General features: G+C 74.2%; 52 protein-coding genes, 5 tRNA genes, 1 other RNA gene and 2 pseudogenes (1 of these 60 only partly in view). 37 read left to right on the top strand and 23 right to left on the bottom strand.

Features of this window, described 5'->3' with window-relative positions; translation table 11 throughout:
• Positions 1-114: 114 nt before the first annotated feature.
• Positions 115-1,209, bottom strand: a complete 1,095-nt coding sequence (locus AB0P35_RS15955; protein ID WP_363511063.1) for an EamA family transporter — start codon at positions 1,207-1,209, stop codon at positions 115-117.
• Positions 1,210-1,350: 141 nt separating this feature from the next.
• On the opposite strand from AB0P35_RS15955, the gene AB0P35_RS15960 reads away from it, so the two are divergent.
• Complete coding sequence (locus tag AB0P35_RS15960; protein ID WP_363511065.1) at positions 1,351-2,232, top strand: DUF1906 domain-containing protein; 882 nt, start codon at positions 1,351-1,353, stop codon at positions 2,230-2,232.
• A 16-nt stretch (positions 2,233-2,248) separates the two neighbouring features.
• On the opposite strand, the gene AB0P35_RS15965 is transcribed toward AB0P35_RS15960, so the two are convergent.
• Positions 2,249-3,007: a group II truncated hemoglobin gene (locus AB0P35_RS15965; RefSeq protein ID WP_363511067.1), complete on the bottom strand. Its 759-nt coding sequence runs from the start codon at positions 3,005-3,007 to the stop codon at positions 2,249-2,251.
• A gap of 189 nt (positions 3,008-3,196) precedes the next feature.
• On the opposite strand from AB0P35_RS15965, the gene AB0P35_RS15970 reads away from it, so the two are divergent.
• Together AB0P35_RS15970 and AB0P35_RS15975 are read left to right on the top strand one after the other, a co-directional pair.
• Positions 3,197-4,855: a long-chain fatty acid--CoA ligase gene (locus tag AB0P35_RS15970; protein WP_363511069.1), complete on the top strand. Its 1,659-nt coding sequence runs from the start codon at positions 3,197-3,199 to the stop codon at positions 4,853-4,855.
• 88 nt (positions 4,856-4,943) lie between these two features.
• A complete protein-coding gene (locus tag AB0P35_RS15975) occupies positions 4,944-5,432 on the top strand; it encodes a DUF4396 domain-containing protein (protein ID WP_363511071.1) in 489 nt (162 codons plus the stop codon).
• Between the two features lie 7 nt (positions 5,433-5,439).
• On the opposite strand, the gene AB0P35_RS15980 is transcribed toward AB0P35_RS15975, so the two are convergent.
• A complete protein-coding gene (locus AB0P35_RS15980; RefSeq protein ID WP_363511073.1) occupies positions 5,440-8,652 on the bottom strand; it encodes a PAS domain-containing protein in 3,213 nt (1,070 codons plus the stop codon).
• 230 nt (positions 8,653-8,882) lie between these two features.
• On the opposite strand from AB0P35_RS15980, the gene AB0P35_RS15985 reads away from it, so the two are divergent.
• The 3 genes from AB0P35_RS15985 to AB0P35_RS15995 all read left to right on the top strand — a co-directional run bounded on the left by AB0P35_RS15985 (position 8,883) and on the right by AB0P35_RS15995 (position 9,311).
• Positions 8,883-8,973: transfer RNA gene (locus AB0P35_RS15985), tRNA-Ser, on the top strand.
• Positions 8,974-9,125: 152 nt separating this feature from the next.
• Positions 9,126-9,201: transfer RNA gene (locus tag AB0P35_RS15990), tRNA-Arg, on the top strand.
• Between the two features lie 34 nt (positions 9,202-9,235).
• Positions 9,236-9,311: transfer RNA gene (locus tag AB0P35_RS15995), tRNA-Arg, on the top strand.
• Between the two features lie 50 nt (positions 9,312-9,361).
• Here AB0P35_RS15995 and AB0P35_RS16000 read toward each other — a convergent pair.
• Entirely contained in the window at positions 9,362-10,561 is a 1,200-nt protein-coding gene (locus AB0P35_RS16000) for a globin domain-containing protein (protein WP_363511075.1), read from the bottom strand.
• Between the two features lie 10 nt (positions 10,562-10,571).
• Positions 10,572-11,000, bottom strand: a complete 429-nt coding sequence (locus tag AB0P35_RS16005) for a globin family protein (protein ID WP_179419433.1) — start codon at positions 10,998-11,000, stop codon at positions 10,572-10,574.
• Positions 11,001-11,281: 281 nt separating this feature from the next.
• On the opposite strand from AB0P35_RS16005, the gene AB0P35_RS16010 reads away from it, so the two are divergent.
• The 4 genes and pseudogenes from AB0P35_RS16010 to AB0P35_RS16025 all read left to right on the top strand — a co-directional run.
• A complete protein-coding gene (locus AB0P35_RS16010) occupies positions 11,282-13,762 on the top strand; it encodes an Ig-like domain-containing protein (protein WP_363511077.1) in 2,481 nt (826 codons plus the stop codon).
• 158 nt (positions 13,763-13,920) lie between these two features.
• Positions 13,921-15,180 (top strand): SPFH domain-containing protein, encoded by a 1,260-nt coding sequence (locus tag AB0P35_RS16015; protein ID WP_363511079.1) that lies wholly within the window; start codon positions 13,921-13,923, stop codon positions 15,178-15,180.
• Positions 15,177-15,455, top strand: coding sequence for a hypothetical protein (locus tag AB0P35_RS16020; protein ID WP_363511081.1), 279 nt, complete (start codon positions 15,177-15,179; stop codon positions 15,453-15,455). Before AB0P35_RS16015 ends, AB0P35_RS16020 begins: the two co-directional genes overlap by 4 nt.
• Positions 15,456-15,650: 195 nt before the next feature.
• Positions 15,651-15,967, top strand: a pseudogene (locus tag AB0P35_RS16025) (C40 family peptidase); the annotation flags it as partial.
• Positions 15,968-16,066: 99 nt separating this feature from the next.
• On the opposite strand, the gene AB0P35_RS16030 reads toward AB0P35_RS16025, so the two are convergent.
• The gene (locus tag AB0P35_RS16030) at positions 16,067-17,032 is read right to left on the bottom strand and encodes an aldo/keto reductase (RefSeq protein ID WP_363511083.1); all 966 of its coding nucleotides are present in this window, start codon (positions 17,030-17,032) and stop codon (positions 16,067-16,069) included.
• A gap of 166 nt (positions 17,033-17,198) precedes the next feature.
• Here AB0P35_RS16030 and AB0P35_RS16035 point away from each other — a divergent pair, with 166 nt between their 5' ends.
• Together AB0P35_RS16035 and AB0P35_RS16040 are read left to right on the top strand one after the other, a co-directional pair.
• A complete protein-coding gene (locus tag AB0P35_RS16035) occupies positions 17,199-17,396 on the top strand; it encodes a hypothetical protein (RefSeq protein ID WP_095874021.1) in 198 nt (65 codons plus the stop codon).
• A gap of 92 nt (positions 17,397-17,488) precedes the next feature.
• Entirely contained in the window at positions 17,489-18,376 is an 888-nt protein-coding gene (locus AB0P35_RS16040) for a tyrosine-protein phosphatase (protein WP_363511086.1), read from the top strand.
• Between the two features lie 54 nt (positions 18,377-18,430).
• Here the strand turns inward: AB0P35_RS16040 and AB0P35_RS16045 are convergent, their stop codons facing one another.
• From AB0P35_RS16045 to AB0P35_RS16060, 4 genes are all read right to left on the bottom strand, one after another.
• On the bottom strand, positions 18,431-19,363 hold the full coding sequence (locus AB0P35_RS16045; protein ID WP_363511088.1) for an RNA polymerase sigma factor SigF: 933 nt from the start codon (positions 19,361-19,363) through the stop codon (positions 18,431-18,433).
• 153 nt (positions 19,364-19,516) lie between these two features.
• Entirely contained in the window at positions 19,517-20,320 is an 804-nt protein-coding gene (locus AB0P35_RS16050; RefSeq protein WP_095875560.1) for an RNA polymerase sigma factor SigF, read from the bottom strand.
• Between the two features lie 333 nt (positions 20,321-20,653).
• Positions 20,654-20,947, bottom strand: a complete 294-nt coding sequence (locus AB0P35_RS16055; protein ID WP_095874024.1) for a Dabb family protein — start codon at positions 20,945-20,947, stop codon at positions 20,654-20,656.
• A gap of 62 nt (positions 20,948-21,009) precedes the next feature.
• Complete coding sequence (locus tag AB0P35_RS16060; RefSeq protein ID WP_179419212.1) at positions 21,010-21,150, bottom strand: hypothetical protein; 141 nt, start codon at positions 21,148-21,150, stop codon at positions 21,010-21,012.
• 518 nt (positions 21,151-21,668) lie between these two features.
• Here AB0P35_RS16060 and AB0P35_RS16065 point away from each other — a divergent pair.
• A pseudogene (locus AB0P35_RS16065) lies at positions 21,669-21,923 on the top strand (tyrosine-type recombinase/integrase); the annotation flags it as partial.
• A gap of 73 nt (positions 21,924-21,996) precedes the next feature.
• Here AB0P35_RS16065 and AB0P35_RS16070 read toward each other — a convergent pair.
• The 4 genes from AB0P35_RS16070 to AB0P35_RS16085 all read right to left on the bottom strand — a co-directional run bounded on the left by AB0P35_RS16070 (position 21,997) and on the right by AB0P35_RS16085 (position 23,642).
• Positions 21,997-22,086, bottom strand: a tRNA-Ser gene (locus AB0P35_RS16070).
• A gap of 44 nt (positions 22,087-22,130) precedes the next feature.
• Complete coding sequence (gene tadA / locus AB0P35_RS16075; protein WP_363511090.1) at positions 22,131-22,646, bottom strand: tRNA adenosine(34) deaminase TadA; 516 nt, start codon at positions 22,644-22,646, stop codon at positions 22,131-22,133.
• A gap of 29 nt (positions 22,647-22,675) precedes the next feature.
• On the bottom strand, positions 22,676-23,227 hold the full coding sequence (locus AB0P35_RS16080) for a hypothetical protein (protein WP_363511092.1): 552 nt from the start codon (positions 23,225-23,227) through the stop codon (positions 22,676-22,678).
• Positions 23,228-23,435: 208 nt separating this feature from the next.
• Positions 23,436-23,642 carry a hypothetical protein gene (locus tag AB0P35_RS16085; protein ID WP_095874027.1) on the bottom strand — a complete coding sequence of 69 codons (207 nt, stop codon included), beginning with the start codon at positions 23,640-23,642 and terminating at the stop codon, positions 23,436-23,438.
• A 145-nt stretch (positions 23,643-23,787) separates the two neighbouring features.
• Here AB0P35_RS16085 and upp point away from each other — a divergent pair, with 145 nt between their 5' ends.
• Positions 23,788-24,423, top strand: a complete 636-nt coding sequence (gene upp, locus AB0P35_RS16090; protein ID WP_095874028.1) for a uracil phosphoribosyltransferase — start codon at positions 23,788-23,790, stop codon at positions 24,421-24,423.
• Positions 24,424-24,503: 80 nt separating this feature from the next.
• Here upp and AB0P35_RS16095 read toward each other — a convergent pair whose 3' ends face one another.
• A complete protein-coding gene (locus AB0P35_RS16095; RefSeq protein WP_363511095.1) occupies positions 24,504-25,175 on the bottom strand; it encodes a LytR C-terminal domain-containing protein in 672 nt (223 codons plus the stop codon).
• Positions 25,176-25,404: 229 nt separating this feature from the next.
• Positions 25,405-25,701 carry a type II toxin-antitoxin system VapB family antitoxin gene (locus AB0P35_RS16100; protein ID WP_030273186.1) on the bottom strand — a complete coding sequence of 99 codons (297 nt, stop codon included), beginning with the start codon at positions 25,699-25,701 and terminating at the stop codon, positions 25,405-25,407.
• 123 nt (positions 25,702-25,824) lie between these two features.
• On the opposite strand from AB0P35_RS16100, the gene AB0P35_RS16105 reads away from it, so the two are divergent.
• Positions 25,825-27,411, top strand: a complete 1,587-nt coding sequence (locus AB0P35_RS16105) for a helicase HerA-like domain-containing protein (RefSeq protein ID WP_363511097.1) — start codon at positions 25,825-25,827, stop codon at positions 27,409-27,411.
• A gap of 31 nt (positions 27,412-27,442) precedes the next feature.
• Here the strand turns inward: AB0P35_RS16105 and AB0P35_RS16110 are convergent, their stop codons facing one another.
• A complete protein-coding gene (locus tag AB0P35_RS16110) occupies positions 27,443-28,609 on the bottom strand; it encodes a hypothetical protein (protein ID WP_363511099.1) in 1,167 nt (388 codons plus the stop codon).
• 126 nt (positions 28,610-28,735) lie between these two features.
• On the opposite strand from AB0P35_RS16110, the gene AB0P35_RS16115 reads away from it, so the two are divergent.
• The 3 genes from AB0P35_RS16115 to AB0P35_RS16125 all read left to right on the top strand — a co-directional run bounded on the left by AB0P35_RS16115 (position 28,736) and on the right by AB0P35_RS16125 (position 30,525).
• Positions 28,736-29,602 (top strand): alpha/beta hydrolase, encoded by an 867-nt coding sequence (locus tag AB0P35_RS16115; protein WP_363511101.1) that lies wholly within the window; start codon positions 28,736-28,738, stop codon positions 29,600-29,602.
• A gap of 52 nt (positions 29,603-29,654) precedes the next feature.
• Positions 29,655-30,173, top strand: a complete 519-nt coding sequence (locus AB0P35_RS16120; RefSeq protein WP_363511103.1) for a YbhB/YbcL family Raf kinase inhibitor-like protein — start codon at positions 29,655-29,657, stop codon at positions 30,171-30,173.
• Between the two features lie 85 nt (positions 30,174-30,258).
• A complete protein-coding gene (locus tag AB0P35_RS16125) occupies positions 30,259-30,525 on the top strand; it encodes a KTSC domain-containing protein (protein ID WP_095874034.1) in 267 nt (88 codons plus the stop codon).
• On the opposite strand, the gene AB0P35_RS16130 is transcribed toward AB0P35_RS16125, so the two are convergent.
• Positions 30,464-31,066: an HhH-GPD-type base excision DNA repair protein gene (locus AB0P35_RS16130; RefSeq protein ID WP_095874035.1), complete on the bottom strand. Its 603-nt coding sequence runs from the start codon at positions 31,064-31,066 to the stop codon at positions 30,464-30,466. The genes AB0P35_RS16125 and AB0P35_RS16130 overlap by 62 nt on opposite strands.
• Before the next feature lie 330 nt (positions 31,067-31,396).
• Here AB0P35_RS16130 and AB0P35_RS16135 point away from each other — a divergent pair, with 330 nt between their 5' ends.
• From AB0P35_RS16135 to AB0P35_RS16150, 4 genes are all read left to right on the top strand, one after another.
• Positions 31,397-32,836 carry an amino acid permease gene (locus tag AB0P35_RS16135; protein ID WP_095874036.1) on the top strand — a complete coding sequence of 480 codons (1,440 nt, stop codon included), beginning with the start codon at positions 31,397-31,399 and terminating at the stop codon, positions 32,834-32,836.
• A 231-nt stretch (positions 32,837-33,067) separates the two neighbouring features.
• Positions 33,068-35,833 carry a lectin gene (locus tag AB0P35_RS16140; RefSeq protein ID WP_363511105.1) on the top strand — a complete coding sequence of 922 codons (2,766 nt, stop codon included), beginning with the start codon at positions 33,068-33,070 and terminating at the stop codon, positions 35,831-35,833.
• Positions 35,834-35,847: 14 nt separating this feature from the next.
• Positions 35,848-36,375, top strand: coding sequence for a DinB family protein (locus AB0P35_RS16145; RefSeq protein ID WP_363511107.1), 528 nt, complete (start codon positions 35,848-35,850; stop codon positions 36,373-36,375).
• A gap of 41 nt (positions 36,376-36,416) precedes the next feature.
• Positions 36,417-37,217 (top strand): VOC family protein, encoded by an 801-nt coding sequence (locus tag AB0P35_RS16150; protein WP_095874039.1) that lies wholly within the window; start codon positions 36,417-36,419, stop codon positions 37,215-37,217.
• Positions 37,218-37,295: 78 nt separating this feature from the next.
• On the opposite strand, the gene AB0P35_RS16155 is transcribed toward AB0P35_RS16150, so the two are convergent.
• The gene (locus tag AB0P35_RS16155; protein ID WP_095874040.1) at positions 37,296-37,661 is read right to left on the bottom strand and encodes a CAP domain-containing protein; all 366 of its coding nucleotides are present in this window, start codon (positions 37,659-37,661) and stop codon (positions 37,296-37,298) included.
• Between AB0P35_RS16155 and AB0P35_RS16160 the strand changes: the two genes are divergently transcribed.
• The 5 genes from AB0P35_RS16160 (at position 37,561) to AB0P35_RS16180 (ending at position 44,107) form a co-directional block, all read left to right on the top strand.
• Complete coding sequence (locus tag AB0P35_RS16160; protein ID WP_363511261.1) at positions 37,561-38,229, top strand: hypothetical protein; 669 nt, start codon at positions 37,561-37,563, stop codon at positions 38,227-38,229. The two genes, AB0P35_RS16155 and AB0P35_RS16160, sit on opposite strands and share 101 nt — an antisense overlap.
• 110 nt (positions 38,230-38,339) lie before the next feature.
• Positions 38,340-39,920, top strand: a complete 1,581-nt coding sequence (locus AB0P35_RS16165) for a sigma-70 family RNA polymerase sigma factor (protein ID WP_363511110.1) — start codon at positions 38,340-38,342, stop codon at positions 39,918-39,920.
• Between the two features lie 534 nt (positions 39,921-40,454).
• Positions 40,455-40,814, top strand: coding sequence for a peptidase inhibitor family I36 protein (locus AB0P35_RS16170; protein ID WP_257019129.1), 360 nt, complete (start codon positions 40,455-40,457; stop codon positions 40,812-40,814).
• Between the two features lie 36 nt (positions 40,815-40,850).
• Positions 40,851-41,561 (top strand): ABC transporter ATP-binding protein, encoded by a 711-nt coding sequence (locus AB0P35_RS16175; protein ID WP_363511112.1) that lies wholly within the window; start codon positions 40,851-40,853, stop codon positions 41,559-41,561.
• Positions 41,558-44,107, top strand: a complete 2,550-nt coding sequence (locus tag AB0P35_RS16180; RefSeq protein ID WP_363511114.1) for an FtsX-like permease family protein — start codon at positions 41,558-41,560, stop codon at positions 44,105-44,107. The genes AB0P35_RS16175 and AB0P35_RS16180 overlap by 4 nt, the downstream gene beginning before the upstream one ends.
• A gap of 7 nt (positions 44,108-44,114) precedes the next feature.
• Here the strand turns inward: AB0P35_RS16180 and AB0P35_RS16185 are convergent, their stop codons facing one another.
• The gene (locus tag AB0P35_RS16185) at positions 44,115-44,858 is read right to left on the bottom strand and encodes a class I SAM-dependent methyltransferase (RefSeq protein ID WP_363511116.1); all 744 of its coding nucleotides are present in this window, start codon (positions 44,856-44,858) and stop codon (positions 44,115-44,117) included.
• Between the two features lie 252 nt (positions 44,859-45,110).
• Here AB0P35_RS16185 and AB0P35_RS16190 point away from each other — a divergent pair, with 252 nt between their 5' ends.
• The 3 genes from AB0P35_RS16190 (at position 45,111) to AB0P35_RS16200 (ending at position 46,329) form a co-directional block, all read left to right on the top strand.
• Positions 45,111-45,602: a DUF5994 family protein gene (locus AB0P35_RS16190; RefSeq protein WP_363511118.1), complete on the top strand. Its 492-nt coding sequence runs from the start codon at positions 45,111-45,113 to the stop codon at positions 45,600-45,602.
• 53 nt (positions 45,603-45,655) lie between these two features.
• The gene (locus tag AB0P35_RS16195; protein WP_363511120.1) at positions 45,656-45,904 is read left to right on the top strand and encodes a hypothetical protein; all 249 of its coding nucleotides are present in this window, start codon (positions 45,656-45,658) and stop codon (positions 45,902-45,904) included.
• 173 nt (positions 45,905-46,077) lie between these two features.
• Positions 46,078-46,329, top strand: a complete 252-nt coding sequence (locus AB0P35_RS16200; RefSeq protein WP_363511122.1) for a hypothetical protein — start codon at positions 46,078-46,080, stop codon at positions 46,327-46,329.
• Here the strand turns inward: AB0P35_RS16200 and AB0P35_RS16205 are convergent.
• The 3 genes from AB0P35_RS16205 to AB0P35_RS16215 form a co-directional block, all read right to left on the bottom strand.
• Positions 46,318-46,743 (bottom strand): DUF5994 family protein, encoded by a 426-nt coding sequence (locus AB0P35_RS16205; RefSeq protein ID WP_363511124.1) that lies wholly within the window; start codon positions 46,741-46,743, stop codon positions 46,318-46,320. The two genes, AB0P35_RS16200 and AB0P35_RS16205, sit on opposite strands and share 12 nt — an antisense overlap.
• Before the next feature lie 355 nt (positions 46,744-47,098).
• On the bottom strand, positions 47,099-49,438 hold the full coding sequence (locus tag AB0P35_RS16210; protein ID WP_363511126.1) for a helicase C-terminal domain-containing protein: 2,340 nt from the start codon (positions 49,436-49,438) through the stop codon (positions 47,099-47,101).
• 240 nt (positions 49,439-49,678) lie between these two features.
• A tRNA-Ser gene (locus tag AB0P35_RS16215) sits at positions 49,679-49,763 on the bottom strand.
• Between the two features lie 132 nt (positions 49,764-49,895).
• On the opposite strand from AB0P35_RS16215, the gene ffs reads away from it, so the two are divergent.
• The 7 genes from ffs to AB0P35_RS16250 all read left to right on the top strand — a co-directional run.
• Positions 49,896-49,986: signal recognition particle sRNA small type (gene ffs, locus AB0P35_RS16220), an RNA gene on the top strand.
• A gap of 71 nt (positions 49,987-50,057) precedes the next feature.
• Complete coding sequence (locus tag AB0P35_RS16225; RefSeq protein WP_363511128.1) at positions 50,058-52,220, top strand: DNA polymerase III subunit gamma and tau; 2,163 nt, start codon at positions 50,058-50,060, stop codon at positions 52,218-52,220.
• A 143-nt stretch (positions 52,221-52,363) separates the two neighbouring features.
• The gene (locus AB0P35_RS16230) at positions 52,364-52,675 is read left to right on the top strand and encodes a YbaB/EbfC family nucleoid-associated protein (RefSeq protein ID WP_218835773.1); all 312 of its coding nucleotides are present in this window, start codon (positions 52,364-52,366) and stop codon (positions 52,673-52,675) included.
• A 209-nt stretch (positions 52,676-52,884) separates the two neighbouring features.
• Positions 52,885-53,484 (top strand): recombination mediator RecR, encoded by a 600-nt coding sequence (gene recR / locus AB0P35_RS16235; RefSeq protein ID WP_095874052.1) that lies wholly within the window; start codon positions 52,885-52,887, stop codon positions 53,482-53,484.
• Positions 53,477-54,118: a DUF5063 domain-containing protein gene (locus AB0P35_RS16240; RefSeq protein WP_363511130.1), complete on the top strand. Its 642-nt coding sequence runs from the start codon at positions 53,477-53,479 to the stop codon at positions 54,116-54,118. Before recR ends, AB0P35_RS16240 begins: the two co-directional genes overlap by 8 nt.
• 238 nt (positions 54,119-54,356) lie before the next feature.
• A complete protein-coding gene (locus tag AB0P35_RS16245; RefSeq protein WP_363511132.1) occupies positions 54,357-55,637 on the top strand; it encodes an aspartate kinase in 1,281 nt (426 codons plus the stop codon).
• Positions 55,638-55,927: 290 nt separating this feature from the next.
• Positions 55,928-55,959: the start of a SigE family RNA polymerase sigma factor gene (locus tag AB0P35_RS16250; RefSeq protein WP_095874055.1), read on the top strand. 493 nt of this gene lie beyond the right edge of the window; 32 of the gene's 525 nt are visible here — the first part of the coding sequence; the start codon lies at positions 55,928-55,930; its stop codon lies off the right edge, out of view.

Raw genomic sequence — 55,959 nt, forward strand, 5'->3', positions numbered from 1 at the left:
ACCTTGCCTCTCCCGGGGCGGCCGGGGGGCCGCTCCGCCGCGCGGCGCCCCCGCGGGGGGGGGGGGCCGCACTGCGGCACCGCCCGCCCGGCCGTTCCCGGGCGCCGCGACCGCTCAGCGCCTGGCCGTCAGCGTGGCCCCGACGCTGGCCGCGACCACACAGCCGATGCCGGCCAGCTGCACCCCGCCGAGCAGCTGTCCCAGCACCACCAGCCCGACCAGGGCGCTGACCGCCGGGTCCAGGCTCACCAGCACGCTGAACACCCGCTGCGGCATCCGCCGCAGGGCGGTCATCTCCAGTGCGTACGGCACCACGGGGAAGAGCAGCGCCACCCCGGCCACCGCGAGCAGCAGCAGGGCGGGCGCGGAGGCGGCGGAGAGCCCGTGCCAGGCCTGCGCCGCGCCGAAGGGCGCGACGGCCAGTGCGGCGACCGTGAGGGACACGGCCAAGCCCTCGAAGCCCTTGAAGACCGCGCCCACCTTGTCGGTGAAGAGGATGTAGCCGGCGTAGCAGGCGGCCGCACCGAAGGCGTAGCCGAGGCCGACCGGGTCCAGGGCCGTGCCGCCGGACCCTTCGCCGAGCAGGGTCAGCAGCACCACGCCGCCCGCCGCGAGCAGCGCCCACAGCAGGTGGCTCACCCGGCGGGAGAGCGCGATGGCGACGGCCAGCGGCCCGAGGAACTCGATGGTCGAGGCGGTGCCCATGGGCAGCCGGTCGGTCGCGCCGGCGAACAGCAGGGTCATCCCGGCGGAGGCGAGTCCGAGCAGGACGGCCGAGACCAGGTCGCGGCGGCTGCGGCCGCGCAGCCGCGGCCGGGTGACGGCGAGCAGGACCACCGCGGCGACGGTCAGCCGCAGGAAGGTGGCCCCGCCGACGCCCAGCACGCCGAACAGCGACTTGGAGGAGGCGATGCCGAGCTGGCAGGTGACCATGGCCGCCACGCACAGCAGCGGCGCCGGGATCGATCCCAGGCGCCGCTGCGGTGTGGTGGTCCGTCCGGGACGGCCGGCCGGTGGCCGGTGCCGTTCGGTACGGGTGGTGCCCGTGCCCCGGTCCGGGGGTGCAGCGGCGGCGGGGCCGCGTCGTCGCCAACCACCGCGCTCGCCGGCGGGCTCGCCCTTGGGGGAGGGCGGCATGGCGAAGGCGTCGGCGACCTGGTCGCCGGTGTGAGCCGTGCGGAGTGGCTCGAAGGTGTTGGCAGCGGACATGCGGTCGAGTCTGACGTAAGGAGTCATATGGTTGCAAGCCTGTTACCAGGATGCGGGACGGGCCCACCGGTCGGGTGAATCGGCGGCCGGGCGGCGCGCGCCTGCCGCCGGAGTCGGACGATCCGTCAGTACGACTGTGACGTGCGCTCCTTGGGAACCGCCGCGCTGGCCGCGGCCTCGTCCGTCCTGCTGCTCGGCTCCGTCGGCGTCCCGGCGGCGGCCGCCGCCCCACGCCCCGGGGCGCCGCGCCCGGTCCGCACCGTGCTCGCGGACCCGGCCACCGACCCGTCCTCCGGGGTCCGGCTGCCGGAGGGCGAGCTGTACTCCGGCCCGGGCTTCGACGCCTGCACCGCCCCGCCGCTCGCCACCATGCAGACCTGGTGGGACGACTCCGCGTACGGCGCGGTCGGCATCTACGTGAGCGGCTCCCAGCGCGGCTGCAGCCAGTCCCGGCTGACCGCCGACTGGGTGACGAGGTCCCGCGACATGGGCTGGAAGTTCGTCCCCACCCATGTCGGGCTGCAGGCGCCGTGCAGCACCAGCAGCAACAAGCCCAAGCACATCGACCCGGCGAACGCCGTCGCCCAGGGGCAGCAGGAGGGCGCCGAGGCCGTCTCGGCGATGCGCGCCCTGGGCTTCGGCGACGGCAGCCCGGTCTACCTCGACATCGAGGCCTACCCGCGAGGCGACACCCGCTGCAGCCAGGCCGTGATCGACTTCACCGTCGGCTGGACCCAGGCGCTGCACGCCGCCGGCCACCTCGCCGGGTTCTACTCCTCCGCCGAGTCCGGCATCGCCGACCTCGCCGCCGCCGCCAGGGCCGGCAGCTCCCCGCTGCCCGACGCCGTCTGGTACGCCCGCTGGGACGACCACGCCAACACCACCGACGGGGCCGGCGCCCTCAACCCCGACCTGTGGACCGACCACCGCCGGATCCACCAGTACCGCGGCAACGTCCAGGAGTCCTACGGCGGCAACGCCCTCACCATCGACCGCGACGAACTCGACTCGCTGGTCGGCTGAGCGGCCCGGAGCCGGCTCAGCCGCGGTACGGCGGGGTGATCCCCCAGTCCCAGCGCGGCATCGGAGACTCCGGCAGCGGCGGCGGGTTCGGACCGGAGTAGAGCACCGCCATCCGGGTGCCCCACTCCAGGTAGTGCGCCAGCACCGCGCGGAACTCCGGGTCGTCCGGCAGCCCGACCTCGTCCGCGGTGTCGGTGAGCAGGGCCACCCAGCGGCGCCGCTGCTCCTCGGTGATGCCCCGGCCCAGGTGCCGCGAGGCCATGTGCCGGTGGCCGCCGTACTCCGTGCTGTACGCCGGCGGGCCGCCGAACACCTCGCCCAGCCAGGCCGCCACGTGCCGCGCGTGGGCCGGGTCCTTGCCGGCGAAGACCGGCGCCAGCAGCCCGTCCTCGTCGACCCGCTCGTAGAAGCGGGTGAACAGGCGCTCCAGCGCGGGCGCGCCACCCGCCCACTCGTACAGCGTCGGCACCGAGCCGCCGCGCCCGGCGACCGGGGTGGCCTCCTCCACCGACAGCCCGGACGGCTCCGCGTACGGGGCGAGCGCGGCGACCAGGGCCTCGCCCTCCCGGCTCTCCCAGAACGCCTGCCGGCCCTCGTCGGACGTCCAGCGGATGCGCAGCCCGTACCCGTCCGGATCCCCGGCCGAGCGCTCCAGGGCGTAGTCGACGCAGGCCCCGGCCCCGCCGAGGCCGTCCACGGCGCGGCGGCAGGCGGCCTCGAAGGCGGCCCGGTGCTGCGGCCCGGCGAGCCGGTACCGGATGTACTCGACGGTCATGGCACGACTCAAGCGCGGCCGGCCGCTCCGGGCAACCCGTCGCCCGCCGGCCGGGCCCCGGAGACGCTGGTCTCAACTCCGCCACGGATGCTGACACCGGGCCCCGGCCGGGGAAAGAATCGGCACGTCAGCGGCGACTACCTGCGAGTAGCCCGCCGCGAGACCCACCACCGGTCAAGGAGGACCCGCGTGTTCAGCACCATGCAGGACGTACCGCTCACCGTTGCCCGGATCCTGGCGCACGGGACGACCGTCCACGGCAGCTCCACCGTGACCACCTGGGACGGCACCGGCCCCGTGGTCCGCAGCTACGCCGAGGTCGGGGCCCGCGCCGCGCAGCTCGCCCACACCCTGCGCGACGAGCTCGGGGTCACCGGCGACCAGCGGGTGGCCACCCTGATGTGGAACAACGCCGAGCACCTGGAGACCTACCTCGCGGTGCCCTCGATGGGTGCCGTGCTGCACACCCTCAACCTGCGGCTGCCCGCCCAGCAGCTGGCCTTCATCGTCAACCACGCCGCCGACCACGTCGTCGTCGTCAACGGCAGCGTGCTGCCGCTGCTCGCCGGCGTGCTCGGACAGTTGAACGACACCCTCGAGCACATCGTGGTCAGCGGCGAGGGCGACCGCTCCCTGCTCGACGGCTTCGCCGGCACCGTCCACGACTACGAGGACCTGATCGCCGACCGCCCCACCGCCTACCCCTGGCCCGAGCTGGACGAGCGGCAGGCCGCAGCCCTCTGCTACACCTCCGGCACCACGGGCGACCCCAAGGGCGTCGTCTACAGCCACCGCTCGGTCTACCTGCACTGCCTGCAGGTGATGGCCGCCGACAGCTTCGGCCTCACCTCCCGCGACACCGCGCTGCCGGTCGTGCCGATGTTCCACGTCAACGCCTGGGGCGTGCCGCACACCGCCTTCATGTCCGGCGCGAACCTGCTGATGCCCGACCGCTTCCTGCAGCCCAAGCCGCTCGCCGAGATGATCGCCCGGATCCGGCCGACCGTCAGCGCCGCCGTCCCCACCATCTGGACCGGCCTGCTGGACGAGCTCGACGCCGGCTCCTACGACACCTCCAGCCTGCGCATGGTGGTCATCGGCGGCTCCGCCTGCCCGCCCGCCCTGATGAAGGCCTTCGAGGACCGCCACGGCATCAACGTCGTGCACGCCTGGGGCATGACCGAGACCTCCCCGCTCGGCACCTTCGCGCTGCCGCCGGGCGGCCTCACCGCCGAGGAGGAGTGGCCCTACCGGCTCACCCAGGGCCTCTTCCCGGCCTCCGTCGAGGCCCGGCTGATCGGCCCCGGCGGTGAGCGGATGCCGCACGACGGCAAGGCCGCCGGCGAGCTGGAGGTCCGCGGCCCGTGGATCGCCGGCGCCTACTACGGCGGCGCCGGCCGCGACCCCGAGCGCCCCGAGGACAAGTTCAGCGAGGACGGCTGGCTGCGCACCGGCGACGTCGGCACCATCACCCCGGACGGCTACCTCACCCTCACCGACCGCGCCAAGGACGTCATCAAGTCCGGCGGCGAGTGGATCTCCTCCGTCGAGCTGGAGAACCATCTGATGGCCCACCCGCAGGTCGCCGAGGCGGCCGTGGTCGCCGTGCCGGACGAGAAGTGGGGCGAGCGCCCGCTGGCCACCGTGGTGCTGCGCCCCGGCGCCACCGCCGGCCTGCGCGAGCTGCGCGCCTTCCTCGCCGAGCGGGTCGCCTCCTGGCAGCTGCCGGAGCGCTGGTCGATCGTCGAGGCGGTGCCGAAGACCTCGGTCGGCAAGTTCGACAAGAAGGTCATCCGGGCCGACTACGCCGCCGACCGGCTGGACGTCACCCTGCTCGGCAAGGAGTAGCCGGAGATTCCTCTCCCCTCGCGGAATACCCCCCAGGGGTATCACGTTCCTGCTGGACGGAACCCGCGAGGGGAGAGGAGCCCGCACCATGGAGCACCACCCGCACCACCCCGCACACCACCACCAGCAGTCCGCCGAGCAGGGCACCGGCTGGTCCACCGCCGTCCGCGCCACCCTGCACTGCCTCACCGGCTGCGCCGCCGGCGAGATCCTCGGGATGGTCCTCGGCACCGCCCTCGGCCTGCACACCGGCGCCACCGTCGCGCTCTCGGTCGCGCTGGCCTTCGTCCTCGGCTACGCCCTCACCATGCGCGGCGTGCGCAAGGCCGGCCTGCCGCTCGGCGCGGCCCTGCGCGTCGCGCTCGCCGCCGACACCGTGTCGATCCTCGTCATGGAGCTGATCGACAACACCGTCATGGTCACCGTGCCCGGCGCGATGGACGCCGGCCTCGGCAGGCCGCTGTTCTGGGCGTCCCTGCTGCTCTCGCTGGCGATCGCCTTCGCCCTCACCGTGCCGGTCAACCGGTGGCTGATCTCCCGCGGGCGGGGCCATGCCGCGGCCCACGCCCACCACTGAGCGGGCGTCAGCCCCCGGCGGCCGTACCGGCCTCGGAGAGCGAGCCGATCCGGCCGAGCAGGTCGACGATCCTGGACTGCACGTCCTCGGTCGTCGACCGCTCCGCGAGGAACAGCACCGACTCGCCCGTCCGCAGCCGCGGCAGCTCCTTCGGGTCGAGGCCCACCGAGGTGTAGACGACCATCGGGGTGCGGTGCAGCCGGTCGTTGGCACGCAGCCAGTCCAGCAGGCCCAGCTGGCGGCGCTCGATCCGCAGCAGGTCCATCACCACCAGGTTCGGCTGGACGCTGCTCGCCCGGGCCACCGCGTCGTTCTCGTCCACGGCGTGCTCGACGTGCATCCCGCGCCGTTCCAGGCTCGCGATCATCGCGCCGGCGATGTCCGGGTCGGACTCAACCAGCAGCACCCGCGGTGCGTGGTTCTCGCTGTCCCGCGGGGCCAGCGCCCGCAGCAGCACCGCCGGGTCGGCGCCGGCCGCCGAGTCCCGGGCCGCCTGCCCGAGGCCGGCCGTGACCAGCACCGGCACCTGCCGGTTCAGCGCCGCGGTGCGCAGCGACTCCAGCGCGGTGCGGGTGATCGGCCCGGTCAGCGGATCGACGAACAGCGCGGCCGGGAAGCCCGACACCTGCGCGTCGACCTCCTCGCGGGAACGCACGATGACCGGCCGGTAGCCGCGGTCCTGGAGCGCCTGCTTGGTGGAGGCGTCCGGCTCCGGCCACACCAGCAGCCGCCGCGGCCCGCCGTCGACCGCCGGCACCAGCACCGTCGGCTCGTCCGCCGGTACGGGCGCCGCACCGGCCGGGGCCAGCTCGGACAGCGGACGCGGCGGCGTCCGCGGCTCCAGGGCCGCCGGGACGGCCGGCTCCGCGGCACGGGCCGGCGCCGGTAGTGCGGGCAGCTCGGCCGGGGCACCGGACCGGCCGACCGCGGCGGCCTCCGGCTGTGGGAAGGCACTGGGGAAGGCCGCCGCGAACGCGCTCTGCAGCGGCCGCGGCGGGCTCAGCTCGCCGAGCCCGGTACCGACCGGCTGTGGCTGGGCCGGCACGGCGGGCTCGGGCACCGCCGGACGGGCCGGTTCGAGCTCTGCCGACGGGGCCGGCGCCGCCTCGGCGGCCGGCGCCGGCAGCGCGGCGGGAGCCGGCTGCTCCGGGGCACCGGCCGATCCGGCCTGCTCCGGCTCGGCGGGCACCGCGAGCCGCCGGCGGCGGCCGGTGGGCTGCACGGGCGGCTGGGCGACCGGCGGACCGGCAGGCAGGGCGTGCTCCAGACCCGGGTAGACCGGCATGCCCGGCTCGGGCACACCCGGCAGCGCGACGGCGCCGGCCGGGGTCTCGTCGGCCGCGGCCCGGCGGCGGCGCCGGGCCGGCCGGGGCTCCTCGCCGGAGGCGCCCTCCGACGCGCCGTCAGCCGCCGCACGGGCACCGGCGTCCACGGGCACACCGTTCGGCGGGGTGTCCCCCTCGGCGGCCGGTGCCTGCGGCTCCGGCGACTCGGCGGGCGCGGCCGCCATCGGCCCGAGCGGGACCGGCCCGCTGCGGTCGTGGTCGGCGGGCTCCCGCCCGGCCCGCCCGGCCCGCCCGGCCGGCTCCGCCGGGCCGCTCTCCCGCGGCTCGGCCGACGCCACCTGGGGCAGGTCCGGCAGCATCGCGGTGTCGGTCTCCTTGGGCACGCTCGGCCGGCCCGCGGCCGCCCGCGCCGTCGCCGGGTCGAGCGGCAGCTCGACCACGTACGTCGTCCCCGCGCCGCCCGGCAGCTCGTGCCGCTGCAGCACGCCGCCGTGCCGCTCGACCGTGCCGCGCGCGATCGGCAGGTGGACGGGGCTGCTCTGCCGGGCCGGGCCGCGGACCTCGATCCGGGCGACCTCGCCGCGCTGCGCCGCGGCGACCACCACCATCGGGGCGTCCCCGCCGACCGGCGGCAGGGCGGGCACGCCGAGCGCGGGCGACACGCCCGTCCCCGGCGCGTCCAGCGACGGGGTGATACCGCTGACGTCCGCCACCAGGTGGGCGAGCGCGCGGGCGAGCCGCTCCCGGTCGGCCGTCACGTCGACGGCGGCCGCGTGCACCGAGTAGCGCACCCGGCCCGGGCCGACCAGCTCCCCGGCGTGCTCCACCGCCCGCTGGACGACCGCGTCCAGGCCGACCGGCTTGCGCTTGAGCTGCTGCCGCCCGCTCTCCACGTCGGCCTCGAAGGCCTGGTGGGCGAGCACGCCGTCGATCAGGGTGCCGAACCGCCGGCACTCGTCGGCGAGCCGGCGCAGCGTCCAGTTGGCCTCCGGCCACAGCTGCCCGGCCGGGTCCGTGGCGAGCGCGTCGATCCGGGTGTGCAGGGCGGTGAGCGCGTCGCCGAGCTCCGTCTCCAGGACGGCGGTCAGGTGCTCGTTGCGGGCGACGAGGGCGAGCTCCCTCGTCCGGTCGGTGAAGGTCATCACCGCGCCGACCAGCTGCTCGCCGTCCCGGACGGGGGCGGTGGTGAGGTCGACGGTGACCGGGGTGCCGTCCTTGCGCCACAGCACGGCGCCGCGCACCCGGTGCTTGCGGCCGGACAGCAGGGTGTCCATCAGGGCGGAGCCGTCCGCGGCGAGCGGGGTGCCGTCCGCCTGCGAGTGCTGGACCAGCGGGTGCAGCTCGCGGCCCCCGAGCTCGCTGGCCCGGTAGTCGAGAATGTGCGCCGCCGCCGGATTGACCAGCACCACGCGGCCCTCGAGGTCGACACCGAGCACACCCTCGGCCGCCGCCCGGAGGATCATCTCGGTCTGCTTGTGCTGCCGCCGCAGCTCCGCCTCGACACCGAGCCGGCCGGAGAGGTCGCGGACGAGCAGCAGCAGCAGGTCCTGGCCGGAGCCCTCGCGGTACGGGTCGTACGGGACGTAGCCGCGGCCCTCGGCGGCCCCGTCGTCGGCGAAGTCGTTGCCGGAGACCTCGACCGGGAAGGTGCTGCCGTCGGTACGGCGGGCGGTCATCCGGACCGGCTTGTCCAGGCCTTCGGACTCGGCCGTCGCCGGGCGCATCGAGCCGGGGATGCGGCTCGGGTCGAACTCGGGCAGCAGGTCGAGCAGGCCGCGCCCGACCAGGGAGGTGCCGGGCGCCTGCAGGCTCTCCACGGCGGCCTTGTTGGCGTCCACCACGGTGCCGTTGCTGTTCACCAACAGCAGCGCGTCGGGCAGCGCGTCGAGTATCGCGGCGAGGCGAGCAGCGCCTCGGGTCGGCCTGCTGCTCACGTCGACAGGTCTCCTCACGGCTTGGGCCACGTCGGCGGGGCTCGCCGGCTGGTCACGGCGGGCGCTCGCGGCTCGCGCTCTCCTCGGGCCCCGGCAGTATCTCATTGTTCTTTGCGCTGTGGACGACCCGCCTAGTAACGTTGTCGGTGGTTGGTGTCGGGCCCGTGGGCTGTGGCATCATCACTTGCGCACGGAGTGCGTCCGGGGTCATCGGGCGCGTTCCGGGTGGAGGAGGCTTCGCCTAGTCCGGTCTATGGCGCCGCACTGCTAATGCGGTTTGGGCCTTAAAGCCCATCGAGGGTTCAAATCCCTCAGCCTCCGCCTCGTGGACAGCCCCGTCGGCATCAGCCGGCGGGGCTTTCCGTTTGCCCCGAGGGGCGGCCGCAGGAGCCCGGGATCAATCGATTTCACCCCCGGTCGACGGTCATGTAATGTTGTCCCCGCACCGCCCCGGAGGCCAGCCGCCAGGGCGAGCGCTCATAGCTCAACGGATAGAGCACTTGACTACGGATCAAGAGGTTGCAGGTTCGAATCCTGCTGAGCGCACCACAACCCGCCGCAGCGGCCCCTCGGGGTCGCCCAGGCGCTCATAGCTCAACGGATAGAGCACTTGACTACGGATCAAGAGGTTGCAGGTTCGAATCCTGCTGAGCGCACCACCCGAAGGCCCCGGACACCGTCCGGGGCCTTCGTCGTTCCAGGGCGCCGGTCAGCCCAGCTCGGTCCGGTTGATCCAGGCGATGTCCCGCGGCTGCAGGAAGCGCTCCGCAGCGCTCGCCGGCCGGCTGCGGTCCAGGGTGTCCGGCACCGGGTCGTGCCGGACGAGCTCCGGGTCCGCGCCCAGCCGTGCCAGTCGGGCGGCCACCGCGGGCGCCAGGTCGGGCGGGCCGCTCAGCAGCACGTCCCGGCCCGAGCAGTCGCCGAGCCGGATGAGGCCCTCGTGGACCAGCGCCACCGCCTCGGCGCGGCCGGCCCCGTCCTCGGGCGCGGCCAGCACCATCTCCAGCCGGGCGTACCGGTCGACCAGGGCGCGCACCGCGTCGAGGTCGTAGTGGTCGGCGTCGCTGCGGGCGCCGAGCAGGACGGTCGCCCGCCGGTCGCCCCGCTGGGCGAGCGCCTCGACCACCGCCTTGACCTGGGCCCAGCCGGTGCCGCCGGCCACCGCCAGCAGCGGCCGCCGGGAGTACGGGTCGAGCACCGCGGTGCCGAGCGCGGGCCCGAGCCGCAGCTGTTCGCCGGGCAGCACCTCGTCGACCAGGACGGGGGAGAGCAGCCCGTCCGGCACCCGGCGGACGTGCACCTCCAGGGTGCCGTCGACGCGCGGCGCGCAGCCGATCGAGTACGGGCGCCAGACCTGCGGCACCCGCGGTGAGCAGAGCGTCAGGTACTGGCCGGGCGTGAACGGGTAGGGCCGGTCGGGCGCCAGGGTGAGCACGGCGACGTCCGGGGCGGCCCACCGCCGGTGCACCACCTCGGCCTGCCACCAGGCCGGCTCGTCGGCCGGGACGGCCCGCTCGGCGTCGATCATGGCCTGGGAGATCACCGTCCAGGCCTCGGTCCAGGCCTTCTCCTGCTCCTCGGTCCAGGCGGCGCCGGCGAACCGCCGCAGGGTGGCGAGCAGGCTCGCGCCGACGGCCGGGTAGTGCTCGGGCCGGGCGCCGAACTTGCGGTGGTCGCGGCCCAGGGCGGTGAGGTAGCCGGCCAGCCGCTCCGGCTCGTCGAGGCGCTGCACCAGGTGGGTGATCGCGGCGAGCAGCCGGTCGCGCTGCTCCTCCATCCGCTCCGGGAAGAGCGCCCGGACACCGGGGTTGTGGGCGAACAGGTGGGCGTAGAAGTAGGCGGTCAGCTGGTCCGCGCGGCGTTCGACCACCGCGAGGCCGGCCCGGAGGACCGCGGGGTCGAAGGCCACGGCCCCGGCCTCACCCGTCCGCCCCGGCGGGCCCCGCGGCCACCAGCGCGCGGCCCATGGTGTCCGCCACCACGCCGTACACCGCCGCCCAGGCCGCCTCCGCCTGCGGCGACCAGGCGTCGCCGGCGAAGTGCCGCAGGGTGGCGATCAGGCTCACGCCCACCGCGGGGAAGTGCTCCGGCAGCGCGCCGTAGCCGGCGTGCCGGCGGCCGAGGCCGGTGAGGACGCCGACCAGGGTGTCGGTGTCCTCCAGGTTCGCGACCAGGGCGCCGAGCGCGGCGAACAGGCGGTCCTGCTGCTCGTCCAGGTGCTCGGCGAACAGCGGACGGACGGCAGGGTGGTGCTCGAACAGGTGCCGGTAGAACCAGGCCGTCACCTCGGTGCCGTGCGGCTCGACGGCGGCGAAACTGCTCTTCACGAGAACGGGGTCGATGCTCACGGGCGCCGACTCTACTGACGGCGCGTCATATCGAACAGAGTGCGTCGACACGTGATCGGAAAGCGCCAGGAGCGGTGATCGCAATCCGGCCGGAGTGGCGGAAAACCGCCCACCGGGCGGCGACCCGGCCGGCGCGGCGGCCGTTCGGGTGCACATCAGGATCCGCCTACGGGTGTCTGAACTTGACGGACCGTCGACCGTGCTTCGCTTTTGTCGGATGTTATGGCCGCGTCATCTCCCGGCTGTGCGCGGCCCGGCACACGGCAGCGAAGGAGCGCCGGATGACCCGACGGTTCTGCTTCCCGGCGCCCGCCCGCCGGGCCCTGGCGGCCGCGGCCACCGCAGGGCTGCTGCTGCCCGCCGCGCTCGCCGCCCCGACCCCGGCCCAGCAGAGCCCCGCCACCTGGACCCAGGAGCGCACCGCCGCCCTGCCCTCCGGGCTCACCGTCCGGCTCGACTTCTCCGCGCTCCCCGGCATCACCGCCACCGCCGCCCCCGGAGCACTCGCCGACCGGGCCGGCAGCGCCGGCAGCGGTGCGACCTTCGCGGACGGGACGCGCCCCGGCGACCCCGCCGAGACCTTCGACATCACCGCCGACCGACCCGCCGCGGACGGCTCCTGGCGCACCCTCGGCACCCTGCGGATCGCCTTCTCCCGGCCGATGCGCAACCCCCGGCTGCACGTCGGCGGCCTCACCGCGCGGGCCACCGCCACCACCGGCACCACCGCGGCCGCCGTCCGGCTCACCGCCACCGGCGGCACCCCCACCGCCCCGACCCTGGTCGGGCGCACCCCCTGGACGGGATGGACCGAGAACGGCAACGAACTCGCCCCGCCCGACGACACGCAGGCCGACACCGCGGCCGACGGCGCCGGCACCCTCGAACTGGCCGGCACCGTCGGCACCGCCACCCTCCGCCTGGAACAACGGACCACCGCCCGGGACGGCTCCACCACCACGCCGCCCCCGCTGCACACCTCCTGGACGGTCACTGTCGAAGAGTCGCTCGGCACCGCCCCTCAGGGCTACGGCAACGCCTCCCACCTGCTCTCCGACCTCTACCTCGGCCGGGACGCCACCGACGACCGGCACCGCGAGCGTGCCGCCGCGGCGGCTGCGGCCCGGCCGCTGGTCCCCGGCCCCGGCGGGGCGGCGTCCGGGGACGCGGAGCAGCCCGCCGCGCCCACCCGGCCCCTGGTCGAACTCGTCCCCGCGGCGGCCCGCAGCGTGTGGGCCAACCCGGTGCCGCCCCGCACCGGTCCGGGCCACGGCGAGTACCCGGGCGCCGACCCGACCCTCGGCTTCCCCACCGAGGCCGCGAGCGGCGACTGCTACCGGGTCGACGTGCCCGTCGCGCCCGGCCCCGGCCCCGCCGTCCTGGCCGGCTGGGTCGACTTCGACCGCAACGGCCGCTTCGACCCGCTGGAGCGGGTGCAGGCCGAGGTGCCGCAGGGCGCCGCCACCGCCCGCCTGGAGTGGGCGGTCACCGGCCGGGTGGTCGCAGGGGAGACCTGGGCCAGGCTGCGGATCGCCCGGGACGCCTCCCAACTCGTCACCCCGGGCGGCTTCGCCGACTCCGGCCAGGTCGTCGACCAGCGGATCCGCCTCGCCGGCGGCTCCGCCCACCCGGAGATCTCCGCCCCGGCGAACGGCACGGTCACCGCGGAGGTCCGCCCGAAGGTCGCCGGCCCCGGCGCGCCGGCCGGCGCGAGCACCGCCGTCACCGACGGCGACCGCACCCTCTGCACCGCGACGGCGGCCCAGGACGGCGGCTGGACCTGTCGACCCGGCGAGGCACTGGCCGACGGCGAGCACACCCTGACCGCAGTGGTCACCACCCGCGCCGGCGCCGTGCTGCGCAGCGAGCCCGTCCGGCTGACCGTCAAGACCGCCCCGCCCGCGGCCCCCGCGTTCACCCTGCCCGAGTACACCAACGACCCCGGTCTGCTCGTCACCGGTGTCGGCGAGCCCGGCAGCACCGTCTCGGTCACCGAGGCCGGCCCGACACCGCGGGCCGCCGGCGAGCTCTGCAGCACCGGCGTCGGACCGGACGGCGGCTGGTCCTGCCTGCCGGTGGAGAGCCTCGACGACGGCGTCCACCAGCTGACCGCCACCGCGGTGGACGCGGCCGGCAACACCGCCCGGAGCCGGGAGGCCGCGCTGACCGTCGACACCGTGGCACCGGCCCGTCCCGTGTTGGAGGCGCCGAAGGCCGGCGCCGCGGCGCCCGCCCGGGCGCGGTTCGCCGGACGGGCGGAGGCCGCGGCCACCGTCACCGTCGGGGCGAAGGCGGCGGGCGGGGACCGGCTCGTCCTCTGCAGCGCCACCGCGGGCGCCGACGGCACCTGGGCCTGCACCGCCGACCGCGCCGCGCCGGAGGGGGAGCAGGTGCTGCTGGCCACCGCCGCCGACCGCGCCGGGAACAGCACGGCGGGGGAGCCGGTGACCGTGCGGATCGCGGCGGAGCCCGCACCGGTCTCGCCTTCGCCGTCCGGGTCCTCGCCTTCGCCGTCGGCCGCCGAGCCGCCCGCAGCGGAGCAGCCGGCCGACCCGGGCGCGGCGGCCTCCGCCGACGGCGGTTCCGCACAGGGCGGCCGGGCGCGGGCGGTGCCGCCCCGGCCGGAGCGTGCGTCGTTCCAGTGGCCGGCCCCGGACGTCCGGCTGCTCGCCGGCTTCGGCGGGCTGCTCGCGGGCCTGGCGGTCGCCGGACTGCTGCGGCGGCTGCTCGCCCGCGGCTCCGGCACCCGACGCAAGGGCTGACTATTCGTCAGTTCACGTGATGGCGACGGGAATCGACACGCCCGTCTTGCGTGAAATGTCGCATTTGATGACTTGTCGACCTAGCCTGAGATCCGGTGTCGGCCGTCCGCTTCGACCGGCCGCCCGCGCCTTGCCGCACCCGAACCCGAGGACCGTGCATGGACGTCACCCGCGACTCATCGCCACGACCCGCCCCCCGGCCGGCCGGGCCGCCCGACCCCGCGGCGGGCGGCCCCGGAGGGCCCGGCTCGGCCGGATCGACCGCCGCCACCGGCAAGGCCCAGCCCGCCCGCGCCACCAGCGGCGGCCTGACCGCCCCCGCCCCGGGCACCGCCGCCCGGGCCGCGCTGCCGGAGGACCCGCCCACCCGAGAGCTCACCCCCGTCCGCGCCGAACCGGACACCGACACCCCCGCGACCCGCCGTCCGCCCCGCGTCGACCAGGCGCTGCGCGAGCGGCACGCCTTCGCGCTGCCCGGCTGGCTTGCCCTGCTCGTCCTGCTGCTGGGCACCGCCGGGCTGCTGGCCGTCCTCGTCCGGGCCGGTGTGGTGCCGGAGTTCGAGGCGCTCCCGGACATCCGGACCGAGGCCGTGCGGCGCGGCGGCCCCGCCGGGCTGACCGGCGCCGAGATCGCCGCCGTCGCCTCCGTCGGCCTGCTACTGGTGGCCGTCCTGGCCGGGCTGCTCTCCAACCCCGGCGGCGAGGCCAGGGTGCTCACCCGCTGGGGCCGCTACCGCGGCACCGTCCGCCGGGCGGGCCTGCTCTGGGTCAACCCGCTGGTGCGGCGCCGCCGCGTCGACGTCCGGCTCCGCCACTGGCGCAGCGACCCTGTGACGGTCACCGACCGCACCGGCACCCCGATCGTCGTCCGGCTGCTGGTCGTCTGGCGGGTCCGGGACACCGCCCGCGCCGTGCTCTCGGTGGCCGAGCACGAGGCCTACCTGCGCGAGCAGATCCACGCCGTGCTCAGCCGTACCGCCAGCCGGCTGCCCTGCGACTCCGACGCGGGACCCGGCCCGGCGCTCCGGGACGGCCAGTGGTTCGCCGACGAGCTCAGCCGCGCCCTGGCCGCAGAGGCGCACCCGGCCGGACTGGAGGTGTACTCGGCGCAGCCGATCGCCCTCGACTACGCGCCCGAGGTCGCCGAGTCGATGCGCCGCCGCCGCCTCGCCGACCTCGACGCGGGCCTGCGCACCGTCCTGGTCGACGACGCCGTCGAGGCCGCCGCGCTCGCCGTCCGCCGCCTCGAACGGGCCACCGCCCACCAACTCGACGAGGCCGCCCGCAGCGCGCTGATGGAGCAGCTGCTGGTCGCCTTCGTCGCCCCCGTCGGGGTCGTCGGCGCCCCGGTACCCGCCCCGGCCGCCCGGCCGGCCCGCAAGGAGGGCGCCGGCCGCAGGGAGGGGCGGCCGGCGTGACCATAGCCGCCGACCCCGCCCCGATCGCCTTCGTCGAGGTCACGCCCGCGGGCTGCCGCTGCCGGCGCTGCGCGGTCGCGGGCCCGGACGGGGCGGCCGGCCGCGTCCTCCGGCCCACCCGACCCGTCCGGGGCCGCCGCGCCCTGCGCGCGGCCTGCCTTTCGGCCGCCGTCCTGGCCGGCCTCGGCGCCGGCGCCTCCGCCGCCCGCGCACTGCCGCGCCCGGACGGACCCGGCTGGGACGGCTCCCGCTACTGGTTCCGCACCGGGGGGTGACGCTGGACCGCCCGCTGATCGGTCTACCTCGCCCGCACGGGCGCCCACCCGGCGGCCACGCCCGCCGCGCCGGATGCCGCCGCCGCAGAGCCCGCCCCCGCACAGCCCGCCCCCGCCGGGCAGCCCGTACCTGCCGCGCAACCCGCAGCCGCCGCACAGCCCGCCGCCGGTCCGCCGAACGACCGGGAGGCGGCCGTGGCCTTCGCCCTGGCCCAGCTCGGCAGGCCCCACCGGTGGGGCGGTGAGGGCCCGGGCGGCTACGACTGCTCCGGCCTCGTCCAGCAGGCGCTGCGCCGTGCGGGCGTCGACCTGCCGGGGGTCGCCGCGACCAGTACGCCGCCGGCACCCCCGTCACCGCCGACCGGCTGCGCCGCGGCGACCTGCGGTTCTGGTCGGACAGCGGCCGGGCCTCCGGCATCGGGCACGTCGCGCTCTACCTGGGCGACGGCCGGTACGTCGAAGCGCCCCGGCCCGGCCGCACCGTGCGGATCTCCACCGTCCGCGCGGGCTACCACCCGACCCACGTCGGCCGGCCCTGGACGCTCTGTCCACAGGCTGTGGACGGTCCCTGCGTGCGAGACTCCCGCGGCCGCCGCGCGCAGCCCGTGGGCCTACGCGGAGGCCGCGTCCAGCAGGGCGGTCTCCTCCTCCGCCAGCCGCAGGTCGACCGCGGCCAGCAGCGCCGGCAGCTGCTCGACGGTGCGGGCGCTGGCGATCGGCGCCGCCACCGTCGGCCGGGCGGCGAGCCAGGCCAGGGCCACCGTGGCGGGCTCCACCCCGCGGACGGAGGCGATCTTGTTCAGGGCCTCCAGCACCAGCAGCCCGCGCGGCTCCGCCAGGTAGCGGGCCGCGCCCTGGGCGCGGGCGCTCGGCACCTCGGCGCCGCCCGGGCGGTACTTGCCGGTGAGGAAGCCCGAGGCCAGCGCGTAGTACGGCACCGCGGACAGCCCGTTCGCCGCCGCCACGTCGGCGAGCCCGCCCTCGTAGGTGCCGCGGGAGACCAGGTTGTAGTGCGGCTGCACCGCCACGTACCGGGCCAGGCCCTCCCGGTCGGAGAAGGCCAGCGACTCGGCCAGCCGGTCCGCGCCGATGTTGGAGGCGGCGATCTCGCGGACCTTGCCCTCCTTCACCAGCTCGTCCAGGGCGGTGACGATCTCCTCCACCGGCGTCCCGGGGTCGTCCCGGTGGGTGTAGAAGAGGTCGATCCGCTCGATGCCCAGCCGGACGAGCGACTCTTCGGCGACCCGCTTGATGTTCGCGGCCTTCAGCCCGGGCGCGTCCGGGTGCATCCCGACCTTGGTGGCGACCACGATCGCGTCGCGGTTGCCGCGGCTGCGCAGCCAGTTGCCGATCACGGTCTCGGACTCGCCGCCGGTGTTGCCGGGCACCCAGGACGAGTACATGTCGGCGGTGTCGACGAAGTTGCCGCCGGCCGCCGCGTAGGCGTCGAGGACGGCGAAGGACTGGGCCTCGTCCGCCGTCCAGCCGAAGACGTTGCCGCCGAGGCTGAGCGGCGAGACTTCCAGGTCGGAGGCGCCGAGGGTCACCCGGCGGGCGTCGTTGCGGTAGTCGGTCATGCCGCGAGTCAACCCGATCCGAGGACCGGCCATTCCGGGGCCGGGCGCGTGTTCACGCGCTTGTCGCGCGGGTGTTGCACATGCAGGTGGGGGGAGCCTGTGGAGATCACCCCTGCGAGGGGTCCGGGGTGTTCCGGGGACACCGGCGTTGGCTAGAGTCCTCGCCATGGCTGACAACGACTACGACCCCGCCGGCAGCACTCAGATGTTCCGGGCGTTCGTCGACGAGACCCCGGCCCCGCAGGCCCCCGGCTCCGTCAACACCTACGGCAGCAGCTCCTCCAACCGTGGCGGCATGGTCGTCGCCTTGGTGGTGCTGGCCCTCGTCGTCATCGGCGGCGTGGTCTGGCTCGCCGTCAAGTAGGCGGCCCGGCTCACGGGCCGCGGGACGCGGCGCGGTCCCTAGACTGATCGGGCCCGCGCCCGCCGTCCCCCGTGCCCCAGGAGGCCCCCGCCGTGACCCAGCCCACCGAGACCGCGCGCAGCCTGGGCCTGAGAGGGGCCGTGAACGCCCGCGACCTGGGTGGCTACCGGACCGCCGACGGCCGGGTGCTCAAGCCGGGCACCGCCCTGCGCGCGGACGCGCTCAACCGGCTCGGCGAGGAGGACCTCGCCCTGCTCTCCGACCACGGGCTGCGCCAGATCGTCGACCTGCGCAGCCTCGCCGAGGTCCGTGAGGCCGGCCCGGACATCGTGCCCGGCCTGCCCACCGCCGAGATCGCCGCCGCGGAGCTCTCCGCCACCCCGGTCACCGTCGAGCGCATCACCGCCGACGGCATCACCCTGCACCACCTGCCGGTCTTCGCCCGCGAATTCGACATCTACGTCGCCCTGCGCAACGCGCTCGCCGACCGTGACGCGGACAAGCAGCGCGCCCTGCTCGGCGGCGGCCGGGCCGAGGCCATGATGGTCGGCCTCTACCGCTGGTTCGTCACCGACACGGTCGCCCGGGACCGCTTCGCCACCCTGATCCGGCTGCTCGCCGAGCCCGACGGCACCCCGCTGCTCTTCCACTGCTCGGCCGGCAAGGACCGCACCGGCTGGGCGGCCGCCCTGGTGCTGACCGCCCTCGGCGTCGACCGCGACACCGTCTACACGGACTACCTGCTGACCAACGAGCGCTCCGCCGCCATCGTCGAGCACGTGGTGGACAGCTTCGGCACCCGCGGCCTGATGAAGGAGCCGGCGCTGCTGCTGCCGATCTTCCACGCGGACCGCGCCTACCTCGACGCCGCGTTCGAGGAGGTCGCGGCCGGCTGGGAGAGCTTCGACGACTTCTGGCGGGACGGCCTCGGACTGGACGAGGCCGTGCTGGACGGGCTGCGCACCAACCTGCTCGCCTGACCGGCCCGCGGCCCCTGCCGCCGGTCGGCGCGTGCCCGGTCGGCGGGCGCCCTGTCAGCCCTCCGCGGTCAGCCCGGCCCGGAGCTGGGCCAAAGTCCTGGTCAGCAGCCGGGAGACGTGCATCTGGGAGATGCCGATCTCCTCGCCGATCTGCGACTGCGTCAGGTTGCCGAAGAAGCGCAGCATGATGATCCGCCGCTCGCGCGGCGGCAGCTTCGCCAGCAGCGGCTTCAGCGACTCGCGGTACTCCACGCCCTCCAGGGCCAGGTCGTCGTAGCCGAGCCGGTCGGCCAGCGGCCCCTCGCCGTCCTCCTCGCCGGGGGTGGAGTCGAGCGAGCTGGCGGTGTACGCGTTGCCCACCGCCAGGCCCTCCACGACGTCCTCCTCGCTGACGCCGAGGCAGGCGGCCAGCTCGGCGACGGTGGGGGAGCGGTCGAGCTTCTGCGCGAGCTCGTCGCCCGCCTTGGTGAGGGCCAGGCGCAGCTCCTGGAGGCGCCGCGGCACCCGCACCGACCAGCTGGTGTCCCGGAAGAATCGCTTGATCTCGCCGACCACGGTGGGCATGGCGAAGGTCGGGAACTCCACCCCGCGGTCCGGGTCGAAGCGGTCGATGGCCTTGATCAGCCCGATCGTGCCGACCTGGACGATGTCCTCCATCGGCTCGTTCCGGCTGCGGAAACGCGCCGAGGCGTAGCGCACCAGCGGCAGGTTGAGCTCGATCAGGGTGTCCCGGACATAGGCGTGCTCGGCGCCGCCCGGCTCCAGGGCGGCCAGCCGGCGGAACAGCGACCGCGAGAGCGTCCGGGTGTCCAGCGGGCGCCCGCCGACCACCGGATCGGCCCCGGCCCCCGGCGTCGGGGCGCCCTCCGCCCGCTCCCCGCCCTGCTGCTGCGGGATCGCCTGCAGCACGGCCCGCACCCCGGCGGCCTGCTCCCCAGGGATCTCCTCGACGACCGCACCGATCGACTCTCCGGACACGCGCCCCACCCCCTCGTGACTGACTGTTCAACGGGCATCAGCGCTGCGTGGTTCCCGCCGATCGGCCCTCCCTCCCACCCCCATACCGGCCCACCGGCCCCGGCAAACCCGGCCGTCGCGAGATGTCACACGGCGGTAACGCGGCGCGATCTTCCGTCCGGCTCACTCCTCCCAGGAGTTGCCGGTCCGCAGCCGGGTGAGGATGCGCGACAGCAGCCGGGAGACGTGCATCTGGGACATCCCCAGCTCGGTGGAGATCTGCGACTGCGTCAGGTTGGCGAAGAACCGCAGCATGATGATCCGCCGCTCCCGCTCGGGCAGCTGCACCAGCAGGTGGCGGACCATGTCGCGGTGCTCGACGTCGGCGAGGGCCGAGTCCTCGTAGCCGAGCCGGTCCAGCAGGGCCAGGCCGCCCTCGTGCTCCTGCGCGGCCTCCAGCGAGGCGGCGTTGTATGCCCGGCCGGCGTCCAGGCAGGCCCTGACGTCCTCCTCGGGGATGCGCAGGCTGGCCGCGATCTCCGGCACCTTGGGTGCCCGCCCGTGGGTGACCGTCAGCTCCTCCATCGCGCCGCTGACCTGCACCCACAGCTCCTGCAGCCGGCGCGGCACGTGCATGGTGCGGACGTTGTCGCGGAAGTAGCGCTTGATCTCGCCGAGGATGGTCGGCAGCGCGTACGTCGGGAACTGCACGCCCCGGCCCGGGTCGAAGCGGTCGATGGCGTTGATCAGCCCGATCGTGCCGACCTGGACGATGTCCTCCATCGGCTCGCTGCGGCTGCGGAACCGGGTGGCCGCGTAGCGCACCAGCGGGATGTTGATCTCGATCAGGGCGGCCCGGACGCGTTCGCGCTCCGGGACTTCCGGGGGCAGTTCGCCGAGCCGCTCGAACAGGACCCGGGTGAGCGTGCGGACGTCCACGGGCGTGCGGGTGCCGCTCTGGCGGTCCCTCAGCCCGGCCGCCTTCAGCTCCGCGACGAGGCTCTCCGCGGGCGGCGGGGCGGACTGCTCCCCGTCCGTGCCCCGCGCGCTGTCCTGTGTCCGCACGGACACGTCACCCCTCCCAGAGTCGACATCTGCGATCCGGGCCCGCCGCCTGAGCGGTCCCGCCGCTCTCACCACCTCGCCAGATCCGGCAAAACCGGTCATAGCATCACAAGTCGTCCACATCGGCGGCAAGCACCGCCTCTAGGCGTGTTGGCTGACAGTGCGCCGATGGCCGAAGTGTGCTGCGGTCCTCCGCCCGGGGTCGGGGGCGGAGGGCCGCAAGGGTAGTGCGTATGCGATGTTATGGGCTGGGGATCAGACCTCGATGTCGGCGATCACCCAGGTGGCGAACTCCCGCCACTGCCCCGCGGCGGCCTGATGGGCCGGGTGGGTCAGGTACGCCTGCAGCGCGTCCCGGTCCTCGACCAGGCTGTTGATCGCGTAGTCGTAGGCGATGTCGCGCACGGTGGTGTTCCAGCCGCACTCCCACTCGCGCAGCTCCGGGATCTGCGGACCGAGCTCCGCGAACGCCTTCGCACCGGCGATCGCCCGCTCGTCGTCCCGCGAGACGCCGTCGTTGAGCCTGAACAGGACCAGGTGCCGGATCACGATGCCGCTCCTAGCTGGAAGGGTGAACGAACCCCGCCACGGTAGCCGCTCGCCGGCCGGTCTCAGTTCACCAGCCCGGTCATGAACGTCCCCACCGCCTTCGCGGCGTCCGAGATGCCCACGAACCCGGACTGCACCAGCTCCGCCGCCCTGGTGGGTGACGTGATGATCGTGTAGATCACGAAGATGAGCAGGAGATACATGCCGATCTTCTTCGCCTGAGCCATCGAACGGGCCTGCCTCCCTGCCGCGGGGCCGCCGTCGCTCTCCCCGGGCGCCCTCCTGCTGCTGCGCAGCTTATCCACCGGACGGCCCATCGAGTGAGTGCCGTGTTCACTCCCCGGGACGAAGGTCCCCGCGAGTGGGGGCTTTGTACGGGTGCCCGGCCCCCGCCGGTGGCGCACGATGGAGGTGTGCCGCGGGATCTGGCAGGAATCCCCGGTGCAGGGAACCGGGACTCCCCGCTGTGGGACCGCGCGCCGCAGCTTCCCCCTGATGCGGCGCCGGTAGTGGGAGTCCCGACGGGGGCGCGGCCCATTTCCCCCGAGGCCGCGCCCCCTCCGAAACCCCGACGCCACCGGGCCGCCCGGTGGCGTTCCCCGCGTCTCGCCGTGGATCAGAACGGCGAAGCCCCCGCGTGTCGTGGCGACCTCACCGCGCCCTTCATCGGCGCCATCACCCGCTCGTGCGTGTCACCGACCCGGTCGACCACGCGCAGGGCCTGCGGGACGCTCGGCTGCACGACGCCAGGCACACAGCCGCCACAGTCCTGCTGCTGCTCGGGGTGAGCGAACGCGCCGTGATGGGCGTCATGGGCTGGTCATCCACGGCCATGGCGGCCCGGTACCAGCACATGGTCGACCCGATCCGTCGGGACATCGCCAAGCGGGTCGGCGGGCTACTCTGGCAGCCGTCCGGGTCAGAGGCCCAGGGCGGGCCGGGCGACCCCGAGCGGAGGCCCGACAGGGCCGACTGAGACGGAAACTGAGACGGCAACGACTGAGGGCCCCTACTCACGTGAGTAGGGGCCCTCAGTCGTTGCTGCTCTCTGGCGGTAGCGGTGGGATTCGAACCCACGGTGGAGTTGCCCCCACACACGCTTTCGAGGCGTGCTCCTTTGGCCGCTCGGACACGCTACCGAGGGAGACTCTACCGGACGGGTCGGGCGGTCACGAAATCCGATTCAGCGCTGGGTTTCGAAGAAGGCCAGCAGCTGCGCGGAGCACTCCTCGGCGAGTACCCCGGGGACGACTTCGGGGCGGTGGTTGAGCCGCCGGTCGCGCATAACGTCGAAGAGCGAGCCGGCCGCGCCGGCCTTCGCGTCGAGGGCGCCGTAGACGACCCGGTCGATCCGCGAGAGCACCAGCGCGCCCGCGCACATGGTGCACGGTTCCAGGGTGACCACCAGGGTGCAGCCGCTCAGCCGCCACTCCCCGACCGCCGAGGCCGCCTGCCGGATCGCCACGATCTCGGCGTGCCCGGTGGGATCGCCGTCCGCCTCGCGGACGTTGTGGCCGCGGCCGATGACCTCGCCGCCGGGCCCGAGCACGAGCGCCCCGACCGGTACGTCGCCGGTGGCGGTGGCCAGTGCCGCCTCGTCCATGGCGAGGCGCATCAGGTCCCGCCACCGGTCGCGTACCGGGTCGGGGCGAACCGGGGCCGGCAGGGGCGTGATCTGCGGGAGGGGTGCGGACGGCATGGCACCAGTGTCGGGCACCGGCCCGGCCGTTATCGAACGGCCTCCAGCACCTCGCCCGCACCGAGCGCGTCGGCGATCTCGGCGAGTGCGTCGCCGGGCACCGCGCCCTCGCCGGCCAGGCCCAGCAGGTCCTTGGCGGACAGGCCGAAGTCGGTGAGCAGGTCGGAGTCGCCGAGCGGCCCCGCCTGGGCGCCCGTCGGTCCGTCGGCGCCGTCGTCCTCGTCGGCGTCGTCCTCGGAGTCCAGGGCGGCCTCCTCGTCCTCGACGTCCGCGACCAGGGCGTCGAGGTCCTCGAAGTCCTCGGCGTCGATCAGCTCGTCGGTCAGCACGGAGCCGTAGGAGCTGCGCGCGGCGGCGGCGCCGTCGGAGACGAAGATGCGCGGGTCGTCCTCGCCGTCCACGCGGACGACGGCGAACCAGGCGTCCTCCTGTTCGATGAAGACCAGGACGCTGTCGTCGTCCTGGGCGGCCTCCCGGGCCAGGTCGGCCAGATCGGCCAAGGTCTCGACGTCGTCGAGCTCCGTCTCGCTCACATCCCACCCGCCATCGGTGCGAGCAAGCACTGCAGCGAAGTACGCCACCAGGGACACTCCCAAGATTGGTCTCGGCTGTAGGCGATCTCGGGCGAACGCGGTCTGGCCGCCCCCGCGCCAGAGGCGGCCCGCTGTTCGGACCGTCCCTCCGGCATCGTGACAGAAAGCCCGCCGCCGCGGGGGGTGTTCGGCAGCGCGTCTTTGCAGGTCGTGTCGGAATGGCTGGTCGGCGGCCGACGTTTCGCGGGCTCCCGTGTCAGATGCGGAAGGTTCGCATCCGCATGGCCTCGCGCATCCGCCGCTCCTTGGTGCGCCGGGGTTGCACCCGGGCCCGCAGCTCGCGCGCCTCGGCGAGCTCGCGGAGGAACAGGGTGCGGCGCTTGCGGCGCTGCGCCTCGGTCTCGGGGGCGGCGGGCCCTGACTCGTCTGTCGAGCCGGCCCCGGGGTCCGGGTTGCTCTTCATACGGTCCGACTTTCCCAGAAGTGTCCGCTTGATACCACGCCGAAGGTCTCGGTTCGGCTTCCCCGGTTTCCGTCCGTCCACACCTCGAATCCGGCCGCTCCCCGGCAAGTCGTACGCATGTGCCCGTGCCCGTTATGGTCGAGACATGCGTCTCCACGTCGTCGACCACCCCCTGGTCGCCCACAAGCTCTCCACCCTGCGCGACGAGCGCACCGACTCGCCGACCTTCCGCCGCCTGACCGACGAGCTGGTCACCCTGCTCGCCTACGAGGCCACCCGGAACGTCCGGACCGAGGCGGTGGAGGTCACCACCCCGGTCGCCGTCACCACCGGCACCCGGCTGAGCCACCCGCGGCCGCTGGTCGTCCCGATCCTGCGGGCCGGCCTCGGCATGCTGGACGGCATGACCCGGCTGCTGCCGACCGCGGAGGTCGGCTTCCTGGGCATGGTCCGCAACGAGGAGACGCTGGAGGCGTCCACCTATGCGACCCGGATGCCCGACGACCTCTCCGGCCGCCAGGTCTTCGTGCTCGACCCGATGCTGGCCACCGGCGGCACCCTGGTCGCCGCCGTCCGGATGCTGCTCGAGCGCGGCGCCACCGACGTCACCGGCGTGGTGCTGCTGGCCGCGCCGGAGGGCATCGCGGTGGTCGAGAAGGAGCTGGCCGACCAGCCCGTCAAGATCGTCACCGCCGCGCTGGACGAGCGCCTCAACGAGCACGGCTACATCGTCCCCGGGCTCGGCGACGCGGGCGACCGCCTCTACGGCACCGCCGGCTGATCCCACCGCTGGAAACACGACGGGGCCCCGCTCCTCCCGGAGGAGCGGGGCCCCGTCGTGTTTCGCGGTCGTCGGGCCGGTCAGCAGGAGCCGGGCTGCGGCGAGGGGGTCGGGGACGGCTTGGTGGCCTCGGCCAGCGCCGCGGCCGCCTGGGTCGGGTCGAGCAGGGCGGCGAAGCTGTCGCCGATCACGAAGTCGACCGTGGCGTCCGTCCGGGTGTCGGCGGTCTTGCCCGCGCTCGCCACCTGCGAGCCGAGCAGCGTGGCCGCGCCGAGGCCGGCCGGACCGCTGATCACCTGCACGGTGCCGGGCACCTTCTTGTCGAGGGCGGCCGGCGCGTTGCCGACCTGGCCGATGGTGAAGCCGCGTTTCTTCAGCTCCTCCGCGGTGCGCGCGGCCATGCCGGACTTGTCGGTGGCGTTGTAGACGTTCACCGTCACCGCCTGAGGCTGCGGGACGGCGGTACTGGTGGCGCCGGGAGCCGGGGAGGCCGCACCGGAGGCGGCGTCCGAGGCCGGGGCGGCCAGCGGCTTGCCGGAGGCGCCGGGGGTCGGACAGGCCTGCGCGGAGGCGTGCCGCCCGCGGAAGATGTCGACCAGTTGGACGCCGCCGAGGGCGACCAGGGATAGGGCGAGCAGGACGCCGAGGGCGGCCAGCACCTTGCGGCTCCTGCGGGGCGGGCGGCCCAGGCGGGGGTAGGAGTTACCGGTGATCCGGTACTGCTTCCCCTTCAGTCCCTGGGGGGTCAGCATGCTCACGTCGGTGTCCCCCTCGTGCCAGGACAGGCTCGGTCTCGGGTGCGGCCAAAGGGGCGTGTGCCGGAAAATCGGCCGTTGGTCAGCAGATTAGTGCTACAGCTGCTGTGAAGGTACTAAATGATCATCATCTGGAGTACCCCGGCACCCGAAAGGATGTACCGGTGCCGTCCGGACCCGTCCACAGGGGCGGGGGAAAGGTGGTTCGTATCCGGCCGGCGGCCGGTCAGTCCATCTCCAGCACGCGCGCGTGCAGCACCTGGCGCTGCTGCAGCGCGGCGCGAACCGCGCGGTGCAGACCGTCCTCCAGGTACAGGTCGCCGTGCCACTTCACCACGTGCGCGAAGAGGTCCCCGTAGAACGTGGAGTCCTCCGCGAGGAGCGTTTCCAGGTCGAGCTGACCCTTGGTGGTGACCAGCTGGTCCAGCCGCACCGGACGCGGCGCGACGTCCGCCCACTGGCGGGTGCTGGTCCGGCCGTGATCCGGGTACGGCCGCCCGTTGCCGATGCGCTTGAAGATCACACGGAAAGCCTACCGTCATGCGCACGGGGGGCGCAGCAAGCGCGGCGTTACCGGTCCGGCTCCGAGTGCGGCGGTTTGATGGGGTCCATCCCATTTGCCCGCCCTGCCCGGGAGCCCGCCGAGATGACCGACAGCCACACCCCCGACGACGCGGAGCCGCCCGCCGCCGTCCGGGCGATCGCCGACGGGTACGCCTTCACCGGCCCCGCGCTCGACCTCGGTGCCGCGATCGACGGCACCGTCGCCCACCCCGGGGCCCAGGTGCGCGTCCCGCTCGGCGTGCTCAACCGGCACGGCCTCGTCGCCGGCGCCACCGGCACCGGCAAGACCAAGACCCTCCAACTGATCGCCGAACAGCTCTCCGCCCAGGGCGTCCCGGTCTTCCTGGCCGACATCAAGGGCGACGTCTCCGGCATCGCCGCCCCCGGCACCCCTGGCGACCGGATCACGGCGCGCGCCGCCGAGGTCGGCCAGGCGTGGACGCCGCAGGGCTGCCCCGCCGAGTTCTACTCCCTGGGCGGCCAGGGCACCGGCATCCCCGTCCGGGCCACCCTCACCAGCTTCGGCCCGCTGCTGCTCGCCAAGGTGCTCGAACTCAACGAGACCCAGGAGGACTCGCTCGGCCTGGTCTTCCACTACGCGGACAAGGCCGGCCTGGAGCTCTACGACCTCAAGGACCTCTCCGCCGTCATCGGCTTCCTCACCTCCCCGGAGGGCAAGGAGGAGCTCAAGGGCATCGGCGGGCTCTCCGCGGCCACCGCCGGGGTCATCCTGCGCTCGCTGACCACCCTCGACAACGAGGGCGCCGGCGCCTTCTTCGGCGAGCCCGAGTTCGACACCGCGGACCTGCTGCGCACCGCGGCCGACGGCCGGGGCACGGTCTCGGTGCTGGAACTCCCGGCGGTGCAGGACCGGCCCCGGCTGTTCTCCACCTTCCTGATGTGGCTGCTCGCCGACCTGTACCAGGAGCTGCCGGAGGTCGGCGACCTCGACCGGCCGAAGCTGGTCTTCTTCTTCGACGAGGCCCACCTGCTCTTCAAGGGCGCCTCCAAGGCCTTCCTCGAAGCGATCACCCAGACCGTCCGGCTGATCCGCTCCAAGGGCGTGGGCATCTTCTTCGTCACCCAGACGCCCAAGGACGTCCCCGCCGACGTGCTGGCGCAGCTCGGCAACCGGGTGCAGCACGCGCTGCGGGCCTTCACCCCGGACGACGCCAAGGCGCTCAAGGCCACCGTCTCGACCTTCCCGCGCTCCCCGTACGACCTCGCGGAGGTGCTCACCGGGCTGGGCACCGGCGAGGCCGTGGTGACGGTGCTCTCCGAGCGCGGCGCGCCGACACCCGTCGCGCCGACCCGGCTGCGGGCGCCGCAGTCGCTCATGGGGCCGCTGGAGCCGGCGGTGCTGCGGGCCGCGGTGGACGGCTCGCCGCTGGCACCGCGCTACCGGGACGCGATCGACCGGGAGTCCGCCTACGAGAAGCTCGCCGCCCGGCCGGCCGCGCGCGAGGAGGAGCCGGCCCGACCGGCGCCCGCCGAGCGCTCCGAGCCCGCGGAACGGCGCAGGGCCGAGCCGGCGGCGCAGGAGGAGGGCGGGCTGATCGGCTCGCTGCTGCGCAGCCCGGCGCTGAAGTCCCTCGCCCGCTCCGCGGGCACCCAGCTCGGCCGGGAGATCACCCGCAGCCTGTTCGGCACCTCGCGCCGCCGGCGGTAGGGAGCGTCGCGGGGGTGGGCGGTCGTGGGCCTCAGGGCAGCAGGGCGGCGCCGATCCGGTCCAGGGAGGAGAGCCGCATCAGGCCGTAGTGGTAGAACTCGACCTCGGGCACGCCCAGCTCGCGCAGGACGGCGATCTTGCCGGCCAGGTTGGCGGGGCCGTCGCAGTCCTCGGCCATCGGGCGGAGGATCACCGCCATGGCCTCCGGGCGCACGCCGTGCAGGGCGAAGGCGGCCACCTTCTCGCGGACGGCCTCCGGGGTGCGGGCGTAGCCCAGGGTCTCGACCTGGTGCGCGGCGCCGGCCAGTGACGGCAGGTCGATCCCGGAGAGCCAGCCGCGGCCGGGGCCCGCGCCGTCCATGAAGGTCAGCCGCATGCCGCCGGCGGCGGCCGTCTGGGCCAGTTCGGCGGCGAGCGAGGTGACGGTGCGGGTGCCCGCGTCCAGGTAGGCGGCGAGCGCGCCGCCGGCGAACTCGTCCAGCGCGGCGGGCTCGGCGGCCCGCTTCTCGTCGGCGAGGCGGGCACGCAGCTCGGTCCGGACGGCGGTCCTGACCTCCTCGGCGGGGACGCCCGAGGCGTCGGCGGCGGCCAGGCAGTGCGGGCAGAAGCAGATGCCGAGCAGCGCCTCGGCGAAGGGCCCGAGCTCCTCGAAGTAGCGCTCGTGGTGGTAGCCGTGCCGCAGGCCGTGGAAGTGCAGGGACTCCGCCCGGATCGCGTCCACCCCGTACCGGCCGAGGTCCTCCACCAGCGTGCGGGCGTAGGCGCGGACCTCGGGGTTGGCCGGGCAGAGCTCGGTGAGGTGGCGGTCGCCGAAGGCGTTGGCCGGGGCGCAGTCCGGGTGCTGGAAGCCGAGCCGGTCGTTGTGGCAGAAGACCGTCCAGGCGTGCAGCTTCAGGCCGCGCCGGGAGGCCTCCGCGGCGGCCTCGGCGAAGGGGTCGCGGTCGCCGATCGCGGTGGACGGCGCCGGGGCGAGCCGCTGTCCGGCCCAGCGGGCCGGGTCGGGCCGGAAGTAGGCGGCGCCCGGTTCGAGGTAGCGGACCACCCGGTGCGGGTTGTGCGGGAAGACGTCGCGGGCCTCGTGGTAGACCGAGGCCAGGGTCAGGCCGCCCACGCCGGCCCGGTCGGTAAGGTGGCCGAAAAAGGTGTCGGCGCCCTCGTCCAGCAGGTCGGTGGCGAAGGCGAGGACGGACGACTCCACGGGGCGGCTCCGGGGCAGGCGGTGCGAGTGCTTCGGGTGCGCCCTCCACGCTAGCCCGGCACCCGGCATTGGTCTATACCTGACGGGTCGTGGCGGACCCGGTGATCGAGAACGGCGGGGACGGCAATGGCGCCGGTGTACCGGGACTACGACCATGACGAGCTGGCGCGCGAGTACTCGCCGAGCAGTTGCGTCGACGACATCGCGGTCGAGCTGGCCGCGTACACCGACCGGAGCAAGGACGCGTACGCGGCCCTGGAGGTCCGCCGCGACCTGCGGTACGGCCCGGCCGGGCCCGAACTGATCGACTTCTTCCCGCCTCGCGGGCCCGTCCCGGACGCCGGCGCCCCGCTGCACGTCTTCGTGCACGGCGGCTACTGGCAGGAGTTGGACAAGACCGACTCCGCCTTCGCCGCGCCCGACTTCACCGCGCGCGGCACCGCCTACGCCGCGGTCGGCTACGGGCTGGCCCCGCACTGGCCGCTGGACGCGATCGTCGACCAGGTCCGGCGGGCCGTGCACTGGCTGCTCGACCACGCCGAGGAACTCGGCGTCGACCCGGGCCGCGTCCAGCTCAGCGGCAGCTCGGCCGGCGCCCACCTGGCCGCCATGGCCCTGCTCGGCCCGGCCTCCCCGCACGGCCGCCGGGTCGCCGGCGCGGTGCTGCTCAGCGGGGTCTACGACCTGGAGCCGATCACCCTCACCTACGTCAACGACGCCCTCGGCCTGGACGCCGCGGCCGCCCGCCGCAACAGCCCGCTGCACCTGCTCGCGGACGGCCCGGCGCTGCCGCCGCTGCTGCTCGTCCGCGGCGAGCGCGAGACCGCCGAGTTCGGCCGCCAGCAGGACGGGTTCGCGGCCGCCGCGCGGGAGGCCGGGGCGGAGGTGGAGGCGGCGGTCGCCGCCGACCGCAACCACTTCGACCTGCCGCTCGACCTGGGCCGCACCGACACCCCGCTCGGCGAGGCCGTGGCGGCGCAGTCCGCTGCCTAGACTTCCGCTGTACCGCCGTCCGCAGTGCGACGAAGGAGAAGGTGCCCGGCTCATGACGAACCGTCCGCCCCTGCCGTACGAATTCCTGCCGAAGGTCCCGGCCTTCGAGCTGACCAGCAGTGACCTCACCGACGGCGCCGTGATGCCGGACGCGCACGTGCACGCCCGCGGCAACGAGTCGCCGCAGCTCGCCTGGTCCGGCTTCCCCGCCGAGACCCGCGGGTTCGCCGTCACCTGCTACGACCCGGACGCGCCCACCGGCAGCGGCTGGTGGCACTGGCTGGCGCTCGACCTGCCGGCCGGCACCACCGAGCTGGCCCGCGGCGCCGGCGCCTCGGACGCCTCGCTGCCCGGCGCCGGCTTCCACGCCCGCAACGACTTCCCCGGCCACAAGTACGACGGCGCCGCGCCGCCGCCCGGCCCGGCCCACCGGTACGTCTTCGCGGTGCACGCGCTGGACGTGCCCTCGCTCGGGCTCACCCCGGACACCCCGGCCGCCGCGGTCGGCTTCAACGTCACCTTCCACACCGTGGCGCGGGCCCTGCTGACCGTGGAGTACGCGAGCAGCTGAGTCGCCGTCCGGCCGGGCCGCCCCCAGTGAAGGGCGGCCCGGCCGTGCGTTTGTGCCCCCGGGCGTGCGGGCGCACCGTGGAGGCATGGACCGCGCCGCGGTGGACTCCAGCTGCCTGCGTTCGGTCGGCCACGACGCCGGCCGGCGGGTGCTGGAGGTCGAGTTCGCCGCCGGGACGGTCTACCAGTACCGCGGCGTCCCCGCGGAGGCGGTCGCCGAGCTGCTCGCCGCGGACAGCCTCGGCCGGTTCTTCAACCGGGAGATCCGCAACCGCTACCCGTACCGCCGGGTCAGCCCTGCGCCGGCTTCGCGGACTTCGCCGCCTTGGCGGCCTTCTTCGCCTCCTGCTTGAACGCGCGCACCTTCGTCAGCGACTCCGGCCCGGTGATGTCCGCGACCGAGCGGAAGGACCCCTCCTCGCCGTACGCGCCGGCCGCCTCGCGCCAGCCCGCCGGGGTGACCCCGTACTGCTTGCCCAGCAGGGCGAGGAAGATCTGCGCCTTCTGCTTGCCGAAGCCGGGCAGCTCGTTCAGCCGCTTCAGCAGGTCGCGGCCGTCGGCGGCGTCCCGCCAGACCGCCGCGGCGTCGCCGTCGTAGTGCTCCACCAGGTACCGGCAGAGCTGCTGCACCCGGGTGGCCATCGAGCCCGGGTAGCGGTGCACCGCGGGCTTCTCGGAGAGCAGCGCGGCGAACTCCTCGGGGTCGGCGGCGGCGATCCGGTGCGCGTCCAGGTCGTCGGCGCCGAGCCGCTGCGCGATCGTCCACGGGCCGGTGAACGCCCACTCCATCGGGATCTGCTGGTCCAGCAGCATGCCGGTGAGCGCGGCGAGCGGGCTGCGGCCGAGCAGCTCGTCGGCCTCCGGCTGCTGCGCGAGGTGGACGGTGGTGCTCATCGGGGCGGCCCCAGGGGTGTGCGGAGGGAGGGTCTGGCCCGCCCATCGTCGCAGCACCGCCGTGGACGGCCGGACGGCAACACGCCACCGTGCGGAAGCGCCCCGGCCGGGCGCCGCGAAAAGCCGGTGCCGGAGCTGACGGTGGATCGGGATTTCCGATGACCTGCCGGTAGAGATGTCAGCCGGTGTCATAATTCATTCCGCGAACCTCAAATAATGCTCAGAGAATCGTGCCGAATTCTCGTTCGGGGTTACGGATTCCGGATTTCCGGGCTACCTTCCTGCGGGTGTGCGGCCGACCCCCGCCGCACCGGAGAGGCAGCAACGACCATGAGCCCGGACACCACGACGCGCTCGAGCCGGCCCGCCGAGGCCGCCCCCGCCACCCCACCGGGTACGGCCGGGGACGGCCACCTGAAGGCCGGACTGAAGAACCGCCACCTGTCGATGATCGCGATCGGCGGTGTCATCGGAGCCGGCCTGTTCGTCGGCTCCGGCGCCGGCATCGCCGCCACCGGCCCCGGCATCCTGCTCTCGTACGCCCTGGCCGGCACGCTGGTCGTCATGGTGATGCGGATGCTCGGCGAGATGGCCGCGGCCGACCCGCAGAGCGGCTCCTTCTCCGCCTACGCGGACCGGGCGCTCGGCCGCTGGGCCGGCTTCACCATCGGCTGGCTGTACTGGTTCTTCTGGGTCGTCGTGCTGGCCGTGGAGGCCACCGCCGGCGCCAAGATCCTGCACAACTGGGTGCCGTCGGTGCCGCAGTGGGGCTTCGCCCTGCTGGTCATGGCCGTCCTGACCGCCACCAACCTGTTCTCGGTCGCCTCCTACGGCGAGTTCGAGTTCTGGTTCGCCGGCATCAAGGTCGTCGCGATCGCGGCCTTCATCATCGTCGGCGGCCTCGCGGTCTTCGGCGTGCTGCCGGACACCGAGGCGGTCGGCACCTCCAACCTGTTCGACCACGGCGGCTTCCTGCCGAACGGCGTCGGCGCCGTCTTCAGCGGCATGCTGACCGTCGTCTTCGCCTTCATGGGCAGCGAGATCGTCACCCTGGCCGCCGGCGAGTCGCCCGACCCGGCCCGTGCCGTGACCAAGGCCACCAACAGCGTGATCTGGCGCATCGGCGTCTTCTACCTGGGCTCCATCGCCATCGTCGTCACCCTGCTGCCCTGGGACTCCAAGGACGTCCTGGAGAGCCCGTACGTGGCCGTGCTCAAGCACGTCGGCATCCCCGGCGCCGCCCCGCTGATGGACCTCATCGTGCTCACCGCGGTGCTGTCCTGCCTGAACTCCGGCCTGTACACCGCCTCCCGGATGGCCTTCTCGCTCGGCCAGCGCGGCGACGCGCCGAAGGCCTTCGCCAAGGTCACCGGACGCGGCGTGCCGCTCACCGCGATTCTCGCCTCCGTGGTCTTCGGATTCGTCGCGGTGTTCTTCAACTACGAGTTCCCGGACACCGTCTTCAAGTTCCTGCTGAATTCCTCCGGCGCCGTCGCGCTCTTCGTCTGGCTGGTCATCTGCATCTCGCAGCTCCGCATGCGGAGGATCATCGAGCGGGAATCCCCGGAGAAGCTCACCGTCCGGATGTGGCTGTACCCGTACCTCACCTGGGCCACCATCGGCATGATCGGCTTCGTGGTGGCGTACATGTTCACCACCCACGACGGCCGGATGCAGATGGTGCTGTCGCTGGTCGCCGCCGCGGTCGCGCTGGTCGCCGCCCAGGTGGTGCACCGGCGGCGCAAGACGGTCGCCGTCGAGTCCTCCTGACGGTCCATCGGACGCCTCCGCGATTGCGCCGGGCGGGCGACAGGCGGCCTGTCGCCGCCGGACCCGCCGCCGTGCGGACTGCACGATGAGCTGACGAGCAGATGGTCGGCCCCGGGCGGTACGGGACACCCCGTACCGCCCGGGGCCGACCTGCTCGCCGGTGGGGCCCGGCCGCGGTGCCGGGCGCACGCCACGCGCATCGCAGGCCGACGGCGGGTCCCAGGAGGCTCCGTGCACCGTTCCAGATTCCTCTCGTCCGCGCTCGCCCTCGGCGCCTCGGCGGTGCTGCTGGCGGGCGCCGCGGCGGCCCCGGCCGGCGCCGCGCCGCCGGGCCGGACGACCGTCGCCGACCCTGCCCAGTACGTCAACGCCCACGTCGGCACCGAGCAGGGCGCACCGGACTTCGGCAACGGCGGCGGCGCCGGCAACACCTTCCCCGGCGCCTCCGCGCCGCTCGGCATGCTGCAGTGGAGCCCCGACACCGCCACCTACCAGCACGGCGGCTACTTCTACGACGACCACCGGATCAGCGGCTTCAGCCTCACCCACATCTCGGGCGCGGGCTGCGGCGACTACGGCACCACCCCCTTCATGCCGGTGCTGGACGGCCGCCCGGTCGCGCACTCCGACTTCTCGCACGCCGACGAGACCACCGCGCCCGGCTCCTACGCGGTGACCTTCGCCAACGGGCTGCGGACCGAACTCGCCGTCACCCAGCGCTCCGGCATCGCCCGCTTCAGCTACCCGGCGGGCCACACCGCCTCGCTCACGGTCGACGCCGGCAAGGCCTTCAACGACGCCACCGGCTCGATCACCATCGGCACCGACACCCTCTCCGGCTGGACCGAGAGCGGCGGCTTCTGCGGCACCGGCAACCGCTACCGGGTCTACTTCCACGCCCAGTTCGACCGGCCGTTCAGCAGCGCCGGGATCGTCCGCACCGGCGGCAGCGGGCAGGGCACCGTCGACACCGCGCGGCGCGGCGCCACCGGCACCAGTGAGGGCATCGCCCCGCAGCCGGCCCGCACCGCCGAGGCGCGGGAGCGCCGCTCGGGCGGCGGTGACCAGCACCCCGACCGGGAGCGCGCCGCGTCCGGCGCGCAGGCCCTGGTCTCCTTCGACACCGGTACGGACCGCACCGTCACCGCCCGGGTCGGCCTCTCCTTCACCGGGGTCGACGGTGCCCGCGCCAACCTGCTCGCCGAGCAGCGCGGCGCCGCCTTCGACGAGGTCCGCGCCGCCGCCCGCGCCAACTGGAACGACCTGCTCGGCCGGATCGCCGTCGACGGCGGCAGCACGACCCGGCGGCGCATCCTCTACACCGCGCTCTACCACGCACTGCTGCACCCCAGCGCGATCAGCGACACCGACGGCCGCTACCCCGGCTTCGACGGGAAGATCCGCACCGCCCGGCCCGGCCACACCCAGTACGCCGACTTCTCCGGCTGGGACGTCTACCGCTCCCAGGTGCAGCTCCTCGCCCTGCTCGACCCGGCGCGCGCCGCCGACGTCGCCCAGTCCGTCACCGACCAGGGCACCAGCGCCGGCTACCTCGACCGCTGGACCCTCGCCAACGGCGGTACCGGCGTCATGGTCGGCGACCCGCTGCCGATCATCGCCGCCTCGATCCACGCCTTCGGCGGCACCGACTTCGACGCGGCCGGCCTGCTCAGGGTCGCCACCGACGGCAGCCGTGACACCCGCCAGCGGCCCGGGCACGGCCCGTACGACACCATCGGCTACATCCCGGCCGACGCCGGCGGCATCTGGGGCTCCGCCGCCACCACGCTGGAGTACGGCTCGGCCGACTTCGCGCTCGCCCAACTCGCCGACCGGATCGGCGACACCGCCGCCCGAGACAGCCTCATGCACCGCTCGGCGAACTGGCGCAACCTGATCAACAGCGGCAGCGGCTGGATCCAGCCCCGGGACACCGACCACTCCTGGCCCGACTTCCGGCCCGCCCAGCAGGACCAGTTCGTCGAGGGCAGCGCAGCCCAGTACACCTGGATGGTCCCCTACAACCACCGCGGGCTCTTCGACGCGATGGGCGGCGACGACGCCGTGGCCGCCCGGCTGGACGGCTTCTTCACCGAACTCAACGGCGGCCCGGACTCCGAGCACGCCTACCTCGGCAACGAGCCCTCCTCGAACGTCCCGTGGGCGTACGCCTACGCGGGCCGGCCCTACCGCACCCAGGACGTCGTACGCCGCGCCCTGACCACGCTGTTCGCCGACACGCCGGACGGCGAGCCGGGCAACGACGACCTCGGGCAGACGTCCTCCTGGGTGGTGTGGGCCGCCCTCGGGATGTACCCGCAGGCCCCCGGCCGGTCCGAACTCGTGCTGGCCAGCCCGCTGTTCCCGGGCATCACGATCCGCCGGGGCAACGGCGCGGTGATCGACCTGGCGGCGCCGGGCGCCTCCGAGTCCGTCCGCTACGTGCACGCGCTCACCGTGGACGGCGCCGCGAGCACCCGGCCCTGGCTGAGCGAGGACTTCGTCCGCCGCGGCGGCACGCTGGCCTTCGCCCTCGCCGACACGCCCGACCCTGCGTGGGGGAGCGCCCGCGCGGACGCGCCGCCCTCCTTCGACGTCGGACCGGCCCGCCCGGCCACCGGGCCGGTCGCCGGACTCGGCGCCAAGTGCGCCGACGTCCAGGGCGGTTCGACGGAGGACGGCACGCCCGTCCAGCTGTGGGAGTGCGACGGCGGCACCGCCCAGCAGTGGACCACCGCCTCCGACGGCACCCTCCGCGCCCTCGGCAAGTGCCTCGACGTGGACGGCAGTTCGGTCTTCAACGGGGCCGCCGTCCAGCTCTGGGAGTGCAACGGCACCGGCGCCCAGCAGTGGTGGCCGCGTGCCGACGGCTCGCTGCTCAACCCGCCCTCCGGCCGCTGCCTGGACGTTCCCGGCAGCAACACCGCGAGCGGCACCCGGCTTCAACTGTGGGACTGCAACGGCACCGGCGCCCAGCGCTGGACCGTACCCGCCTGACACGGAGGACCGCCATGACCGACCAGCCCGCAGCCGCCGCGAACGGCGCCGGGGAACTCTCCCGGGAGCGCGCCGACCTGCTGGAGACCCTCGCCAAGCACCGCGGATTCCTCCGCTTCACCGTCCGCGGCCTCACCGACGAGCAGGCCGAACAGCGCACCACCGCCAGCGAACTCTGCCTCGGCGGGCTGATCAAGCACGTCTGCGGCGTCGAGGCCCGCTGGATGCTCTTCGCCGTCGGCGGCGCCACCGCCATGCGCCGCGATCCCGTCGACTGGGAGGGCCAGTTCAGGATGCTGGAGGGCGAGACGTTGGCCGGCCTGCTGGACGCCTACGAGCAGGTCGCCGCCGACACCGACCGCCTGGTGGCCACCCTCGACCTGGACGCCGCCCACCCGCTGCCCGAGGCGCCCTGGTTCGAACCGGGTGCCACCTGGTCCGTCCGGCGGGTCCTGCTGCACGTCATCGCGGAGACCTCCCAGCACGCCGGGCACGCCGACATCATCCGCGAATCCCTGGACGGGGCCAAGACCATGGGCTGACCGGCCCGGCCCCGACCCACCCCTACGAGAGGAGACCGACCATGGCCCTGCAACCCGAGGGCACACCCTGTTGGGTCGACGCGATGTTCCACGACGTGGAGGGCGCCAAGAGCTTCTACAGCGCCGTCCTCGGCTGGACCTTCGGCGAGGCCTCGTCCGAGTTCGGCAACTACACCCAGGCCTACAAGGACGGCAAGGCGGTCGCCGCCGTCGTCCCGCCGATGCCCGGCGAGGAGATGCCCTCAGCCTGGTGCCTCTACTTCGCCTCGCCGGACGCCGCCGCCACCGCGGAGAAGATCCGCGCGGCCGGCGGCGAGATCATGATGGAGCCCATGCAGGTGGGCGACTTCGGCACCATGGCGCTCGCCCGCGAACCCAGCGGCGCGATCTTCGGCATCTGGCAGGGCGCCGCCCACGAAGGCTTCGAGAAGGTCGGCGAGCCCGGCGCCTACTCCTGGGCCGAGCTCTGCACCCGCGACACGGCCCGCGTCGACGCCTTCCTGACGGCGGTCTTCCCGTACCGCGCCCAGCAGATGGAGGGCGGCGGGGAGATCGACTACCGGGTCTACAACGTCGGCGAGAACCCGGTGCTCGGCCGGATGGAGATGGGCGCGGACTTCCCCGCCGAAGTGCCGCCGTTCGTCAGCGTCTACTTCGGCGTCAGCGACTGCGACGCCGCCGTGGCCAAGGCCACCGAACTCGGCGCCAGACTCGTCTTCGGCCCGATGGACAGCCCGTTCGGCCGCTTCGCCGCGCTGACCGACCCGCAGAACGCCCCCTTCGCCGTCATCGACATGGGCCGCACCGAGGGCGAGATGCCCGCGATGACCGACGTCGCCTGACCGGCGCCCGTCCGCCTGTCCGTTCGGCCCCGTCGGCCCGGCACGTCCGGGCCTCGGCGGGGCCGAACGCGTGCCCGCTCACGCCGGGGAGGCGAACACCTGCGTCCACCACGGACCGCCCGCACCGAAGTTCACCCCCATCCCGATCACCGTGAAGTGGCAGTTGAGGATGTTCGCGCGGTGGCCCTCGCTGTGCATCCAGGCGTCCATCACCGCCGCCGGGTCCGACTGGCCGTACGCGATGTTCTCGCCCCACCACCCCGGCTTGTAGCCCGCGGCGCGCAGCCGGCTGTCGGCGTGCCGGCCCTCCGGGTCGGCGTGCTCGAAGTAGTGCCGGGCCACCATGTCGTCCGAGTGCGCCATCGCGGCCGCCGACACCCTGTCGTCCAGGGTGACCGGCCCGCAGCCCGCCTTCGCCCGCTCCGCGTTGGTCAGCGCCGTCACCTCCTCGGCGAACTGCGCGGCCCTGCCGGTCGGCGCCGACCCGGCCGGCTGCTTCGCGGGCGCCGCCGGGGCCTTCGGCGCCTTCGCGCTCTTCGAGGCCGACGCGGAGGCGCTCGCCGAGGCCGCCGCCGACGCGGACGGGGAGGCGGACGGCGACGCGGCGCCCGCCGAGGGCGAGGCGGACGCCGACGGCGACCCGGTGGCGGATATCGCGGGGGCCGGCGCCAACTGCACCGAGGCCGCCGCCGCGGTGCCGCCCGCACCGTCCGAACCGCCCGAGGACGCCAGGGTGTACGCCGCCGAGCAGGCCAGCACGAGCGTCGCGGCGGCAGCCACCGCCATCGTCCGCCGGTTCCCGCCCGCCCGGCGCCGGGACCGGCGCCGCGCCGCCCTGCCGCCGGCCGCCGCGGCCCGGCCGTGGCCGTGGTGGCCGTCCCGGTCGGCCGGGTGGGGCGGGAGGTGGAACGGGGTCGTCGGGTCGTCGTTCATACTGGTCTGCCTCCTGGGGCCGATTCGCGCCGGTGTTCGTGCCGACGCCCTGGGAGACCACGCCACGGGGGCGCCATAACGGAAAAGGACCGCGGCGGATCACACACCCGGATTCCTGTTATCCGGTCCGCCCGCCCAGGTCTCCGTCCAGTGGGGGCCGTGGCTTGAGGACGAGCGAGGACAGGGCACATGGGCAACGACGGCGCGATGGACACCGCGGTGGTGGAGGCGGCGCAGGCAGGTGACGGGACGGCCCGGGACCAGCTGGTCGCCGACTGCCTGCCGCTCGTCTACAACATCGTCGGCCGGGCCATGAACGGGCACGCCGACGTCGACGACGTCGTCCAGGAGACCATGATCCGCATGGTCGGCGGCCTCACCGGCCTGCGCGACACCGGCGCCTTCCGCTCCTGGCTGGTCGCCGTCGCCATGAACGAGGTGCGCCGCAGCCGCAACGCCCGGCAGGCCGGGCCCGTCCCCGACCTCGACGGCATGGAGCAGGTCGCCGACCCCGCCGGCGACTTCGTCGACCTCACCGTGCTGCGGCTCGGCCTCTCCGGCCAGCGCCGCGAGGCCACCGAGGCCACCCGCTGGCTGGACGAGCGCGACCGCGACCTGCTCTCGCTCTGGTGGCAGGAGGCCGCGGGCCATCTCACCCGGGCCGAACTGGCCGAGGCACTGGAACTCTCCCCGCAACACACCGCCGTCCGCGTCCAGCGGATGAAGGAGCAGCTGGAGGTCGGTCGGACGGTCGTCCGGGCGCTCTCCGCCGAGCCCCGCTGCCCCGCGCTCGCCGAACTCACCGCCGCCTGGGACGGTCGTCCGAGCGCGCTCTGGCGCAAGCGAATAGCCCGCCACCTGCGGGCCTGCCGCAGCTGCGAGGGCTCAGGCCGCGGCCTCGTCCCCGCCGAGGGCCTGCTCGCCGGCCTCGTCCTGGTGGTGCCCATGCACGGCTTCACACTCGGCCCGGAGTTCTTCGCGGCCAAGCTCGCCGCCCTCCCGGACGCGGGCACGGTGGTCTCCTCGACGCTGTCCCATGCGGCGTCCGCCGGCCCCGCGGCCGTGCCGCCGGCGCCGTCCGGCGTCGGCAGCCGGGTGCTCGACCTCGTCGGCCCCAAGGGATCGCGGAGCCTCCGTGGGGCCGCCCGCCGCCCGGCCCGCCGCGCCCTCCAGGCCGCCGGGGCCGTCGCTGTCACCGTGGCCGTGCTCGGCGTGGTCCGCGGCCTGCCGGAAGAGCCCACGCCGCCGACACCGCCCGCCCCGACCGTCTCCGTGCCCGGCCCGCAGACCGTCGTCCTCGACGCACCGGCGCCCTCCCCGTCCCCCACACCGCCCCCGCCCAGCCCCTCCCCGTCGCCCTCGGCCAGCCCGAGCCCCACGCCGCGCAGCCCGGAGCGGCAGCTCATCGACCTGATCAACGCCGAGCGGGCGAAGCGCGGGTGCCGCGCGCTGCGCATCGACGCCAAGCTGCACACCGCCGCCCAGCGGCACTCCGAGGACATGTCGGCGCGCCGCTACTTCGACCACGACGACCCGGCCGGCCGCGGCCCGGAGAGCCGGATCGACGCGGCCGGCTACCAGTGGCGGGCCTGGGGCGAGAACATCGACCAGCGCCGCAAGTCCCCTGCCGACGTCTTCGACGACTGGATGGACGACTCCTACCACCAGCAGAACATGCTCGACTGCCGCTACCTCGACGCCGCCGTCGGCACGGCCCCCGACCCGGCCGGCGGCCTGCTGTGGACCTTGGACGTCGGCACCCCCCGCTGACGCCCTCCCTCCCGCCCGACCGCCGTCCCGGCGCCGGCCGCGGAGGCCGACGGTTTCCGGTCAATCGCCGTGCGGGCCGGCCGCGCGGCCGGCCGCGGCGGCCTCGACCCCGACGCGCACCTCGGGCCAGCGCGAACGCCGGCAGGAAGAACCGGAATCGGAATGCGGAGCAGGGAATTCCCGATATTCCCGACGCTTTCACGGCACTGGACTTCGTCCCATTAGCGGCGCGAAAGATCGGACGTGGGCGCTGTGTCGGGAATTGGGTGCGAACGTTCACCGGCGCGCGTCAGTCTCCGCAGCACCCTGCGGTGCGGGGACGGACGAGCCTTGCTCGGCAGGTGCGCCCGGCGGCGCGGTGCCGCGCACACCGCGGATCGGCGGGAACGCGCCTGTCGACCGGGCGGGCCGGGCGAATTCCGGTGCCGCGCGGTCCGTCGTGTGACTAATGTCCGCCCGGTACCGGCGCCCGCCGGTCGATCGGTTCGTGCACAAGGGGGTACCGACATGGGCACAGGGCAACGCGTGGCGGGTATGACGGCAGCAGTGGTGATGGCGGCCGGCGCGAGCCTCGTGGGCTTCGCGGGTTCGGCCTCGGCCGTCTCGACCTCCTGCGACGTGGGGAACGTCTGCCTCTACGACGACTCCTACTTCAACGGCGGGATCTGGTACCGCAGCGCCTACCCGGGGACGTACAACCTCACCGGGTTCAACGACCGCACGTCCTCGTGGATCAACAACTCCTGGTCCTACGACGCCAGATGGTTCTGGGGGGCGAACGCCACCGGCGGCAGCGAGTGCATGAGCATCGTGTCCAGCAACGGATACGTCGGTTGGTACAACAACGACGAGGCCAGCTCGGTCCGCGTCTACACCGACGACCTCGCCTGCTGACCGGCCCGGCACAGTGAAGACCGAGGGGAATCCTGCGTGTCCGTAGTGCAGTTCGAGGCCGTCGACCGGATCTTCCGGTCGGGCGGGGCCGAGGTCGGCGCCCTCGTCGGCGTGAACCTCCAGGCGGAACGAGGAGAGCTGGTCGTCGTCATGGGCGCCAGCGGCTCCGGCAAGACGACGCTGCTCAGCATCGCCGGCGGCCTCGACCGGGCCGACCGGGGCCGGGTCACGGTGCTCGGCGAGGAACTGGGGCGGCTCTCCGAACGGCAGTTGGCCCGGATGCGGCTGACGGCCGTCGGATTCGTCTTCCAGGAACTCAACCTCCTCGCGGAACTGACCCTGGAGGAGAACGTCGCACTCCCCCTGGAAGGCGCGGGCACGGGCCGGCACGCCGCCCGGTCCGCCGCCAGGGCGGCCCTCGCCCGGGTCGGCCTCGACGGCATGGGCCGGAGGTTCCCCGACGAGATCTCCGGAGGCCAGCAGCAGCGGGTGGCGATCGCCCGCGCCGTGGTCGGCGACCGGCGTCTCGTCCTCGCGGACGAACCCACCGGATCCCTGGACTCGGAGACCGGCGTCGAGATCATGAAGCTTCTGCGCACCCTCTGCGACAACGGAGCCACCGTGCTGCTCAGCACGCACAACCCCGCCAACGCCGAGTTCGCCGACCGGGTCGTGCACCTGCGGGACGGCAGGCTCGAACGGATCGAGGAGCGGGCCGCACCCGCAGGCCGCGAGGCCGCCCGGTGAGGCGGAACCACCTGTCGACCGACCTCCGGATCGCCTGGTCGATCGTGATCGGCACGGGGCGCCGCCGGGCCATGCTGCTCCTGCTCTTCGCCGTTCCCGTCCTGCTCGCCACCGCCGCCGCCTCGGTGGTGGACACCCTCAACCTCTCGCCGCAGCAGCTCGCGACGGCCGCCATGGCCCGGGCGGACCTCCAGGTCGACCGGACCCAGCCGGGCCCGGCGCCCGCCGACCTCGCCGCCGTGGTCGGACCGCTGCCCGCCGGTTCCCGGGCCGTCCCCTACTACAAGGCACCCGAGTTCCCCGTCGTCCTCGACGGCCTCACCCGGCACGTCACCTACCGGGAGAGCGACTGGACGGCGCCCGCCACCGAGGGCTGGCTGCGGACGAAGGCGGGCCGGCTGCCCGCAGGGCCCGCGGAGGCCGCGGTGTCCGAGCACCTCGCGAGGGCCCACCACCTCGGGGTCGGCGACCGCCTGCGGTTCCACCCGGATGACACCCCGACCGTCGTCGTCGGCGTCGTCGAGGACCCGACCGCCTACGGGGCGGACCTCGTGGCGGGCGGGCCCGGCCTGTTCGAGACGCGGTTCGACCCGGCCCGCGCCGCGGAACTGGGCGTCACCCGGGGCTGGCTGGTGACCGGTCGGGGCGCGGCGGCCGTCGTCGGCCCGCGTGCGGGGCAGCAGCACCTCGCCGTCCGGACCAGGCCCCAGGTCGCCGCGGCCGCAAGGACCCTGCTGTCCGCCCAGCCCGGACTCGTCGCCCTCCCCGGCCTGCTCCTCGTCCTGGCCGGCGCCGCCGCCGCCTTCAGCATCAGGATGCGCCGCCTGCAGCGGCAGTTCGGCCTGCTGTCCGCCGTCGGGTTCGACGGCGCGCGGCTGGTCCGGGTGGCCCGTACGGCCGGGCTGCTGGCCGCCGCGGCCGGAGGCGCCGTCGGCGTGGTCCTCGGGACAGCTCTCGGCGCGGCCGTTCGGCCCGTGGTCCGCTCGGTGGTCGGGCGCGACCTGGCGTCGGTGGACGTGGCACCCGGACGCATGCTGCTCCTGCTGACGGCGACGGTGCTGTGCGGCGCTCTGGCCGTCTGGCTGCCGGCCCGGCTGGCGGCCACGCACACGGTCCGCAGGAGGCTGAGCCGGGTCCCCGCCGCGTCCACCGGCCGGCGGCGCAAACGCTGGGCGGCAGGGTGCGGTGTGCTGGCGGCGGCCGCGGTCGTCGCGGGGATCGCCACCGGGTCGAGCAGTCCCGGAGTCGTCGGTGGCGTCGCACTCCTGACGGCCACCCTCCTGCTGGTGCCCGACCTCCTGGTCCTGCTCGGACGGGCCGCCGGACGGCTCGCCCCCGGACCGCGCTTCGGACTCCGCGACCTGGCCAGGGACCGTCGCCGCCCCGCCGCGGCCGTCGTCTTCGGCGTGGTCACCGTCGCCCTCGCCACCTCCACGGCGATCTTCGTCGGCAGCAACGCGGCCAGGGACGCCCGCGAGTACGCCGGCTCGCGGCACCAGGGGCAGATCGAGGTGGTGCTGCGGGACGCCCCGCCGTCCGCCGCCGTCGAGGCGGCGGTACGCGGAGCCGTCGGCGCGCAGGCCTCCGTCGTCCCGGTCCAGGGCGTGTACGCCTCGGACCGTCCGGCGGCGGACGCCCCGTCACGAGTCGCCCTGCCCCGGGTCGCGCTCCGCGCCCAGTCGGGGCGGAGCGTGAACCCCTTCGGATCACTCCAGATCGTGGAGACGGCCGAGGAGTTCCGCGCGCTGACCACTCGGGACTGGACCCCGGCCGAGGCCGCCGCCCTCACCGCAGGCAGCGTCGTCGCATTCGACCCCGGCTTCGTACGGGGAGGGAAAGCGGTGCTGGCCTTCGAGCCGAAGCAGGGCGTCCCCGCCCGGTCGCAGCTCACCGTTGCGGCCGTCCCCGGGGCGCCCGTCGACCGCACCACCCTGAACCGTGCGATCGGCGTGCTCACCGGCAGTACGGCCCGGGGCCTCGGCCTGTTCCCGGTCACCACGACCTATCTCGCGACGCCGCAGGACGGGCTGCCGCAGGACATCGAGAGCCGGCTCGGCACGGCCCTCGAACCCCTGGGCATCCCCGCCACCGACCTGCGGATCGAGCGGCCCTACACGCCGCCCGTCCCGGCCCGGTGGAACGTCATGACGGCGGTCTCGGGCGCCATGGTGCTGATCGCCACACTCCTCGCGGTCTCCGCGTCGACCCAGGAACTGCGGCCCCAGCTGCGGCTGCTGCACGTCGTCGGCTTCGGCGGCCGCACCCAGCGGACGGTCGCCGCGACGCAGGCGGTGGTGATCACCACGCTCTCGCTCGCCTGCGGGCTCCTCGCCGGCTTCGTCCTGGCCGGAGCACAGCTCTGGCCCCAGGGCACCACGCTCGTGGTGCCCTGGGCCTCGCTCGGCGCCGCCGTCCTCGGGTTGATCGCCGCGGCCGGCCTCGCCGGATTCCTCGTCAGGCCTGTGGCCGCCGCCCGCGGCCGTGCACGGCGCAGCGTACGGCGGCGTGCACGGCGCAGTGCGGCGATTCCCGTGCCCGGGAGGTGAGGGAGACTCAGGCCGCGCCGGGCGCCCGGCGCAGGACCAGGGACAGGAAGCCCCAGGTGTCCCGGTAGGTCTGCAGCCACTCGGAGCGGCGGATTCCGGCCATGTCGAGTGCGGAGCCGCTGTCCGGATCCTCGGGGTGCTCCAGCGCCCAGGAGGCGAGCGAGCCCCAGCAGGACCACTCGTAGGCGTCCAACTCACTGCGGGTGCTGATGTGCCCGTCGACCGGGACCCAACCGGCGGCGGAGACGTTCTCCACCGTGCCGGCCAGATCGGCGAAGTCGCCGAGCATCTCGACGGCCTCAGGGGACGGAGTGCGCTCCCAGAACCCGTCGCCGACGAGGACGCGCCCGCCGGGGGCCAGGTGCCTGCGGGCCGCGGCGAGCGTGGGCAGCAGGCCGCCGAAGGCATGCGTGGACCCGACGCAGAGCACCAGGTCGAACGGCTGCGGGGAGGTGAACTCCTCGGCCGCCAGCCGGTGCAGGACGAGCCGGTCCCGCACGCCGAGCTCCTCCGCCGCGCGGTCGGCCAGCGCCAGCGCGTCCGCGGAGACGTCCACACCTTCGGCGTGCACCTTCGGGTGTGCGGTCAGCGCCCGCAGCAGCCACTCACCGCCGCCGCAGCCGAGGTCGAGCACCCGCTCGTCCCCGCGGGGCAGGCCGCGCTCCAGCAGCCGGCGCACGGAGGCGTCGTCGAGCGGCGACCTGATCGGGTGTTCGGTATGGGCGATGTCGGAGATCCGTTCACGATTCACCGCCGCATCCTGGCACCGGCCCGGATCGCGCGCACCTCTTTTACCGCGTCCGCAGCCGTCTTTGCGCGGGCCTCCGCACATGCGACGACGGGACTCCGGGGGGCCGCGAACGGACAGGGCGGCGGACACGAGCACCGGCCGGGTGGGGCCGGAGTACCGTGGGGACATCGGGACGGTCCGAGCCGCCGCACCGCGGGATGCCCCCGTCGTCGGCGGGCCCGGCCCGTACCCGCGGATCGGTGGTGGCGAGCCATGTCGGACGAGACCGGTACCCCGCAGCCGCGGCTTCTGCCGGACCGGTTCCGGCAGGCGGCGAAGCCGGGCACCGTCCTGTTGCGCCTGGAGACCACGCAGTCACGGGCGGGCGCGCTCGACGGCGCGTGGTGGCCGCGTTCGCGCAACATCGGCGCCGAACTCCCCGGGCTGGTCTCCGCGCTGACCGAACACCTCGGTCCGGTGGTGAGCGTGGGGCTGGACACGGACGCCTGGGATGACGTGCCGCCCCGGGTGGTCGTCGACGGCCGGCCGGTGCGCATCGACCGGTACCCGGTCGGCGACGACACGGTGATCATCACGCGGGGCGACCGGGATCACTTCAGTCTGCTCGTCGTCCCCCCGCTGGCAGCCCGGGATGCGGCGCTGGCCGCGATGGCACGCGCGGTGCAGGCGGGCGGTACCGACTCGGCACGGCAGATCCTCGTCGCTACCGGCATCGGCGCCGGGCCGGCGGCCGAAGCACCCTGAGGGGCAGCCTCGCGGTCCGACTCCTCGGACAGACAGGAAGGCGGGACGGAGAGATGTCCGTCTACGTGAAACTCTCCGCCGAGGCCCGGTCCCCGGCGGAGCCGTCGAGTGGGCCGCTGGACATGCAGTACCAGGACAGCGCCGACGACGGCGTCACCTTCGAGTACGACCTGCACCCGAGCGGGGCTATGCGGGTCCTGCGGGTCTTCGAGGACACCCCGCACCGGGTCGAGGCGTGCTTCGGCCCCGGCGCGTGGCTGCAGGTCACCGGCACCTACCTGCGAAGCGGCTCGGCGTACTGACGGCGGTCCGCTCGGTGGCGAACCGTACCGAGGCACTCGGCGGCGATCGCCGGTGGGCCCGGTGTCCAGCGGTGGCCGAGCCGTGGTGCGGGCGGGAACTCACCGGTCGCCGCCGGTTCCTCCGGCCCGTACGGTCGGATTCCGGGGCGGGATCGTTGGTACAGGAGGCCAGGATGCGGCACTACCGATGGGTGCTGGAGACCGAGGACGACGACGGCCGCTGGTCCCGGCAGGACGGTGCTCCGCTGCAGAATCCGCTGGCGTACGACGGGCCGCCCCAACGTGCGGCCAACCACCTGAGGGACATGTTCGTCCGCACGCTCTCCCATCCCACTCCCGGCCCCCGGGCGGTCAGGATTCGCGTCTGGGAGGGGGCGGACACGATCGGCGAGCCCCAAGCCGAGACCGAGTGGTCACGCGAGTGACCCGTCCAACCCCGACCCGGACGGGACGGCCTTCCCGCCCGTCGGCCACGCGGGCGCCGACCAGGAGGCGGCTCGGCTCCTGGCGGTGTCCGCGCGCAGGTCGGCTTCACCGGGGCCGTCGGAGGGAGTGACGGCCGAAGGCAGGAAGTCGGGACCGGCCTCCGGCTCCGCGGAGAGCAGAGCGCTCGCCGTCCTGGTGTTCGCGGGCCCGGCAGCCCCGGCCATCAGCCGGAGGGCCTCGGCGCCGTCCGTCTGCGGCGGGACGACCAGCAGGTCCAGCCGGCGCGGGGCGCACGAGCAGACCATGATCATGTGCTCGTCCTGCTCGGTGGTGAACCAGCCCGCGTGGACGGTGTGGCTGGCGACCGGGATCCGCCGGGGACGGCCGGCCGGCCCGCACGCCCTGGAGCGCAAGGCTGAGCCGCACGGTGGACTCCGAGACAGTCGGCATCGTCGCACGATCGAGGATCGCAGTCATGACAAGGACCTGTCCCCGGACCCGACAGGGGCCGGGTCCGGGACAGCCGTTCGCCGGAGACGACGCCGGACTTCCATCATCGGCCGGTCCAGGTGCGGCCGCCCGCCCGCTGGAGCCGCCATGGCCGGCGCGCGGAGTGCAGGGGAGCCGCATTGCGACAGATACCACGAAGGCGGCACCGGGGTCCGTTCGCGTCCTGGCCTGCGACGGGTAACGGCCCTGGGCGCGTCCTGAACCCCGGTGGACGGGGATGAACAAGACCAGAACTGAGACCGCCATACTTACGTCGGGCTACCCGGGCATCACGCCGTGGATGCGGGAGATGGTGAACACGCGTTCGCTGTTCCGTAGATGGCACCAGGCGTGCAGGTAGGGCGCGTCCAGTTCGAGCCGGCTGAGGGTACGGACGGTCGTGCTGCCCGAGGTGGCGACGTACTCGATCGTGATCGTCTGGCCTTCGTTGACGGCGTGGGCCAGCTGGCGGACGTCGGTGAAGGACAGGTTGCGGGCGTGCCCGGCGATGATCTCCTCGGTGTCGCTGTCGTAGGGGCGTCCGCCCCACGGGTCGGGCTCCGGGATGTCCTGCGGGGCGGTCAGCAGCCGGGCGGCGAGGGTGCTCAGGTCGACGGCTGTTCGAGCCACCGTCTGCTGTGGCCGGGCCGGGCCTCCGGACAGGCGCGGGGGCGGGACCGGGCTTGCCGCGCGCGTGCGTTGGGCGCGCTCGATGCGGACGGACCCGTCGGGCCTCGCGGCGACGGGGGCGTAGCCCGCGGACCGCAGTGCCGCGAGCGTCCCGTCCGGAGGGGTCCGGCTGATCAGCACCGTCGGCGCCAGTTGCCGCAGGCCGAGCTGGGTGAGCTTGCGGTGGGCGGCCAGTTCGGCCAGGAGGGCGGGCTCTTCACCGTGGATCACACAGGCCGCGGAGACGACGCGCACCCGACCGTGGCTGCGCGCGGTGTCGTGGATGAGGTACGAGAGCGGCTGGGGGAGCGGTTCGACGGCCACGGCGGTCAGGTCGGCCGTGATGACGTCGGGAGTGTGGCCCGCATCGAGGGCGCGGCGGACGCTTCCCGGGCTGAACCGCCAGACGGATGCCGCACCGGCCGTCTCCCGTTCGGCGACGGAATCCAGCAGGGTGACCAGGGCCGTCGACGGCGTGCCGGTGACCACGGCCGTGAGGTCGCTGCCGAAGCGGGCCGCCTCACTGGCGGCGGGCAGCAGCCGCCGACACGCGTCCACCAGGGCTTCGGCGTCGTCGGCGAGCAGGGCGGCTCCGAGGGGGGACAGGGCTCCGAGGGCGAGTACGCCGAGCAGTTCCGTTTCGCGGATCTGGGTGGCGAACGGCGTTGTGTCCTGGGCGAGTTCGTCGACGAGCGGGCGGTGCCAAACGATCGACATCCCCAGGTCGGCGAGGTTCGCCGCTCCTTCGCCCGCCGGGAGCTGCGACGCCACCGCGAGCAGCCCGTGCCGGGCCTGGACGCAGCCTCCGCAGGGCGGCGTTCCGGCAAGGGCCGGCAGCGCCTTCCCGTCCTCGTCACGGCTCCCGCCGGGGGTCAGCGGCAGTGTCCACCACGCCTGGAGCAGTACGGCGAGCTGGTCGGCCGGATCCTTCTCCGCCCACGTGTCGTAGAACTCGGTCGCCGCGACCCGGTCACCGTCCCGGGCCAGCAGCCGAGCTGCGCTTGCCGCCTCCAGCGCGAGGCGGACCACGATCTCGTCGCACTGCGCCGCTTTGCCGATCCGGGACAGTTCGCGGGCGCCGACTCCGCCGGCCTTCAACCGAGCCGGGGGAGTGGTGGCGCACACCCTGAGGACGGAGGCGGCGTGGGCGGCGAACGCCATCGCGGCGGCAGCGGCCTCCCGTTCGACATCCGAAGCGGTGACGGATGCCGATCGCAGGACGGGCGGGACCGGAGTGAACGGAGCGTGCCAGGCGGGACCGCGCAGCGCGAGCGCCACCTCCGCGGGCATGCGGGCAGGACCGTACCGGTGCCGGTCCTGGATCAGCAGACCCCGTTCCAGCGCCCATCGTTCGCCCGGCCCGGAGCCGGACTGCGGAGCCCCGAACAGGATGAAGTCCGATCGCTCCGGAGCCTGACCCGCCTGCCGCTCGAGCACCTTCCGAGCAGCTGCGGGGGCCTTGGCCACCAGCGCGGCGACCCGGCCCGGATCGCTGTGATGGTCGACAAGCGCCGCCAGCCGCTTCTGTTTGGTGTTGCCGGTCGGCTTGATGCCGAGGGCCGCCAGCATGCGGCCCAGTTCGTCGGAGGTGGTGTTCACCAGGAGCTGTGCCAGTGGCGGGTCCAACCCGAGTGGCGTGTCCCATGCCTGCCGCAGCGGTGCCGCCATGCGCAGCAGCCCGTTGCCGTCCGGCCAGACCAGAGCGCGATCGGCCAGCGCCTCCAGGGCCGCGTCCATGGCGTGAGCGCGTTTCCCGTCCGTCGCGCCCAGGAGGCTTGCCAGGATGTCCCGCGAGGTCGGCGTGAGCGCGGCGAGCGCCTCCGCCACTTGCAGGTGCGGCAACGCGAGCCGGGGCAGTGCGAGCGCCACCGACGCCGGGCGCTGAAGGCGGTCTGCCAGTTCGCCGACCGACTGCGGCGCCGGGGCCGACGCCGCATCCGGGCGCGCCACCAGGACCCGTTCCAACCGAGGTGTGTCGAGACCGCGCAGCCACGTGGCCAGGGTCGATCCGCTCGTCGTGCTGATGGGGAACACCTCGCCGGGTAAGAGCCGTCCTGTCCCGGCTTCGGCCGGGCGACTCCAGGATGGCGCACCACATGGAGGGCGTGGGTCGCATTCGTTCTCCGGCCCACCCGGAGCCGGAGAACGACGAAGGCCCGGACCGCTGTGCGGTCCGGGCCTTCGCTAAGGCGGAGGATACGAGATTCGAACTCGTGAGGGGTTGCCCCCAACACGCTTTCCAAGCGTGCGCCCTAGGCCTCTAGGCGAATCCTCCGTGGGAGAGCTTAGTACATGTCGAGGGGTGCTCGCGAACCGCTATCCCGCAGGTGGCCGTGCGCGGTCGCCTGCGGATCTCAGACGGCCCGGGGTGGGCCACCTCGGGCTCGCGATCCGCTACTCTTGGGGCAGCCCCTCGTGTGGCGTCATCTCTCTGAACCCCCCCAGGGCCGGAAGGCAGCAAGGGTAGGAGGGCTCTGGCGGGTGCACGGGGGGTCCTTGCGTTTGCGGGCGGGCCCGGCCCGTGCCGAGCGTGCCGCGTTTGTCGGCCCGTCCCGATATCGTCGGTGGCGTGTCCCTAGCCCTGTACCGCCGCTATCGCCCCGAGACCTTCGCGGAGGTCATCGGGCAGGAGCACGTGACCGCCCCGCTCCAGCAGGCCCTGCGCAACAACCGGGTCAATCACGCGTACCTGTTCAGCGGCCCGCGCGGCTGCGGCAAGACCACCAGCGCCCGTATCCTCGCCCGCTGTCTGAACTGCGAGCAGGGCCCCACGCCCACCCCGTGCGGCGAGTGCCAGTCCTGCCGCGACCTGGCGACCGGCGGCCCCGGCTCGATCGACGTCATCGAGATCGACGCCGCCTCGCACGGTGGTGTGGACGACGCCCGCGAGCTGCGCGAGCGGGCCTTCTTCGCGCCGGTGCACAGCCGGTACAAGATCTTCATCCTGGACGAGGCGCACATGGTGACCTCGGCCGGTTTCAACGCCCTGCTCAAGGTCGTCGAGGAGCCGCCGGAGCACCTCAAGTTCATCTTCGCGACCACCGAGCCGGAGAAGGTGATCGGGACGATCCGGTCCCGCACCCACCACTACCCGTTCCGTCTGGTGCCGCCCGGCACCCTGCGGGACTACCTGGCCGAGGTCTGCGGCCGCGAGGGCATCCAGGTCGAGGATTCGGTCTTCCCGCTGGTCGTCCGGGCCGGTGCCGGCTCGGTGCGCGACTCGATGTCGGTGATGGACCAGCTGCTCGCGGGCGCCGGCGAGGCCGGTGTGACGTACCAGATGGCCACCGCCCTGCTCGGCTACACCGACTCCGCGCTGCTGGACGAGGTGGTGGACGCCTTCGCGGCACACGACGGCGCGACGGTCTTCCAGGTGGTCGACCGGGTCGTCGAGGGCGGCCACGATCCGCGCCGCTTCGTCACGGACCTGCTGGAGCGGCTGCGCGACCTGGTGATCCTCGCCACAGTGCCGGACGCCGGCGAGAAGGGCCTGATCGACGCCCCGGCCGACCGGGTCGCCGTCATGCAGGCGCAGGCGGACCGCTTCGGCCCGTCCGAGCTCAGCCGCGCCGCCGACATCGTCAACACCGGTCTCACCGAGATGCGCGGCAACGCCGCTCCCCGCCTGCAGTTGGAGCTGATCTGCGCCCGGGTGATGCTGCCCGGCGCGTACGGCGACGAGCTCTCGCTGCAGGCCCGGCTGGACAAGCTGGAGCGGCGCCCCGCGGGCGGCGGCTTCCCCGCGACCGGCTTCCCGATGGCCGGCACGGCAGTCCCGGAGGCGCCGGTGGCCCCGGCCGCCGTGCCACAGCCGGCCCCACAGCCCGCAGTCCAGCCGCAGGCCGCACAGCCGCCCGCAGCCCAGCCCCAGGCAGCCCCGGCAGCCCCGGCAGCCCCGGCAGCCCCGGGAGCACCGACGCCCGGCGCCTGGCCGATCCCGCGCAGCTTCCCAGCCGCCGGCCAGGCCCCGCAGCCGTCGGCAGCACCGCAGACACCCCCGCAGGCACCCGCGGCAGCGGCCCCGACCCCGCCCGCGGCCCCGCCGACCCAGGCTCCGGCTGCGGCCGCCCCGGCGTCCGGCGCCCAGCCGTCGGCCGCCGCGCAGCAGGGCGCTGCCCAGATCCGGCAGATGTGGCCGCAGATCCTGGAGGCGGTGAAGAACCGCCGCCGCTTCACCTGGATCCTGCTCAGCCAGAACGGCCAGGTGGCCGGCTTCGACGGCAACGTGCTGCAGGTCTCCTTCATCAACGCGGGCGCCCGGGACAGCTTCGTGAGCAGCAACAGCGACGACGTGCTGCGCCAGGCGCTGGCCGACGCGCTCGGGGTGGACTGGCGGGTCGAGTGCATCGTGGATCCGTCCGGCGGCGCGGGTGCGGCGCCTGCCGCCCCGCAGGGCGGTGGCGGCTGGGGAGCGCCTCAGCGTCCGGCCGGGCCGCCCGCGCAGCCGTTCCAGCCGCAGCCGGCCGCCGCGCCGCAGCCCCCGGCCCCGCAGCCCGCCGCCCCGGTGCAGCCTCAGCGGCCCGCCCCCCAGGCCGCGGTGCAGCCGCCGCCGGCCGCCCAGCCGCAGGCCGCGGCGGTGTACCAGCCGCCGCAGCCGCCGCCGGTGGCGCCGGAGGACGACACCCCGGAGGACGACGACCCGGATCTGACCGAGGAGGCGTTCTCCGGCCAGGAGCTGATCATCCGTGAGCTCGGGGCGACGGTCCTGGAGGAGATCCACCACAACGGCTGAGCCGGGCTCCGGCCGTCGCCTCGTCGGCGGCCGGGCCGGGCCGGGCGGGCCCGCTCCGGCGGCCGTCCGGGCCGCGTAGGCTCGGGGGCGACGATGTCGTACAGGACAGGAGAAGTGCCGTGTTCCCTGGTGGCCAGCCCAACATGCAGCAGCTGCTGAAGCAGGCGCAGAAGATGCAGGAGGAGCTCGGCAAGGTCCAGCAGGAGCTGGCCGAGACCAAGGTGAGCGGTTCGGCGGGCGGCGGCCTGGTCGAGGCCACGGTGACGGGCTCCGGCGAGCTGGTCGCGCTGGCGATCGCGCCGGCCGCGGTCGACCCGGAGGACACCGAGACCCTGGCCGACCTGGTGCTGGCCGCCGTCCGGGACGCCAACGCTGCGGCGCAGAAGCTGCAGGCCGAGCGGATGGGCCCGCTGACCCAGGGCCTCGGCGGCGGCATCCCCGGCCTGCCGTTCTGACGTCCGGAACCGGCAGCTGACCCGGGCCCGATCGGGGCCCGCAGCCGCCCGCCCGGTGTGCCGGTACGCGCCGGTGCTGTGTGATTTATGGGTGAGTCGGGCGTCGGACGGTGTGTCCGGCGCCCGATTCGTTGGATGATGGCACCGGAGCGACGGGCCCCGGAACACTGGGTTCCGGGCCGTGTGCCCCGGGCGAAGGAAGGCGCGACGTGTACGAGGGCGTGGTTCAGGACCTGATCGACGAACTGGGTAGGCTGCCCGGCGTCGGGCCCAAGAGCGCGCAGCGGATCGCCTTCCACATCCTGCAGGCCGACCCGGTGGACGTCCGGCGGCTGGCCGGCGCGCTGATGCAGGTGAAGGAGAAGGTCCGGTTCTGCGCGGTCTGCGGCAATGTCGCGGAGTCCGAGCAGTGCCGGGTCTGTCTGGACCCGCGGCGCGACCTCGCGGTGATCTGCGTGGTCGAGGAGCCGAAGGACGTGGTGGCGATCGAGCGGACGCGCGAGTTCCGCGGCCGCTACCACGTGCTGGGCGGCGCGATCAGCCCGATCGAGGGCGTCGGTCCGGACGACCTGCGGATCCGCGAGCTGATGACCAGGCTCGCGGACGGGACGGTCACCGAGCTGATCCTGGCCACCGACCCCAACCTGGAGGGGGAGGCGACCGCCACCTACCTGGCCCGGCTGTGCAAGCCGATGGGCCTGAAGGTGACCCGGCTGGCGAGCGGCCTGCCCGTCGGCGGGGACCTGGAGTACGCCGACGAGGTCACCCTCGGCCGGGCCTTCGAAGGGAGACGACTGCTCGATGTCTGACCACAGGGACACCGCCCCCACCGGGGCGCCCGACGACTTCGCCGTGCAGATCGCCGACTCGGTGGAGAGCTTCGTGCTCGCCGTCACCGAGGTGGCCAAGGGCGACGAGCCGGGCAGCGCGATCTCGCTGCTCCTGCTGGAGGTCTCGCAGCTGCTGCTGGCGGGCGGCCGGCTGGGGGCCATCGAGGACGTCCTGCCGGAGGACCGCTTCGAGCCGGACACCGGGCCGGAGCCGGACGGGGTCGAGCTGCGCGAGCGGCTGGCCGAGCTGCTGGCGCCGATCGACGTCTACCACGAGGTCTTCGACCCGTACGGTCCGCCGGAGAAGCCGAGCGCCTTCCGGATCTCGGACGACCTGGCGGGTGTGGTCGCCGAGCTGCGGCACGGCCTGGTGCACTACCGGGAGGGCCGGGTCAGCGAGGCGCTGTGGTGGTGGCAGTTCTCGTACCTGTCCAACTGGGGCTCGACCTGCACCGCGGTGCTGCGGGCGCTGCAGTCGCTGATCGCGCACGTCCGGCTGGACAGCCCGATCGGGGCGGCGGTGGACGGTGCCGACACCGACCAGGACGGGCTCACCGACGAGCAGCTGGAGCAGCAGGCCGGCGACCTGATGGCCGCCGAGCTGGGGCTGTGACGAAGACTCCACCGAATCTCCCCAACGTGAAATCCGGGGTCGGGCTGGTGCCCGGCCCCGGATTTTCTTCTGGCGGGCGGCGGTCCGCCCGCAGACCTGCCTGTTCCCGCTGCTCACCAGGCGATATGGTCGTCTCGTCATATGGATGCCTCCGGTTGCGCCCGCCCCGCTCGATAGACTGGCCGCGACCGCAGAAGGGGGCCACCACCCCCGAAACGACACAAGTCGAGGAGCGCACGTGGGCCTTGTCGTGCAGAAGTACGGCGGCTCATCCGTAGCGGATGCCGAGGGCATCAAGCGCGTCGCCCGACGGATCGTCGACACCAGGAAGGCCGGCCATGAGGTCGTCGTCGTGGTGTCCGCGATGGGAGACACGACGGACGAGCTCATCGAACTCGCGGAACAGGTGACCCCTCTTCCGTCCGGCCGTGAGTTCGACATGCTGCTGACCGCAGGAGAGCGCATCTCCATGGCGCTGCTCGCCATGGCGATCAGAACGCTGGGCTTCGACGCCCAGTCCTTCACGGGCAGCCAGGCGGGTGTCATCACCGACTCCACGCACAACAGGGCACGCATCATCGACGTCACGCCCGGCCGGATCCGCAACGCCCTGGACGAGGGCAACATCGCGATCGTGGCCGGTTTCCAGGGCGTGTCGCAGGTCAGCAAGGACATCACCACGCTCGGCCGCGGCGGCTCCGACACCACCGCCGTCGCGCTGGCGGCGGCGCTCGGTGCCGAGGTCTGCGAGATCTACACCGACGTGGACGGCGTGTTCAGCGCCGACCCGCGTGTGGTGAAGAAGGCCCGCAAGATCGACTGGATCTCCTTCGAGGACATGCTGGAGCTGGCCTCGTCCGGTTCCAAGGTGCTGCTCGACCGCTGCGTCGAGTACGCCCGCCGCTACAACATCCCGATCCATGTCCGCTCGTCGTTCTCCGGCCTGCCGGGGACTATCGTGAGCGCGGACAACCCCAACAAGCCCGAAGGGGGCGAGATGGAGCAGGCCATCATCTCCGGAGTCGCCCACGACACGTCCGAGGCCAAGATCACGGTCGTCGGCGTGCCGGACAAGCCGGGCGAGGCGGCCCGTATCTTCCGCGCCATCGCGGACGCCGAGGTCAACATCGACATGGTGGTGCAGAACGTCTCCACCGCGTCCACCGGCCTCACCGACATCTCCTTCACCCTGCCCAAGACCGACGGCCAGAAGGCCATCGACGCCCTCGGCCGGGTCAAGGACGGCATCGGCTACGAGTCGCTGCGCTACGACGACGCCATCGGCAAGCTCTCGCTGGTCGGCGCCGGCATGCGCTCCAACCCGGGAGTCACCGCGACGTTCTTCGAGGCGCTCTCCGAGGCCGGGGTCAACATCGAGCTGATCTCCACCTCCGAGATCCGCATCTCGGTCGTCACCCGGTCCGAGGACATCCCGGAGGCCGTGCGCGCCGTGCACACCGCCTTCGGCCTGGACACCGACAGCGACGAGGCCGTGGTCTACGGCGGCACCGGCCGCTGACGCACCGGGCGGGCCGGGCGGCACCCTTCGGGGTGCGCCCGGCCCGCCCGACTGTGCCCGACCCGCCTGCGTCCGGGAGACACCGTCACGGTTTCTCCCGATCCTTCCGAGACAATCCGTCAGAATCACCCGATGTCCCGCTGGAGCGGGCCCCGCCGGTACGGAAGAATGGCAGGCCGTCCGGGCAACCATGACGGGGGATCGAGTGTCCAACAGGCGTGTCGAACGTGATCGAGGCGGTGCCGGTGGTGTCTCTGCCGCTGCCGGTGCGCCGGTCGGCAGCTAGTCGGATGGGCTCGGCCGCGGCGGCGGACGCGACGGG

Source organism: Kitasatospora sp. NPDC085879 (genome assembly GCF_040686255.1).
Taxonomy (GTDB): domain Bacteria; phylum Actinomycetota; class Actinomycetes; order Streptomycetales; family Streptomycetaceae; genus Kitasatospora.

Excerpts from the sequence above, each read along its gene's own strand:
- AB0P35_RS15955 (WP_363511063.1), bottom strand. The coding sequence starts at position 1,209 with ATGTCCGCTGCCAACACCTTCGAGCCACTCCGCACGGCTCACACCGGC.
- AB0P35_RS15965 (WP_363511067.1), bottom strand. The coding sequence starts at position 3,007 with ATGACCGTCGAGTACATCCGGTACCGGCTCGCCGGGCCGCAGCACCGG.
- AB0P35_RS15975 (WP_363511071.1), top strand. The coding sequence starts at position 4,944 with ATGGAGCACCACCCGCACCACCCCGCACACCACCACCAGCAGTCCGCC.
- AB0P35_RS16010 (WP_363511077.1), top strand. The coding sequence starts at position 11,282 with ATGACCCGACGGTTCTGCTTCCCGGCGCCCGCCCGCCGGGCCCTGGCG.
- AB0P35_RS16015 (WP_363511079.1), top strand. The coding sequence starts at position 13,921 with ATGGACGTCACCCGCGACTCATCGCCACGACCCGCCCCCCGGCCGGCC.
- AB0P35_RS16030 (WP_363511083.1), bottom strand. The coding sequence starts at position 17,032 with ATGACCGACTACCGCAACGACGCCCGCCGGGTGACCCTCGGCGCCTCC.
- AB0P35_RS16035 (WP_095874021.1), top strand. The coding sequence starts at position 17,199 with ATGGCTGACAACGACTACGACCCCGCCGGCAGCACTCAGATGTTCCGG.
- AB0P35_RS16060 (WP_179419212.1), bottom strand. The coding sequence starts at position 21,150 with ATGTATCTCCTGCTCATCTTCGTGATCTACACGATCATCACGTCACCC.
- tadA (WP_363511090.1), bottom strand. The coding sequence starts at position 22,646 with ATGCCGTCCGCACCCCTCCCGCAGATCACGCCCCTGCCGGCCCCGGTT.
- AB0P35_RS16085 (WP_095874027.1), bottom strand. The coding sequence starts at position 23,642 with ATGAAGAGCAACCCGGACCCCGGGGCCGGCTCGACAGACGAGTCAGGG.
- upp (WP_095874028.1), top strand. The coding sequence starts at position 23,788 with ATGCGTCTCCACGTCGTCGACCACCCCCTGGTCGCCCACAAGCTCTCC.
- AB0P35_RS16095 (WP_363511095.1), bottom strand. The coding sequence starts at position 25,175 with ATGCTGACCCCCCAGGGACTGAAGGGGAAGCAGTACCGGATCACCGGT.
- AB0P35_RS16105 (WP_363511097.1), top strand. The coding sequence starts at position 25,825 with ATGACCGACAGCCACACCCCCGACGACGCGGAGCCGCCCGCCGCCGTC.
- AB0P35_RS16115 (WP_363511101.1), top strand. The coding sequence starts at position 28,736 with ATGGCGCCGGTGTACCGGGACTACGACCATGACGAGCTGGCGCGCGAG.
- AB0P35_RS16120 (WP_363511103.1), top strand. The coding sequence starts at position 29,655 with ATGACGAACCGTCCGCCCCTGCCGTACGAATTCCTGCCGAAGGTCCCG.
- AB0P35_RS16125 (WP_095874034.1), top strand. The coding sequence starts at position 30,259 with ATGGACCGCGCCGCGGTGGACTCCAGCTGCCTGCGTTCGGTCGGCCAC.
- AB0P35_RS16130 (WP_095874035.1), bottom strand. The coding sequence starts at position 31,066 with ATGAGCACCACCGTCCACCTCGCGCAGCAGCCGGAGGCCGACGAGCTG.
- AB0P35_RS16135 (WP_095874036.1), top strand. The coding sequence starts at position 31,397 with ATGAGCCCGGACACCACGACGCGCTCGAGCCGGCCCGCCGAGGCCGCC.
- AB0P35_RS16145 (WP_363511107.1), top strand. The coding sequence starts at position 35,848 with ATGACCGACCAGCCCGCAGCCGCCGCGAACGGCGCCGGGGAACTCTCC.
- AB0P35_RS16150 (WP_095874039.1), top strand. The coding sequence starts at position 36,417 with ATGGCCCTGCAACCCGAGGGCACACCCTGTTGGGTCGACGCGATGTTC.
- AB0P35_RS16160 (WP_363511261.1), top strand. The coding sequence starts at position 37,561 with ATGTCGTCCGAGTGCGCCATCGCGGCCGCCGACACCCTGTCGTCCAGG.
- AB0P35_RS16165 (WP_363511110.1), top strand. The coding sequence starts at position 38,340 with ATGGGCAACGACGGCGCGATGGACACCGCGGTGGTGGAGGCGGCGCAG.
- AB0P35_RS16170 (WP_257019129.1), top strand. The coding sequence starts at position 40,455 with ATGACGGCAGCAGTGGTGATGGCGGCCGGCGCGAGCCTCGTGGGCTTC.
- AB0P35_RS16190 (WP_363511118.1), top strand. The coding sequence starts at position 45,111 with ATGTCGGACGAGACCGGTACCCCGCAGCCGCGGCTTCTGCCGGACCGG.
- AB0P35_RS16195 (WP_363511120.1), top strand. The coding sequence starts at position 45,656 with ATGTCCGTCTACGTGAAACTCTCCGCCGAGGCCCGGTCCCCGGCGGAG.
- AB0P35_RS16200 (WP_363511122.1), top strand. The coding sequence starts at position 46,078 with ATGCGGCACTACCGATGGGTGCTGGAGACCGAGGACGACGACGGCCGC.
- AB0P35_RS16230 (WP_218835773.1), top strand. The coding sequence starts at position 52,364 with ATGCAGCAGCTGCTGAAGCAGGCGCAGAAGATGCAGGAGGAGCTCGGC.
- AB0P35_RS16240 (WP_363511130.1), top strand. The coding sequence starts at position 53,477 with ATGTCTGACCACAGGGACACCGCCCCCACCGGGGCGCCCGACGACTTC.